The organism is Enterococcus sp. (assembly GCF_022711995.1).
Taxonomy (GTDB): Bacteria; Bacillota; Bacilli; order Lactobacillales; family Enterococcaceae; genus Enterococcus_D.
The window spans coordinates 1-44789 of sequence record NZ_JALAHI010000015.1 but is presented as its reverse complement, the minus strand read 5'-3'; the positions used below and the strand labels follow the sequence as shown (position 1 = coordinate 44789).

Annotated in this window: 46 protein-coding genes and 1 pseudogene; 39 read left to right on the top strand and 8 right to left on the bottom strand. The window is 41.5% G+C overall.

From position 1 onward, the window contains the following. Positions 1-109 precede the first annotated feature (109 nt). The 7 genes from ulaG (at position 110) to araD (ending at position 5784) form a co-directional block, all read left to right on the top strand. On the top strand, positions 110-1174 hold the full coding sequence (gene ulaG / locus Q0A12_RS01485; protein ID WP_291290951.1) for an L-ascorbate 6-phosphate lactonase: 1065 nt from the start codon (positions 110-112) through the stop codon (positions 1172-1174). 63 nt (positions 1175-1237) lie between these two features. Beyond that, a complete protein-coding gene (locus Q0A12_RS01480; protein WP_291290950.1) occupies positions 1238-1714 on the top strand; it encodes a PTS sugar transporter subunit IIA in 477 nt (158 codons plus the stop codon). After that, positions 1715-3187, top strand: coding sequence for a PTS ascorbate transporter subunit IIC (locus Q0A12_RS01475; RefSeq protein ID WP_291290949.1), 1473 nt, complete (start codon positions 1715-1717; stop codon positions 3185-3187). A 37-nt stretch (positions 3188-3224) separates the two neighbouring features. Then, the gene (locus tag Q0A12_RS01470; protein ID WP_291290948.1) at positions 3225-3518 is read left to right on the top strand and encodes a PTS sugar transporter subunit IIB; all 294 of its coding nucleotides are present in this window, start codon (positions 3225-3227) and stop codon (positions 3516-3518) included. Between the two features lie 62 nt (positions 3519-3580). Beyond that, the gene (locus Q0A12_RS01465) at positions 3581-4222 is read left to right on the top strand and encodes a 3-keto-L-gulonate-6-phosphate decarboxylase UlaD (protein ID WP_291290947.1); all 642 of its coding nucleotides are present in this window, start codon (positions 3581-3583) and stop codon (positions 4220-4222) included. A 1-nt stretch (position 4223) separates the two neighbouring features. Next, complete coding sequence (locus Q0A12_RS01460) at positions 4224-5117, top strand: L-ribulose-5-phosphate 3-epimerase (protein WP_291290946.1); 894 nt, start codon at positions 4224-4226, stop codon at positions 5115-5117. After that, positions 5077-5784 (top strand): L-ribulose-5-phosphate 4-epimerase AraD, encoded by a 708-nt coding sequence (gene araD / locus Q0A12_RS01455; protein ID WP_291290945.1) that lies wholly within the window; start codon positions 5077-5079, stop codon positions 5782-5784. Before Q0A12_RS01460 ends, araD begins: the two co-directional genes overlap by 41 nt. Positions 5785-6025: 241 nt before the next feature. On the opposite strand, the gene Q0A12_RS01450 is transcribed toward araD, so the two are convergent. The 5 genes from Q0A12_RS01450 to arr all read right to left on the bottom strand — a co-directional run bounded on the left by Q0A12_RS01450 (position 6026) and on the right by arr (position 11311). Further along, on the bottom strand, positions 6026-7462 hold the full coding sequence (locus Q0A12_RS01450) for a 6-phospho-beta-glucosidase (protein ID WP_291290944.1): 1437 nt from the start codon (positions 7460-7462) through the stop codon (positions 6026-6028). Positions 7463-7481: 19 nt separating this feature from the next. Next, positions 7482-8792, bottom strand: coding sequence for a PTS transporter subunit EIIC (locus Q0A12_RS01445; RefSeq protein WP_291290943.1), 1311 nt, complete (start codon positions 8790-8792; stop codon positions 7482-7484). 243 nt (positions 8793-9035) lie between these two features. Then, complete coding sequence (locus tag Q0A12_RS01440; RefSeq protein ID WP_291290942.1) at positions 9036-9791, bottom strand: MurR/RpiR family transcriptional regulator; 756 nt, start codon at positions 9789-9791, stop codon at positions 9036-9038. Positions 9792-9839: 48 nt separating this feature from the next. Further along, positions 9840-10766 (bottom strand): ROK family protein, encoded by a 927-nt coding sequence (locus Q0A12_RS01435; protein ID WP_291290941.1) that lies wholly within the window; start codon positions 10764-10766, stop codon positions 9840-9842. A gap of 125 nt (positions 10767-10891) precedes the next feature. Then, the gene (gene arr, locus Q0A12_RS01430; RefSeq protein WP_291290940.1) at positions 10892-11311 is read right to left on the bottom strand and encodes an NAD(+)--rifampin ADP-ribosyltransferase; all 420 of its coding nucleotides are present in this window, start codon (positions 11309-11311) and stop codon (positions 10892-10894) included. A 192-nt stretch (positions 11312-11503) separates the two neighbouring features. Here arr and Q0A12_RS01425 point away from each other — a divergent pair, with 192 nt between their 5' ends. The 8 genes from Q0A12_RS01425 (at position 11504) to Q0A12_RS01390 (ending at position 18235) form a co-directional block, all read left to right on the top strand. Continuing rightward, complete coding sequence (locus tag Q0A12_RS01425) at positions 11504-13459, top strand: PRD domain-containing protein (RefSeq protein WP_291290939.1); 1956 nt, start codon at positions 11504-11506, stop codon at positions 13457-13459. Further along, entirely contained in the window at positions 13449-13904 is a 456-nt protein-coding gene (locus Q0A12_RS01420) for a PTS sugar transporter subunit IIA (RefSeq protein WP_291290938.1), read from the top strand. The genes Q0A12_RS01425 and Q0A12_RS01420 overlap by 11 nt, the downstream gene beginning before the upstream one ends. Before the next feature lie 12 nt (positions 13905-13916). After that, the gene (locus Q0A12_RS01415) at positions 13917-15251 is read left to right on the top strand and encodes a PTS transporter subunit IIC (RefSeq protein WP_291290937.1); all 1335 of its coding nucleotides are present in this window, start codon (positions 13917-13919) and stop codon (positions 15249-15251) included. Positions 15252-15262: 11 nt separating this feature from the next. Continuing rightward, positions 15263-15547, top strand: coding sequence for a PTS sugar transporter subunit IIB (locus Q0A12_RS01410; protein WP_291290936.1), 285 nt, complete (start codon positions 15263-15265; stop codon positions 15545-15547). Between the two features lie 14 nt (positions 15548-15561). After that, positions 15562-16416 carry a class II fructose-bisphosphate aldolase gene (locus Q0A12_RS01405; RefSeq protein WP_291290935.1) on the top strand — a complete coding sequence of 285 codons (855 nt, stop codon included), beginning with the start codon at positions 15562-15564 and terminating at the stop codon, positions 16414-16416. Further along, positions 16406-17104: a triose-phosphate isomerase gene (locus Q0A12_RS01400; RefSeq protein WP_291290934.1), complete on the top strand. Its 699-nt coding sequence runs from the start codon at positions 16406-16408 to the stop codon at positions 17102-17104. The genes Q0A12_RS01405 and Q0A12_RS01400 overlap by 11 nt, the downstream gene beginning before the upstream one ends. Continuing rightward, positions 17101-17616 carry a YjbQ family protein gene (locus Q0A12_RS01395; RefSeq protein ID WP_003127911.1) on the top strand — a complete coding sequence of 172 codons (516 nt, stop codon included), beginning with the start codon at positions 17101-17103 and terminating at the stop codon, positions 17614-17616. The genes Q0A12_RS01400 and Q0A12_RS01395 overlap by 4 nt, the downstream gene beginning before the upstream one ends. Before the next feature lie 76 nt (positions 17617-17692). Continuing rightward, entirely contained in the window at positions 17693-18235 is a 543-nt protein-coding gene (locus Q0A12_RS01390) for a GNAT family N-acetyltransferase (protein ID WP_291290933.1), read from the top strand. 254 nt (positions 18236-18489) lie between these two features. Here Q0A12_RS01390 and Q0A12_RS01385 read toward each other — a convergent pair whose 3' ends face one another. Next, the gene (locus Q0A12_RS01385) at positions 18490-19623 is read right to left on the bottom strand and encodes a hypothetical protein (protein ID WP_291290932.1); all 1134 of its coding nucleotides are present in this window, start codon (positions 19621-19623) and stop codon (positions 18490-18492) included. Positions 19624-19897: 274 nt separating this feature from the next. Here Q0A12_RS01385 and alsS point away from each other — a divergent pair, with 274 nt between their 5' ends. Continuing rightward, positions 19898-21550, top strand: a complete 1653-nt coding sequence (alsS, locus tag Q0A12_RS01380; protein ID WP_291290931.1) for an acetolactate synthase AlsS — start codon at positions 19898-19900, stop codon at positions 21548-21550. A 34-nt stretch (positions 21551-21584) separates the two neighbouring features. Continuing rightward, positions 21585-22301: an acetolactate decarboxylase gene (budA, locus tag Q0A12_RS01375; RefSeq protein WP_291290930.1), complete on the top strand. Its 717-nt coding sequence runs from the start codon at positions 21585-21587 to the stop codon at positions 22299-22301. A gap of 166 nt (positions 22302-22467) precedes the next feature. Here budA and Q0A12_RS01370 read toward each other — a convergent pair whose 3' ends face one another. Together Q0A12_RS01370 and Q0A12_RS01365 are read right to left on the bottom strand one after the other, a co-directional pair. Continuing rightward, a complete protein-coding gene (locus tag Q0A12_RS01370) occupies positions 22468-23535 on the bottom strand; it encodes a trifunctional transcriptional activator/DNA repair protein Ada/methylated-DNA--[protein]-cysteine S-methyltransferase (protein ID WP_291290929.1) in 1068 nt (355 codons plus the stop codon). Next, the gene (locus Q0A12_RS01365; protein WP_291290928.1) at positions 23528-24289 is read right to left on the bottom strand and encodes an isocitrate lyase/phosphoenolpyruvate mutase family protein; all 762 of its coding nucleotides are present in this window, start codon (positions 24287-24289) and stop codon (positions 23528-23530) included. The genes Q0A12_RS01370 and Q0A12_RS01365 overlap by 8 nt, the downstream gene beginning before the upstream one ends. Positions 24290-24858: 569 nt before the next feature. Between Q0A12_RS01365 and Q0A12_RS01360 the strand changes: the two genes are divergently transcribed. The 22 genes and pseudogenes from Q0A12_RS01360 to Q0A12_RS01255 form a co-directional block, all read left to right on the top strand. After that, on the top strand, positions 24859-26694 hold the full coding sequence (locus tag Q0A12_RS01360; RefSeq protein ID WP_291290927.1) for a glucose PTS transporter subunit IIA: 1836 nt from the start codon (positions 24859-24861) through the stop codon (positions 26692-26694). Positions 26695-26712: 18 nt separating this feature from the next. Beyond that, positions 26713-27432, top strand: coding sequence for a glucosamine-6-phosphate deaminase (locus Q0A12_RS01355; RefSeq protein ID WP_291290926.1), 720 nt, complete (start codon positions 26713-26715; stop codon positions 27430-27432). 25 nt (positions 27433-27457) lie between these two features. Next, positions 27458-28327, top strand: coding sequence for a PRD domain-containing protein (locus Q0A12_RS01350; RefSeq protein WP_291290925.1), 870 nt, complete (start codon positions 27458-27460; stop codon positions 28325-28327). Positions 28328-28596: 269 nt separating this feature from the next. Next, positions 28597-29025, top strand: a complete 429-nt coding sequence (locus tag Q0A12_RS01345) for a MarR family transcriptional regulator (protein ID WP_291290924.1) — start codon at positions 28597-28599, stop codon at positions 29023-29025. A gap of 10 nt (positions 29026-29035) precedes the next feature. Then, a complete protein-coding gene (locus Q0A12_RS01340; RefSeq protein ID WP_291290923.1) occupies positions 29036-30004 on the top strand; it encodes a ring-cleaving dioxygenase in 969 nt (322 codons plus the stop codon). 13 nt (positions 30005-30017) lie between these two features. Then, positions 30018-30908: a ring-cleaving dioxygenase gene (locus Q0A12_RS01335; protein ID WP_291290922.1), complete on the top strand. Its 891-nt coding sequence runs from the start codon at positions 30018-30020 to the stop codon at positions 30906-30908. 51 nt (positions 30909-30959) lie between these two features. Then, the gene (locus Q0A12_RS01330; RefSeq protein ID WP_291290921.1) at positions 30960-31580 is read left to right on the top strand and encodes a flavin reductase family protein; all 621 of its coding nucleotides are present in this window, start codon (positions 30960-30962) and stop codon (positions 31578-31580) included. Continuing rightward, on the top strand, positions 31577-32182 hold the full coding sequence (locus Q0A12_RS01325) for an alpha/beta hydrolase (RefSeq protein ID WP_291290920.1): 606 nt from the start codon (positions 31577-31579) through the stop codon (positions 32180-32182). Before Q0A12_RS01330 ends, Q0A12_RS01325 begins: the two co-directional genes overlap by 4 nt. Before the next feature lie 28 nt (positions 32183-32210). After that, positions 32211-32420, top strand: a complete 210-nt coding sequence (locus Q0A12_RS01320; protein ID WP_291290919.1) for a hypothetical protein — start codon at positions 32211-32213, stop codon at positions 32418-32420. 33 nt (positions 32421-32453) lie between these two features. Beyond that, the gene (locus tag Q0A12_RS01315) at positions 32454-34757 is read left to right on the top strand and encodes a helix-turn-helix domain-containing protein (protein ID WP_291290918.1); all 2304 of its coding nucleotides are present in this window, start codon (positions 32454-32456) and stop codon (positions 34755-34757) included. Positions 34758-34922: 165 nt separating this feature from the next. Further along, a complete protein-coding gene (locus Q0A12_RS01310) occupies positions 34923-35837 on the top strand; it encodes a sugar phosphate isomerase/epimerase family protein (protein ID WP_291290917.1) in 915 nt (304 codons plus the stop codon). A gap of 12 nt (positions 35838-35849) precedes the next feature. Continuing rightward, on the top strand, positions 35850-36290 hold the full coding sequence (locus Q0A12_RS01305) for a DUF6379 domain-containing protein (RefSeq protein WP_291290916.1): 441 nt from the start codon (positions 35850-35852) through the stop codon (positions 36288-36290). After that, positions 36283-37266 carry a TIM barrel protein gene (locus tag Q0A12_RS01300; RefSeq protein ID WP_291290915.1) on the top strand — a complete coding sequence of 328 codons (984 nt, stop codon included), beginning with the start codon at positions 36283-36285 and terminating at the stop codon, positions 37264-37266. Before Q0A12_RS01305 ends, Q0A12_RS01300 begins: the two co-directional genes overlap by 8 nt. 19 nt (positions 37267-37285) lie before the next feature. After that, positions 37286-37633: an ester cyclase gene (locus Q0A12_RS01295; RefSeq protein WP_291290914.1), complete on the top strand. Its 348-nt coding sequence runs from the start codon at positions 37286-37288 to the stop codon at positions 37631-37633. Beyond that, positions 37630-38694 (top strand): Gfo/Idh/MocA family oxidoreductase, encoded by a 1065-nt coding sequence (locus Q0A12_RS01290; protein WP_291290913.1) that lies wholly within the window; start codon positions 37630-37632, stop codon positions 38692-38694. The genes Q0A12_RS01295 and Q0A12_RS01290 overlap by 4 nt, the downstream gene beginning before the upstream one ends. A 30-nt stretch (positions 38695-38724) precedes the next feature. Continuing rightward, positions 38725-39828 carry a Gfo/Idh/MocA family oxidoreductase gene (locus tag Q0A12_RS01285; protein WP_291290912.1) on the top strand — a complete coding sequence of 368 codons (1104 nt, stop codon included), beginning with the start codon at positions 38725-38727 and terminating at the stop codon, positions 39826-39828. Positions 39829-40028: 200 nt separating this feature from the next. Then, entirely contained in the window at positions 40029-40421 is a 393-nt protein-coding gene (locus Q0A12_RS01280) for a DUF6379 domain-containing protein (protein ID WP_291290911.1), read from the top strand. Between the two features lie 10 nt (positions 40422-40431). Beyond that, positions 40432-41409 carry a TIM barrel protein gene (locus Q0A12_RS01275; protein WP_218927460.1) on the top strand — a complete coding sequence of 326 codons (978 nt, stop codon included), beginning with the start codon at positions 40432-40434 and terminating at the stop codon, positions 41407-41409. Between the two features lie 8 nt (positions 41410-41417). After that, positions 41418-42284 carry a Cof-type HAD-IIB family hydrolase gene (locus Q0A12_RS01270; RefSeq protein WP_291290910.1) on the top strand — a complete coding sequence of 289 codons (867 nt, stop codon included), beginning with the start codon at positions 41418-41420 and terminating at the stop codon, positions 42282-42284. 17 nt (positions 42285-42301) lie between these two features. Continuing rightward, complete coding sequence (locus Q0A12_RS01265; RefSeq protein ID WP_291290909.1) at positions 42302-43633, top strand: PTS transporter subunit EIIC; 1332 nt, start codon at positions 42302-42304, stop codon at positions 43631-43633. A gap of 24 nt (positions 43634-43657) precedes the next feature. Then, on the top strand, positions 43658-43969 hold the full coding sequence (locus tag Q0A12_RS01260; protein ID WP_291290908.1) for a PTS sugar transporter subunit IIB: 312 nt from the start codon (positions 43658-43660) through the stop codon (positions 43967-43969). A 180-nt stretch (positions 43970-44149) separates the two neighbouring features. Next, positions 44150-44689, top strand: a pseudogene (locus Q0A12_RS01255) (MFS transporter); the annotation flags it as partial. Positions 44690-44789 lie beyond the last annotated feature (100 nt).

The following is a 44789-nucleotide window of genomic DNA, read 5'->3' as shown; positions in this document are numbered from 1 at the left end:
GGTAATGTTTATCAAATCATTGTCGTAAAAATACTGCAGCATCCAATTGTATCCCCTTTCAATTCTTTCAGTAAAATCAAATCATAATTAGTACAAGGGAGGAACAAAAATGGCCAATGTAAACGAAATATCGAAAGAAAAATGGGTGTTATCAACCTTTCCAGAGTGGGGGACCTACTTAAATGAAGAAATTGAACAAGAGCAAGTAGCTGAGAACACCGTTTCAATCTGGTGGTTAGGTTGCACTGGAATTTGGCTAAAGAGCCATGAAGGAACGAATATTTTATGTGATTTATGGTGTGGTACAGGAAAAAGAACGCATGGAAATGGACAAATGAAAAAAGGACATCAAATGATGCGCATGAGTGGCGTTCAAAAAATGCAACCGAATTTGAGGACACAGCCTTTTGTCATTGACCCCTTTGCAATCAAGCAGGTGGATGCGTTAATCGTAACGCACATCCATTCAGATCATTTGGACATCAATACTGCAGCAGCCGTTCATCAAAATTGTCCAGAAGCACAGTTTATTGGGCCTCAAGAAGTGGTAAATACATGGCTTCGTTGGGGAATCCCACAAGAGAAAACTGTTGTTGTTAAACCAGGGGATGCAATCAAAGTAGGAAGTGTGACAGTGCGTGCATTAGAAGCTTTTGATCGAACTGCATTGGTTACTTGTGAAGATCCTGAAGTGAAGTTGAAAGGAAAAATGCCTCAGGACATGGATTTGATTGCTGTGAATTATTTGTTTGAAACGTCTGGTGGGACAATCTATCATGCGGGAGATTCTCATTACTCAAATCTCTTTGCAAAGCATGGCAACCAGTACACGATTGATGTCTGCTTAGGGGCTTACGGAGAGAATCCTCGCGGAATCACAGATAAAGTGACTTCAGTGGATATGTTAAGGATGGCCGAATCGTTGAATGCTAAAGTTGTTATCCCCGTTCACTATGATATCTGGTCAAACTTTATGGCCGATCCAAAAGAAATTACCGAGATTTGGAAATTTAAGAAAGATCGGTTGCAGTATAAGTTCAAACCCTATATTTGGCAAGTAGGTGGCAAGTTCACTTATCCAACGAATAAAGATGATCTAGAATTTAACTTCTACCGTGGGTTTGAAGACGCCTTTGTGGTTGATAATGACACGCCGTTCCCATCGTTTTTGTAAAACAGATTCATTTTTTATTGGCAGATTGCTTTTACTGAAAGAATTGAAAGGGGATACAATTGGATGCTGCAGTATTTTTACGACAATGATTTGATAAACATTACCAATCAAGAACCAAAAGATTGGGAGGAAGCCATTCGAATAAGTGGAAAAGTTTTAAAAGAGAAAGAGCTGATCTCAGACCAATATATCGAGGATGTCATTCGAGACGTTCGTGCCTTTGGCCCTTATATTGTCATCGTCCCTAATGTGGCGATGCCGCATTCTTCTGCGGAAAGTCAAGGGGTTTTAGGAACGGGTATTGGTTTGACGATTTTTCCAACCGATATTTCTTTTGAAGAAGGTAATTCAGAAAAAGATGCAAAATTGTTTTTCATGCTAGCTGCAAAAAATCCGGAAGCACATATGGAAAATATTGCAAACTTGTCAGAACTGTTGATGAGAGAAGGAGTGATTGAAGATTTGATGACCGTTCATACGATGGCAGATTTTGAGTCCGTAATGAGAAAGTATGATGAATCAAAGGAGAGAAGGGATTAGATGGAGAAGGTACTAGATTTTTTACTTAGCGCATGGGATTATTTTGCACAAAATATCTTGATGCAACCAGCATTTCTAATTGGATTTATTGTATTGATCGGTTATCTATTGTTGAAACGTCCATTTTATGAATGTGTAGCGGGTTTTTTAAAGGCAACGGTTGGTTATTTGATCTTAACGGTTGGATCAGGCGGACTTGTTAACAATTTTCGACCAATTTTAGTAGGTTTAAAAGAACGGTTTGAATTAGATGCGATGGTAACCGATCCTTATTTTGGTCAAAATGCGATCACTGCTGGAATCGAAGAAACTTTTGGCCGAACATTTGGGGATACGATGCTTTTATTGTTGATTGCCTTTATCTTTAATATTTTGCTCGTTCGTTTCAAAAAATATACGAAGCTGCGAGCAGTGTTCACAACCGGAAATGTGCAGGTACAGCAGGCTGCAACTGCATTTTGGTTACTGCTCTTTTGTTTTCCAGAATTTGGCCGAATTGAAGTTCTACTAGTGATGGGGTTGATTTTAGGCTGTTATTGGGCAGTAGGTTCTAATTTAACGGTAGGAATTTGTCAGGATTTAACAGAGGGAGCTGGGTTTGCAATTGCGCATCAGCAAATGTTTGGGGTTTACTTTTTCTCTCGATTATCCGAACGATTCAAGAAAAACAAATCGAATCGCAAATTAGAGGATATAGAGATGCCTGGTTTCTTGTCAATATTCAATGAAAATATGGTGTCCACATCAATTTTGATGCTCTTTTTCTTTGGCATTATCTTACTAACATTAGGTCAAGATTATTTGATCTCTGCAGGATTTATGGTTGAAGGACAAAGCTTCTTGTTCTATATTCTTCAAACATCCTTGATGTTTGCTGTCTATTTAGCAATTTTACAATTAGGTGTACGTACCTTTGTTTCTGAACTGACAGATTCTTTCCAAGGAATCTCGAACACGATCTTACCAGGGGCTGTGCCGGGAATTGATATTGCTGCAACTTTTGCATTTGGTTCGCCAAATGCAGTGACAGTCGGTTTCTTATTTGGTGCATTAGGACAATTTTTGATGATCGGAATACTGATTCTTTTAAAATCACCAACGATTGTCATAGCTGGATTTATTCCATTGTTCTTTGATAATGCTGCCATTGCTGTATTCGCTAATAATCGCGGCGGGATCAAAGCTGCTTGTATTTTCCCATTTCTATCTGGGATCATTCAAGTTGGAGGCTCTGCATTAATTGCTACTTGGGTAGGTCTATCACAATATGGTGGTTACTTAGGAATGTTCGACTGGGCGACAGTATGGCCATTCTTTACGGTATTGATGAAATTCCTGGGTATTGTTGGAATAGTATTAGTGGTTGTGCTTTTATTGATCATTCCTCAGTTGCAATACAGAAAAAATCCAGAAGGATATTTCTTAATTGTAGATGATTATGATGCTTACGTGAAAAAACAGCAAGAAGTATAAAACTTAAATTTACTAGTGACTTTAGGAGGAAAAACAAATGAGAGTATTGGTATCATGTGCAAATGGATCTGGAACAAGTTTAATGATGATGCGTAGCGTGGAGAAAGCATTGAAGGCAGAAGGAATCAATATCACGATGATTCATCACTGTGCAATTTCAGAAGGAAAAAGTACGGCAAAAAACTATGACGTGGTGTTTACCCCTATGAATTTCATTCATATGTTTGATCAAGCAAAAGATAAGGGAGTAACCGTTATTGGGGTTAAAAATGTTATGTCGCCAAAAGAAATTACAGAACGAGCTCGCGAAGCAGGCTTGCTCGATTCGTAAAAGTCAGGAAATCGAGTAATTTTGCAAGTCATTGAACAAATTGAAAGAAAAAGGTGAGAAAAATGAGTCTTCCCAAATTACAAATTGCCTGTGATCATTCTGAACTGTCCAGTGCTTTAGCTGATGTTAAACATGTGGGGGATGTAGTGGATATTATTGAAGCAGGAACGATTTTACTGTTGCAAGAAGGTGAAAAAGTTTTACGGTATTTTAGAGCATTGTATCCAGATAAAAAGATTGTCGCAGATACGAAATGTGCAGATGCTGGTGGGACGGTAGCTAAGAACTGCGCTGATGCGGGAGCAGATTATATGACAGTTATCTGTGCAGCAACGATTCCAACAATGAAAGCCGCCGCAAAAGAAATAAAGGAAATTCAAGTAGAGCTGTATGGCGACTGGACCTTTGATCAAGCACAACAATGGCTAGATGCTGGGATTTCTCAAGTTATCTATCATCAAAGCCGCGATGCACTCTTGGCTGGAGAAACCTGGGGAACAAAAGATTTAGAAAAAGTGAAAAAATTGGTAGAGATGGGTTTTCGCGTCTCCGTGACAGGCGGTTTAAGTGTTGATACGCTAAAACTATTTGCAGGAATTGATGTGGATACGTTTATTACAGGTAGGGGTATCACCGCTGAAAATGATCCGAAGCAAGCAGCAAAAGCTTTTCAAGCAGAAATAAGACGCATTTGGGGTAATTAAGATGAGTATGATTGGATTATACGAAAAAGCTACACCAAAAGATTTAAATTGGCGAGAACGCTTATTATTCGCCAAAAAATTAGGTTTTGACTTTGTAGAATTATCCATTGATGAAACAGATGCCCGCTTGAAGCGTTTGGATTGGACTCTAGCTGAACGTAAAGAAGTGGTTGAAGCGATTTATGAAACTGGAGTGAAGATATTGTCTTTGTGTTTAAGCGCTCATCGCAGATATCCTCTTGGATCTACTGACCAGCAAAAACGGAAAACGGCTATGTCGATCATGAAAAAAGCGATCAATTTAGCTTCCGATTTAGGTATTCGCTGTATTCAACTAGCAGGCTATGATGTCTATTATGAAGAAAAAAGCTTACGAAGCAGAGCCTTATTCATTGAAAACTTGCAAGAAGCGGTTGCTCTTGCTTCAGAAAAAGGCGTAGTTTTATCCATTGAGATTATGGATGATCCTTTTATTAATTCCATTACTAAATACCTTAAAATCAAAGAACAGATTCCTTCACCATATCTTCAGGTGTACCCAGATATTGGTAATCTTTCTGCCTGGCCGGAAAATGATGTTGGCTATGAATTAGAAAAAGGAATAAGAGAAATTACTCAAATTCATCTGAAAGATACGCTATCAGTAACCAATAATTTTAGCGGTAAGTTTAAAGAAGTTCCATTTGGCGATGGATGTGTCGATTTTGAAGGATGTCTGCGTACCCTTAAAAGATTAAATTACAATGGTTCTTTTGTAGTGGAGATGTGGAGTGAATCATGTGATGATCCAATTGCTGAGATTGAACAAGCAAAAACATTTTTACTACCTAAACTAAAGGAGGCAGGATACCTCGATGGAAGCAACGATTCAAGCGATGAAGCAACGAGTTTATGAAGCAAATTTGTCATTGCCAAAAAGCGGATTGGTTAAGTTAACTTGGGGGAACGTCAGTGAAATCAGCCGAGAACACGGAATAATAGTCATTAAACCAAGTGGAGTAGCTTACAATGAAATGACCGCTGATGATATGGTTGTGACTGATTTAAAAGGAAACCCTATCGATCAGTCCCAATTACGGGCCTCATCTGATCTAGCAACGCATGTTGTCTTATATGAGAAATTTCCAGAAATGAATGCTGTGGTTCATACTCATTCAACAAATGCGGTTAAATGGGCACAAGCAAGACGAGACATTCCAGCATACGGAACGACTCATGCCGACACCTTTTATGGCCCGGTACCTTGTACAAGACAGTTAAGACAGTCAGAGATTGAATCACACTACGAACGAGAAACTGGCAATGTCATCAGTGAAACTTTTGAAAAGCGACAGATTGATCCAACTGCGTGTCCAGCAGTCATCGTATATGGACACGGTCCCTTTACTTGGGGGAAAACGGTAGAACAAGCAGTACAAAACAGTATCATTCTTGAGGAAGTGGCGGCGATGGCAATGGGGACTGAGCTATTGGCGCAGTCAATCAAGCCAATTGATTCCTATCTATTAGATAAACATTTTTATCGAAAACATGGAGCACAGGCTTATTATGGACAAGGATAGAGAAGAGGATCAAAAGAGTTTGCTTATCTTTAGTTGTTGGATAGAAATTTCATTTAAATAGACAAATGGAGACAACTACGAATCATCAGCTGCTTATTTGAAACGACGTATTTAAACCGTTTTCTCTTGCTATGATAAACGAAAAAACGGAAAGGAAATCAAATAAGAACCCATAAAAAAGCGACCACCTGAAAGAAATATCTTTTAGGTGGTCGCTTTTTTTAGAGGATATCAGCCGTGGCTAAAGTTCTTCACCGTTGGTGGCGATGACTCGCTGATACCAAGCAAAGGAATCTTTTTTCAAGCGTTGCAGACTTCCGTTGCCGGCATTGTCTTTATCGACGTAGATCATGCCGTAGCGTTTTTCCATTTCACCGCTGCCAAAACTGACGATATCAATGATTCCCCAAGGGGTATAACCTAAAACAGGTACACCATCTTCTATGATGGCTTTCTCCATTTGCTCGATATGCTGCCGTAAATAAGCGATGCGGTAGGGATCATGGATCGTGTTTTCTGCTGTTAATTGATCATAGGCACCAAAGCCGTTCTCTACAATAAAGAGCGGCAAGTCATAGCGCTGATAGATCGTATTTAAGACATAGCGAAGTCCTACGGGATCAATTGGCCATCCCCAATCCGTCGCGGTGATATAGGGATTACGGACGATTTTTGCGTGAGGGATATCGTCGGTCGGTTGGCCTTCGACGGTTTCTAATGTCGTGATTGTTCCTGACATATAATAGCTGAAACCAATATAATCAACAGTCCCTGCCTTTAGTAAAGCCTTCTCTTCCTCACTGATTTGGATTTTGATCCCTTTTTTCTGCCAGTAAGTTTGGGCATAGGTCGGAATCTTTCCTCTGACGTGGATGTCACTATAGAAGTAACGACGTTCATTGGCTTTGACCGAAGCCATCAAATCTTCTGGCGCACAGGAATAAGGATAGATAGGGACATAAGCCATCATACAGCCGATTTGAAAGTCTGGATTGATCTTCTTTCCTTCGATAACTGCCGCCGCACTAGCGATCAGTTCGTTGACCCCTGCTTGAAAGACTAATTCTTCTTTATTTTCCTCTTCAATGATCATGGCAGAGTTTGTCCAGACATGTAGTGGTTCCTGTCCGTCTGCTTGATTGTTGATTTCATTAAAAGTCATCCAGTAGGTGACTTTGTCTTTGTAGCGTTCAAAGACACATTTCGCAAATTTGACGAAGAGGGGAATCACAGCTTTATTGGCAAAGCCGCCGTAGGTTTCATAAATCGCATAAGGTATCTCAAAGTGAGACAATGTAATGACTGGCTCGATGCCGTTTTTTAATAGTTCGTCAAAAAGATCATCGTAGTAGCGCAGACCCGCTTCATTGGGCTCATCTTCTTCACCGGTTGGAAAAATACGGCTCCAGGAAATGGATGTGCGGAGACACTTTAAACCTAATTCTTTGAATAACTGAATATCTTCTTTGTAGCGGTGATAAAAATCGATCGCTTCATGATTTGGATAATAGAAACCCTCTTTGATTCCTTTCGTGATTTCACGAGGAATCCCATTTCCTCCGGCAGTCATCACATCAGCGATACTCATGCCGCGTCCGGCAACGTTCCAAGCCCCTTCTGCTTGATGGGCAGCAATCGCGCCACCCCATAGAAAATCTTTCGGCAGTTTGCTGCACATATTTCTTTCCTCCTAAAAGTTACGCTTCGATTTTTTGTGAACGGTTTGAAGCGATCACAAATGGTAAGTAGATCAATACGGAAATCGCCAGACAGACCACACCAACGATTGCGGCCACCGCATTTCCGCCTGTCCCTAGGAACAAGTTGATGATCCCCGGTGTGGTCCAAGGCACGCCGATTGCTGGTGTCGGCATGATCGGCCAAACCACGGTCACAAAATAACCCACTAAAATATTCGCCATTGGCGTCAAAATAAAGGGAATGATCATAATTGGGTTCAAGACGATCGGCAACCCAAAAATCATTGGTTCATTGATTTGGAAAATGCCGGGAACTAAGGACATCTTAGCGATTTCCCGTTGTTCCGGTCGTTTTGAAGCAATGAAAATCGCAATGATCAGACCTAACGTCATTCCCGTTCCGCCCATGTTGGCAAACATATCGTTCAATACACCCCATGTTTCTTTGTAAGGGACATCCCATAAGGAACCGCCTTGGTTGATGAAATCTAAGTTAGCCAAATCTTGTTCGGTAAAAATTGCAGAACGAACGGCATTCAGTGTATTTGGTCCGTGAATCCCGATGGAGAAGAGCAATGTTTGTAAGAAGGCTAAAATCAAGACCCCAACGACATTACCGCCTAAATCACGCAATGGGCTTTGGATCCCTTTGTAGATCAATTCATTGATGCCTTCTGGCGCAATCATTAATACCAAGAAATTGATCAATGCAGTAACTGCTACGACGATCACGATAGGAATCATACCAGAAAACGAGCGGGAGACTGCCGGTGGTACCATATCGGGCATCTTGATCTGCAATCGTTTGACTTTGAATAGTTTTGGCAAGAATTCTCCTACCAGACAAGCAACGATCATGGCCACGAATAAACCTTGGGCACCTAAATATTGAGTGGAAATAGCATTGACCCCATCAACAGCAAAAGAAGTTGGGTATAAGATCATAAACGCAGCGATACTGGTCAACCCAACTAATGTCGCATCAGCATCAAAGTGTTTTGCCAAAATCTGTGCGACTAAGTAAGCAATGAAGAGACTCATGATATTGATGGTTCCGTTGGCAACAGACGCCAATACTTGCTGGGCACTTTCTAGATTAGGAAAAATTTTTGAGAGTTGAAATAATTGCACGATAAAACTATCGTTTGAAAATAAGATGTTGTTGACCAAAATAACTAACGAAGAAGAAATCGTCAACGGGAAAATCAACATAAATGCGTCACGAATGGCTGCGACATGCCGCTGGTTATTCAATTTAGTAGCAATTGGAACCAAGGACCGGTCTAGTAGATCATTAAATTTTTGCATAACAGGAACACCTTTCTCTATTTGATGGCCTTATTATAGCGAATGGTTGTCGAAAAAAGTAAGCGCATTCGATTTTAGAACCATATTCTGTCAGGAAGAAATTTATTCCATGAAGGGAACAAGCGGTTACAAAAAAAACACAGAATACAACAGACGAGGGTAGGCTTGCCAAAAGGCTGCTTAAAAAATCGCCTTTTGGTGGTGCATTCTTCGGGGTCAGTTGTTTTCTGTGCTGGTTAATTCCTAGGACGTTGGCTCATCTTGTAAATAGCCGATCAGTGTTTCCACGATGGCGATGGCTGGGAGCTGGCTAGTTAAATCGAGAAAGATCTCTTTGCGCTCTTCTTTGACGGCATATTCGATGGAATAGTCGCACAAATGGGCGAGTGAGCTGTCTTTATTTTGAGTAATGCAATACTTTTGAGCAATGGCTTTATTGGCTAGTCCAGTAATGACTTCGATCAATTCTTTTGTTTCACCGGAAACACTCAAAAAGACCAGAACGTTTTTTTGATCGGCTCGCAAGAAACTACGGATCGGATACGTCAGTTCATCGATACTGATGCAGAAATAACCAATATTAGCGAGCTTGCGGGCGGCGTATTGCGCAATGGCACCGGATGCTCCCATCCCCATAAACAAAATACAATCTGCTTCTCGCAGCGTTTGCGCCATCTTCTTAATTTGGTATTCCACATCGGGATGAAAAATCGTCATATTCAATCCATGAATCCGTTCTTCAAGGGACAACTGTTTTTGATGTTCTTCATAATGGACTTTTTCCAAATGGGTCTTGATATAAAAGCGAAATTCAGGGAATGAATCGAATCCGACTTTTTGAACAAAACGAAAGACCGATGTGGAAGAAACGTGGGCATCATCTGCAATATCCCGTACCCGCATATAGGGGACTTTTTCTAAATTATTGACGATAAAACGATAAATCTCTTGTTCAACTGAAGACAATTTGTTTAAGTTCAAATGCTGAAAAACGGCCATAAATCTTCCTCGCTATCTCATCAGAGTATATGACGAGTATACCATGATTTAGCAAGTCAGTTGCCGATGAATCTGATAAACTGCGCCAATCAATCCAGCATCATTTTGCAATTTGGCAGGCAACACGGGAGCAATTGTTTTTCCCCGTAAATAGTTGATGGCAGCGTGTTGTGTTTCGACAGTTGTTAATGTCTGCTGCAGTCGTTCAAAGAAATATGGGTTGGCACTGATACCACCGCCAATCAAAATGGCTTCTGGATCGAAACAACTGATTAAATTGATCAGCCCGACGGACAAATCGGTTAGGAACTGTTGGGTCACTGCTTCTGCTAATGCTTCTCCCATCTGTGCCCGCTGAAAAATTTCTCGCGCATCTGTCGTCGCTTGAAATTCCGTTAGCTGACTGCCTTTTTGATTGTAGATTCGGACTAAGCCATCAACAACTGCGGCTTTACGATTGATGGAAACTTCCTCACTATTCCCTGTCTTAGGTAACGCGTCGATCACCATCCAGCCAAATTCCCCCGCCATACCATGGGCACCGCGATACACTTGATCGTTGATCACGATTCCTCCGCCAACGCCAGTTCCTAAGACAAGACAAAGATAGTTGGAGAAGGATTGGGCATTGCCGATCCATTTTTCTGCGATGGCGGCGGCATTGGCATCATTCTCGACAGAAACTGGCAAACCACAGCGTTCTTCTAATGTGGTTTTGAAATTTTCGCCATACAATGGTTTTATGGCGCCAGCGGTCAGCATCAAGCCGTCTTTTTGCACGATGCCCGGCGCACTGATGCCAATTCCTGTGATCGAGTAGCGGCTCTGCGCTTCTCTGATAATGGTCGTTAAATCTTGATAGAAAGACTGGGGATCGTAGTTTGTCGGGAGTATATTTTTTTCCAGAATGGCGCCTGTTTCATCAAGAACCCCATATTTGATTGTTGTGCCGCCAATATCAAATCCTACATACATCATTATTCCTACTTTCTTTTTTAATCAATCCATTCCTTTTCTGTATTGTAGCACTGCACTTATTGGAATATTTTTCTTTTTGACGGCAAGGAAAAGGGGGTGGCTTTACCGGGCTAAGGAACCTGTCAATCGATGATTTCGGCTTTTCCATCTTCGGCAAGCTGCTGCAGGTGGGATAACATCTGTTGAATCACTTCTTCGGGATGCCGTTCCCAAACCCCTAATTCTGCTACGACCTTTAAAGGAAAAGCCGAGCGGTAGGAACGGGTTGGATTGCCAGGGAAGCGCTTATCGGTCAAGTTTGGGTCATTTTCAAAGGTGCCGATTGGTTCAACTAAATAAATTCTTTCCTGTCCGTTTCCTTTGGCTAATTCGGCTCCCCATTTGGCAGCATCCAATGTTGCCGTGAAGTAAATGTAGTTGGAGATCCGTCCGGCTTCAAAGTTGGATTCTTTTTTTGGTTCCAGTAATTCGCCTATTTTCAGTGATGCTTTGGTGCCATGAAAAAAAGGTCCTCGGTCTAACGCCTCCATTGTGTTTTCCATGTCGTTCATCCTTTCTATTGGGCTTCGTTTTCTTTAGGATACAAGAATCTATTCCGTTTGCAAACTCCGCTGTTTGTGAGAAAAGTCGAAAATGTAAGAATTACCAGATTAATGTGGTAGTTAGATATTATTTACTCTTAGAGGAATATTCCCTAATATATAGTCAAGGAAGCGCTTCCTGGAGGTGATCAAATGGAATTAAGCAGAAGAGAAAAAGTGCTGTTGCAGTTGTTATTGGCACAAAAGGAATTTAAGCCGGCAGTTTTTTTCCAAGAAAAGCTCTATGTCTCTTTAAAGACCGTTTATACTGATCTGGCGAATTTGGAAGAAAAAATCAACACCTATGGATTGACCGTTTCACGCTTACCTAGAAAAGGGGTCAAGCTGGAAGGAAGCCCAGAGGCAAGGGAAAAGGCCTATCAGCTCATTGTTACGGAGAAGACAACTGTCGACGAATATTCGCCTGAATATCGGAAATTATTTCTTTTTGCCAATTATTTCTTTGCCAAAAAACCGATGCACTATCAAGAATTTGCAGATTACTTCTATGTGAGTTATCAATCGATCAAAAAAGATGTAGATGAGATTTTTACTTTTTGCCGTACAAAAAATGTTGACGTAGTGATGACTACAAAGGGGCTGAAGTTAGAAGCGGAAGAATCGGTTCAACAGGCAACCTTTAAATCTTTTCTGGAGAAGTACACTGATTCAGCAAGACTGGATCATGCGGCGATCCAATCCTTGTTTGAGCCAAAAATCGTTGCATTGACTGCAACATTGATCTCGGAGCTTTCATTGACCCTCGGGCGTCAGTTAAATAGTTATTTTGTTGAATCATTGACAGTTTCATTAGAAATTTTTCTTTCCCGTATTTGTTTAGGCATTCATTTGGAACAACAGGAAAATCTTGTTTTTGAAAAAATAAAGCAAATGAAGCTTTATATGGTGGGGGTTTCTTTTTCTGAGCGAATTGAAAAAGAGCTCGCCGTTTCTCTAGTAGATACCGACATCCAATATCTTTGTTCGTTGCTTTTGGCCCACGGGATTGAGCCGTATATGCAGATCACCGAAAAAAGAGAAGCCAATGTCATTCAGGTTACGGAAGAAATGATTGTCAAGATGTCTCGCTTATTGGATACAGATTTGACGCAAGATCATTTGTTGCTGCAGGCCTTACTTTCTCATATCGTCCCAATGATTCATCGTTTGCAAAATGGGATGCTGGTCAAAAATCCATTGTTGAAACTGATCAAGAAACAATACTCCACCATGTTCACATTGACCAAATATGCGATTGGTGCGTTAGAAAAAAGTTTTGCTTTATCCTTAACGGAAGATGAAGTCTCCTTTCTGACGATTCATTTTCAATTGGCATTTGAAAAAATCAAAGTCACCAAGCACGTACTGATTGTCTGTAATTATGGTTTGGCAACGTCGGAGCTGATTTTTAACCGCATCAAACAGACGATTTCCGCAACAACGGTTTTGGAGATCATCAGTAAGGAAAAGCTAGCAAGTACCTCCTTGGAATCGGTAGACCTTATTATCTCAACGGTTCCTTTAGAGGCAGTGTCGCCTCCGGTGCTCTATGTTTCGCCGCTACCGTCTACCGAAGAAATAGCGATGATTTCAGCCAATCTTTCAAATATCAATGAAAATGAAAAGAAGTTCCACTCTGCCAAATATCAGTCGTCAAAACTGTTACAAAAGTATTTAGATCCCGCATTTTTGTATATCAACCAACCCTTTGGCACAAAAAAAGAAGTTTTGGATTTTCTTGCCGAGAGTTATTTGAACCATCATTTAGTTACGACTGATTTTAAGCAATCACTTTATGCACGAGAGGAATTAGGCAGTACGGGATTAAAAACCGGGGTTGCGATCCCTCATGCGGATCCGCAAACGGTCAAAACAACTAAGCTAACATTTGTGACACTACCTAAAGCCATTAAATGGGGAGACACCGAAGTTCAATTAGTCGTTCTCTTGGCAATCGCTGAAGAAAATATGTCAGAAGCAAAAGAATTGATTGCGTCTATATACGATTTATTCAACTCTCCTGAAGAAATACGATGGGTGGTTAGCAGTAAAAGTCGAGAAGAGCTTTATCGTAAACTTGTAAAAGGAGGGAATCCGGATGTTTTTTGACCAACAGATTGCATTACTAAATAAACAGGTAAATTCTAAAGAAATGGCGTTTCAGATGCTGACGGATGAGTTTTTGAAGAATCAATGTGTGACGGAAGAATACTTTGAGAATGTGGTGAAAAGAGAAACGATTTTCCCCACTGGATTGATGATCAATGGGATCGGCGTAGCCATTCCCCATACGGACAGCCAGTATGTAAAAAAATCGCAAATCGGGTTTCTTTCCTTAGCGACTCCGTTGCCATTTATTGAAATGGGAACGAGTGATAAGGAGATTCCAGTTTCGCTGATTTTCATGTTGGCTTTGAAAGAGCCCCATGAACAATTGCAGATGCTGCAAAATTTGATTGAAATGTTTCAAAAGAAGGGTGTTTTAGAGAAATTAAAAGCTATCCAACAAGTGGAAGACTACTTTCATATTCTTCGACAGTATGGATTGCAATAAGGAGGGTATATCATGTTGAATGCGTTACAGTGGTTCGTTGATTTAGGATCAATCGTGGTACTGCCGATTCTGATCTTTATTTTTGGTCTTATTCTAGGAACAAAACCAAGCAAGTCCTTTACTTCGGCATTGACCGTCGGTGTTGGTTTTGTCGGTCTGAATCTTGTCATTGATTTGTTAAGTAACAGCTTAGGCCCTGCGGCCCAACAAATGGTTGAACGCTTTGGTTTGAACCTGACGACCATCGATGTCGGTTGGCCAGCGGCCGCTGCCATCTCTTACGGAACGATTTTAGGAAGTTTAGCGATTCCGATCGGTGTCATTTTGAATGTACTATTGATTATCGTGGGATTGACAAAAACATTGAATGTCGATATCTGGAATATCTGGCATGCGGCGTTCATTTCTTCATTGGTTTATGCTTTGACTGGCAACTTTGCGATGGGGATCGCTGCCACAGTCATCTATCTGATGATGATTCTTTTGATGGGGGATATTTTAGGCCCAATCATCAATAAGTTTTATGGTTTCCCAAATATCACTTTCCCTCATGGTACCGCGGCACCGGGATTTGTTTTTGCCCTACCAATGAACTGGTTATTTGACCGGATCCCTGGTTTGCGGGACTGGAAAGCTGACCCAGAATCGATCCAAAAACGTTTTGGCGTGTTTGGTGATTCAACAGTAATGGGCTTTATGATTGGTTTGATTATTGGGATTTTAGCTGGTTATGATGTGGCAGGCACGGGTCAATTAGCGGTGAAAACCGGAGCCGTGATGGTACTTATGCCAAAAATGGTGGCACTTTTAATGGAAGGGCTTACGCCAATCTCTGAATCTGCCAATGAATTTGTTAAGAAACGTTTCCCAGGACGCGAGCTTTATATCGGGATGGATGCAGCACTTTCTGTCGGTCATCCAGCTGTCTTGTCTTCGTCATTGTTACTTGTACCGATCACCATATTGTTAGCAGTTGTTTTACCAGGAAATACAACACTGCCTTTTGGTGACTTAGCAACGATTCCGTTTCTTGTTTGTTTAATGGCGGCTGTTTTTGGCGGAAACATTATCCGCACGGTAATTGCCGGCACCATCTATATGACCAGTATTTTGTATATCACTTCATGGGTGGCTCCCCTTGTAACTACTGCTGCCAAATCAGCGAACTTTGATTTACAAGGAAATTCAACGATCACTGCACTGGCAGAAGGTGGTCTATGGACAACTTGGCTTTATGTAGGCTTAACAAAAGTCTTGAGTTGGGGCGGACTAGCGATCATCGGAGCTATCGTCCTGATTGGTTTGATCTATGTCAATAAAGTGTTACCGAAAAAACAAAATGCCTAGGAGGAAGAATCATGAAAAAACTATTGATTATGTGTGGAACCGGAGTGGCTACTTCAACGATTGTGACAAATAAAGTCAAAGAATGGTTAAAAGAAAAAGGACTGACCAATGAAGTGAAGCTGTATCAGTCCAAAGTAGCTGATGAAATGAATAAAATCGATGATTACGACATTGTGATTAGTACAACGGTAGTTCCTGATTCCATCAAGGACAAAGTCATCATGGGTTTGCCACTATTGACGGGCATCGGCACGGAAGAAATGTATGGGGAAGTTGAAAAGAAAATCAGAGGATAAAGGAGACTTGTATCATGCTTGTTACAACAAAAGAAATGTTTGACCATGCGGAAAAATACAATTATGCCATTCCTGCTGCCAACTTTTTTGATCTGGATAGCGCCCGCACCTACGTTGAGACGGCTGCACAGTTGAAACGGCCGTTGATACTGGCTTTTGCTCAATCTCATATGGATATGCTGAGCTTGGAAGAAGCAGCCCTGATCGGCAAGTATTTAGCCGAAAAAAGTGCCTTCCCAGTGGCGTTGCATTTGGATCATGGGCAAGATGAGGCAGTCATCAAAGAAGCGATTCGCTTAGGATTCACTTCCGTTATGATCGATGCCTCAGAAGACCCTCTTGAAGAAAATATCCGACGTTCCAAAGCAATCGCTGATTATGCCCATCAATATGGCGTAGTGGTCGAAGCAGAAATCGGCCATGTCGGCTCTGGGGGCAGTCTGGAAGCAACAGGACTTTCTGATTCGATTTATACCGATTTCCATGAAGCAGTAAGATTTGCGGAACAAACAGCTGTCGATTCACTAGCTGTTTCAATTGGCACAGCTCACGGGCATTACCGAGGTACACCTAAGATCAACTTTGACGTATTGAAGGAGATCCACCAAGCGATTGCGATTCCGCTTGTCTTACATGGCGGTTCTTCTTCTGGTGATGGCAATCTTGAAAAATGCGCGCTAGGCGGGATTCGCAAAATCAACATCTTTACCGATTTTGTCACTGCTGCAATGACTAAGATTCAAGAGCAGCAGCCAGCGGACTATTTTGAACTAAAGAAAGCAGCGAATCAAGGAATGTCAGAAACGCTCGCCCATTACTATCACGTTTTTCATACAGGGATTCAGGAGGGAGCAGAACATGGCGCATAAACTAAGGACACCATTCTTTGTGGTTAATCCCAAAGCCTATTTATATGGAGAAGAATCACTCGCACTTGCCAAGGCTGCCGATCAGTTAGCGGATGAATATGATATCGACATTCTATTCACGGTACAGCATGCAGATGCCGCAACGATCAAACAAGCGACCAAGCATTTGTTTATTACGGTCCAACACATCGATGGGATGACAGTCGGACGGGGCATGGGCTACATTTTGCCTGAGTCTGTAGCGAATGTCGGTGTTTCGGCAACCTTTCTCAATCATGCCGAGCATCCCCTGACCTTGGAAGAACTTGCGAAGGCCATCAATCGAGCAAATGAACTCGGCTTAGTGACGATTGCTTGTGCCAACTCGCTGCAAGAAGCCAAAGCAGTAGCTGCTTTGCAGCCAGATATTATGGTTTGTGAGCCAACCGAATTGATCGGTACCGGTCAAACAAGTGATGTTTCTTATATGGAAGCAACCAATCAAGCGATTCGTGCCATCAACAAAGAAATCAAGATTTTACAAGCAGCAGGTATTTCAACAGCAGCTGATGTGGCTAAAGCCTTGCGATCAGGTGCTGACGGAACAGGGGGAACCAGCGGCATCGTCTGCGCGCCAGATCCGCAGCAAGTTTTAGCGGAAATGATTGCTAAAGTAGCGGAAATAAGAGAGGAGGGGATCGAAAGATGAAATTCGCGAAAGAACAATTAACGTTGACATCCAATGGCAATCGGGTGTCTTATCACAACATTACCCAAGAAGTGAAGGATTTTGTAGAAAGAAGCCAAATCAAAAATGGCATCTGTTTGGTTCAGTCTCCTCATACAACCTGTTCGGTGATTTTTGAAGAATTTATGCATGACACCGATTTTAATGGAGACGAATTTTTACAAGTGGACTTGAATCGGATTCTTGATAAGCTAGTACCAAGAGAACTTTCCGAAAATACGAATTATCGCTACCCGGGACCAAAACATTTGGAATTTCTCATGAGCTTGGATGATCCCAACTATCCAACAGATCCAGCAACGATTTTAAATGGCGATGCCCATATCCGTTCTTCCTTTTTCGGGGCAAGCGAAAGCTTTATCTTACACGAGGGGAAACTGGAAATCGGCTCTGTAGGGTACATTTATTTCGTGGACTTTGACCAAAACCGTGTAAGAAATCGGACCTGCCATCTGATGTTGATGGGAGAATAGAACAATCAATAGTGGCAAATGGCTAGTGCAGCTGTATTCTGTAAAGCTAAGGAAAACAGCGAACGCTTGAGCAAAAATGCGTTATAATCAAAGAGACAATGAAATTTACGGAGGGATCAAATTGATTATTCGCCCCATGCTAGCTAGTGATTGTTCAGCAATCGATCAAGGGTTTCTTGCACAACAATGGCCTAGCCGTCAAGCTACATTAGAGAGGTATCTTCAAGAACAGAGCCAGGGGCTGCGACAAGTCTTTGTTGCGGAAGACGGGGGACAGATTGCAGGTTATACGACATTGATCCCCCACGCAAAAGCCGGTCCCTTTAAGAACGATGGCTATCCGGAGATCACCGATCTAAATGTCTTTCAACATTTTCAGCGACAAGGAATCGGGGGAAAACTGCTTCAAGCTGCAGAAGCACAAGCCAAAACCTTTTCGTCTGTGATCACCATTGGTGTGGGGCTTCATTCTGGTTATGGTCCTGCACAGCGACTGTATCTAAAAAATGGGTACTTACCTGACGGCTCTGGGGTCTGGTTTGAAAATCAAATCTTGGCAATGGGCGCTTCTTGTTACAACAATGACGATCTTGTGCTCTATCTTTCTAAATCCTTTTGACAAGCAACTAGCGCACAGCATGCCCGTTTCATCCAGCAGCCCTAATCTGCGACTATGCTTTAGAAAATACAAAAAACGTCAAAGCTAGAAGAATACTAGCTTTGACGTTTTTTTTACAATTAAACAAGCTTTGATGCATCTCGGCCGTACTAGAAAGAATAGTATGACCAGCAAACTGATTCTATAAAACCAGCGTTCTTCCCGTTGCTTCGCGACAGAGCGCTGGTTATTCTCTAACTCATAGTTCAGAAAAATCAGAAGCATTTCTTGCAAGGTGTCAATCCTTTGCTTAGCGCTTCGGACAATGTTACGGAGAAATATGTCCCATTGCCGCATTTGTGGGTATGATATTTTGCCCCGGTTTTGGTGATCATGACATATTCTTCTGCTTGATTGCTTGTGTCTTGATTGGATTGGCTGGCTTGATTGGCTTGCTGTTCAGCAGCGGCTTGTCGTTCTTGTTCCGCTTTCGCCAGCTGCCGCTCTTGTTCTGCTATTGTTTGGCGGACAGCTTCAGCTCGCTGCGTTAATCCCTCATTTGCAGAAGGAAGCTGAGCGATTGCTGAAGTGGCAGCGGATAAGTTTGCTTCTGTTGGCTCTGCTTCTGCTTTTTCGACTGCTTTGACTGCCTGTGCTTGTAGCTTCTCGTGTGCTTCTTTTTCTGCGACTTTTGTTTGCAGCGTGGTTAGTCGGTCATCAAAGTTTGCTTTGTTGGCACTTGCTGCTACAAGTTTGGTTGCTGTCTCAAGATCTGTTCTGCTCAGACTTTGTTCCGCTTTTTCTAATGCACTGGCAATTTGAATATGATCCTGAAGGAGTGATAAGCGCTGGTCGTAGTCCTCGTATGTTTTACTAAGAGAGTGAACCAGCGTTGCCGCTTCATCATAATTTTTTTGCGTAGGGTCAGCCTCTGCTAACGCCAGCGCAGTTTCAACCTGTTTCGTCAGTTCTTTCTCTGCTTTTTCCGCTTCCAGATAAGCCACAAATTCTTTCGACGGCTTGATCAAAACCTCTTGTTCTTTTTTTTGATCCTTTAAGACGGCTTTTACCACAACATTTTGCTCGTTGTCATCTTGCAAGTGAACCGTATAGCGAAATGAACCATTGCTGTTTTTGACGGTTTCCCCATTGATAGTCAAGACTGCATCGGTGGTTGCTTCGCCTTCAATCGTCGCTTTTCCTGATCCATCTGTTTCTACTTCCGGTGAAATAACGGCTAAAGACAAACTGCTTGGAGATAAAATAGCGCCAGCAATAAATAGAATAACACTACCACCTAAAATATACCCTAATCGTTTCTTCGGTCGTCTCTTGACGACAGCGATAATCAACGAAATACCGCTTACAATTACCGCTATAAAACTAATTAAACTAATCCATATACCCATAAACACCCTAATTCCTTTCTCATTTTTTTGATTTTATTATAACATGGTTTATTCAAAAAAATATGAGAAGAATAAAACGAAAAGTGCAGATGATAACATTTTTTTGTACAAATAAATTTTTTTAGAAAAAATGGGATGCTGCCAGCGAGAAAACGGTTCCTTTTTCTTGGTAGTTTTTAATACAGATTTCAATAGTGTATTATTCTTGATAAATAAAAGAAAAATGCTATTATTAGGTTAGTCATTAATACAGATTTTGAAAAGAGGTAGTACAGTGAGTAAAAAAGGTTCTGAAATTATTGTTGAAAGTTTAGAAAATCATCATGTCCCTTACATTTTTGGGATTCCCGGTGCGAAAATCGATGGTGTTTTCGATACATTAGAAGATCACGGTCCCCAATTGATTTTGGCACGGCATGAACAAAATGCTGCGTTTATGGCACAAGCTATTGGACGCTTGACTGGAGAACCAGGAGTAGTCATTGCTACAAGCGGCCCAGGCGCCAGCAATTTAGCAACGGGGCTAGTGACTGCCACAGCGGAAGGCGATCCGGTCGTAGCATTGGCTGGGCAAGTGAAACGCTCTGATTTGTCTAAACTGACCCATCAAAGTATGAACAATGCTGCTCTCTTTACGCCGATAACCAAATACAGCACAGAGATCCAAGATCCAGAAACACTGTCTGAAAATATCGCCAACGCATTTCGAATCGCTAAAACTGCCAAAAAAGGTGCTAGTTTTCTTTCGATCCCGCAAGACGTAACGGATGGTCAAGTTGAAGGAAGTGCTATCAAACCCCTCTCTGCGCCAAAACTAGGTCAAGCGGATTCAGAGGATATTGAGGATCTCGTCGAACGAATCAAGGAAGCAAAACTACCGGTTTTATTAGTGGGCATGCGAGCTTCTGCTGAAAGAGAGACGGAGGCCATTCGTCATCTAGTAGCAAAAACCGGCTTGCCAGTCGTGGAAACTTTTCAAGGAGCAGGGATCATTTCTCGTGCTTTAGAAGATCATTTCTTTGGCCGTGTGGGCTTGTTCCGGAATCAGCCAGGAGACATGCTGTTAAAACGAAGTGATTTAGTGATCGCAGTAGGGTATGACCCAATTGAATATGAAGCCCGCAACTGGAATGCTGAAAAAGATGCGCGGATTATTGTGATCGATGAAGTACCGATGGAAATCGATCCCTACATGCAGCCTGAAGTGGAGCTGTTAGGCAGCATTGCCAAAATCATGGAGCAATTGACGGAAGCCATTGACCACTATACGCTATCTGGGGATGCTCAGAATTATTTAGCTACGTTGCAAGAAAAATTGACGGAAAAGCAAGTAGAGACCCGTGGGGCAGAACGGACCTTGCATCCGTTGGAAATCATCGATACATTGCAGCAAAAAGTCACAGATGAGATGACCGTTACCGTGGATGTCGGCAGCCACTATATTTGGATGGCGCGTCATTTCCGCAGTTATGAACCTCGTCATCTATTGTTTAGTAATGGCATGCAGACACTAGGTGTGGCATTGCCCTGGGGAATCGCTGCGGCATTGGTGCGGCCGAATACTCAAATCATTTCTGTATCTGGTGATGGGGGCTTCTTATTCTCTTCACAAGAATTAGAAACAGCCGTTCGTTTGAAACAAAACATCATCCATCTTATCTGGAATGATGGAACTTATAACATGGTGAAATTTCAAGAAGAAATGAAGTATGATCGTGCATCGGGTGTCAATTTTGGTCCAGTAGACTTTGTCAAATATGCGGAAGCCTTTGGAGCAAAGGGACTACGTGCCACAACAAAACAAGAATTGACGGCCGCCATCGAAGAAGGATTTGCAACTGATGGTCCAGTCGTCATTGATATTCCGGTGGATTATTCCGATAATGCCGAATTAGGCAAGACGATTTTACCGGACCAATTTTACTAAGAGTATTTATTTTACTAATTAAAGGAGCTTCATGATGAACGTGAAAAGCAAAAGTTATGTATATCAACACGGAACTTTAGGTGGATTGATGGAAGATTTGATGGATGGCACCGAAGAAATCGGCAAGATGCTGACCTATGGTGATACAGGAATCGGGACATTAGCTGGTTCCAATGGGGAGATCATTTTCTTGGAAGGCGTGATCTACCATGTCGATGAAACAGGACAGGTGAAGCAGTTGACTGGAAGTGAAACGACTCCTTATGCGGCAGTGGTTGATTTTGCCGCAACGGATCAGATTACTTTTGGCGCAGAAGCCACGGATGAAGAAGTCAAAGACAAACTATTAACAAGCATCAGCCCAAATCTGTTTGCGGCCATCAAGCTTCATGGGATGTTTGATACGATGCACGTGCGAGTAGCACCTAAACAAGAAAAACCTTACCCAAAATTCGTTGAGATCATTCAAAATCAACCTGAATTTACGGCGACAGAAATAGCAGGAACCATCGTCGGCTTCTTTACCCCAAAACTTTTCCACGGCGCTGCAGCTGCAGGTTTCCATCTGCACTTTATTAGTGACGATCATCAGTTTGCTGGCCATGTACTGGATTTTAGTTTAGTCAGCGGTGAAGCAGAAATAATGGAAGCAGCCGAGTTTCGGCAACATTTTCCCATAGAAAATGCTGAGTTCTTGCAACGGGAAATCGACGTGGAAAAAATTGCTCGGGATATCGAAGAAGCAGAATAAGGACAGCCATCTGTGATCCCTCGGTCCTCAACGGCCTAGTCTCAGTGAATCACACATATAAAAGCATCTGCAACGGAAAGCATGAACTAACAAGCCCGTACAGCGTGAAGACCCTCAGGCCTGAAACAGCTTGTTAGACATTGCTTAATCGGTTGCAGATGCTTTTTTAACTTGCGACAAGGGCAGAAGCCATTTTTTTCTCGTGTTCCAATAACCATTTTTTTCGTTCAATACCGCCGCCGTATCCACCTAATTGTCCGGCACTAGTGATGACGCGGTGGCAAGGAACCAAAATAGAAAGTTGATTTTTGCCATTTGCATTGGCGACAGCTCGCGAGGCATTTGGATTCCCGACTTTCGCTGCTAGTTGTTTATAAGAAAGTGTTTCCCCAACTTCAATTGCGAGCAATTGCGCCCAGGTTCGTTTTTGAAAGTCCGATCCGACCATTGCCAGGGGAATATCAAAGGTCATACGTTTGCCGTCAAAGTATTCAGCTAATTGATCTTGTAACTGGCTCATCACGTCTGTTCGCTGAGGAATGATCGCTGCATTCAATCGTTTTCGCAACGTTAAAATCTCGTTTTCTAGGCCCCGACGATCGACAAATTCCAACAAATAAAGTCTTTCCTGATCACTAATTGCCAACATAGACCCTAACGGTGTTTCCAACCAAGCCGACGAAAGGACCATGACCGTCTTATTATTTGAAGGCAATGTCCCCATGATTTTAGAAAACGCATCTCTAAATCCGTTTCCGGAATAAAAGCCGCTGTCCAACTGAGCTTGGATCAATGGTTCTCCTTCACGGATCTGTTTAAAGGCGATCCCTAATCTGCGAGCACGGGAATATTCAATAAAGGTCATGCCAAATTGTTTTTTGAATTGCCGACGAGCAGTATTCGGATGAATCGCTAAATGCTCAAAATCTTTATCGGTCCATTTCTTTTCTGGATTTTGTTCAATCGCCTCCACGAGCATTTTGACATCTGCTGATAAATTGCTGGGTGCGCTCAGTGGGTGACATCTTTTACAAGGACGATAGGAGGCTAGCAAAGCCTCTTGTGCATTGGCAAAAAATTCACAGTTTTTCTTTAATGGCTTTTTGGCTGGACAAGTGGGACGGCAAAAAACCCCAGTCGTTTTGACTCCCACATAAAAAATACCTTCGTAATGAGAGTTCTTTGCCACTAGCATTTCATAATACTCATCAATCTGTTTTGTATCACTAATCATGTTGGTTCCTCCCAACTTGGGCTAGTCTTTGACGAAAATCAGTTGCTGCTTGGAAATAAGAAGTAGGGCCATATGAAATTCGGCTGACCCCTAACCCGATCAACGTGTCGATGTCAGGGGATTGCTCGGTATACATCACATTGACCGGTAGTGGCGAGTGACGAACAAAATAATCGATCAAATCGGCATGGTTCAATCCAGGGATGAAAATGCCATTTGCTCCAGCTTCACTATAAGCCTGTGCCCGTTTTAACGCAAGGTTACAGGTTTCGATGGTTGGCTCACTGTATTTAAAAAAAACATCGGTCCGAGCATTGATAAATAGAGACTGGTGATTTTTTTGACAAAACTGGCGGATCGATGCGATTTTTTTTGCTTGCTCTTCTAAATCGATCAGCTCATAAGTAGCCGTATCGATGCGTTGATCTTCTATATTGATTCCCGCAACACCGATGTCCAAAAGAGTTTGGATCGTCGTTAACACATCTTCGCCATAGCCAGTTTCGATATCGACAGTGACAGGTACCTGGACTTCGCGGCAAATATTTTTTATTAGGAGAAAAAGCAGTTCTCGGGGGATTTTTTCGCCATCAGGATAACCGAAGGAATCGGCGATGGCATAACTGGAAGTGGCGATCGCAAGTTGTTCGCTTTCTTCAAGTAAACGAGCGGTAGCAACATTCCAGCAATTGACTAAAATCAGTGGTTTCTTTGGGTTGTGCATTGCAGCGAATGGTTCGGTGTAAATGGTCATCAGAATCTTCCTCTCTTTATTGTCTAAGGTGAGTGTAATGGAAACAGAAAAGGGCGATACCAATAAAATTAACACCAATCTTTCGATTCCCAGACACTTTTGAGGAATCAAGGAAAAAATCGGACCGGATCGCTAACAAATTAGCTGTTCAAAGAATCACTTGGCATCAAAAAAGCGCCAATTTTTTCATGTCATCCTCTAGTTTGGTTTTCCCAGAGAAAAATGGAACAAAAAATAGACTTGTCACAGCTGAAAAAGGGAATGTTTGAAATTAAGCAAGAATATTTTGTTATTAAATAGTTCTGAAAATACTTTTTAAGGTTATTATTTTCTTGGTAAACCAAGTGTTAAATAGCTTATTGTGATTGATGTGTTATTTTAAGAACGTAGTTTTTTATAGAATTGTTCTTTGATCAGCTTGACAAGCGATGAACCAGATGGTAGGCTAAACCTGTAAATACATAGTAGGATTCGTGACAGGTCAAGCTGGCAATGCCTAAAGAAAGTGCATTTTTCTTGCGCTCTCTTTAGGCATTTTTTTATCGAATTCTTCACAAGGGAGGAACGAAATGAATAATCGTGAATTGGCAAAAGAAATTCTGAAGCTAGTAGGAGGAGAAAAAAATATTACGCATCTTACCAATTGTGTGACGAGACTACGTTTCCAGTTGAAAGATGAAAAAAAAGTAAATGTAACACAACTGAATCAATTAGATGGGGTCTTAGGAACACAATTCCAAGGTGGACAATTTCAAGTGATTCTAGGAGGAAAAGTTGTTAATGTAGCAAGTGAGTTGAACGAAATTGCTTCTTTCGGCAATGAGGATAGCACCAACCCAGAGGATAATTCGGGTCCTGTAACGAAGATGTTGAATACGCTGTCAGCAATTTTGACACCAGCGTTGCCGCCTGTCATCGCCGGTGGTCTATTAAAAGGGTTCATCTTCATGTTCTTGAATTTTGGTTGGGCACAAGATGGTACGGATTCCATTATTTTCCTAAATGGCCTATCCGATGCCATGTTTTACTTCTTCCCATTCTTATTAGCAGTTAGTTCAGCGAAGAAATTTAAGACCAATGAATATTTAGCGTTGACGCTTGCGGGATTGATGATGTACCCATTTGCAATCGCTGACGGACAGCAATTTATGAAATTATTCGGCATTCTCCCGATTGCTGTAGTGGACTACAGTTCTTCCGTCTTACCGATCATTTTTTCTGTTTGGCTGTTAAAGTATGTTAAGCGCTTTTTTGATCAACGAATCCCTGAAATGGTCAATATGGTCTTTTCGCCACTGTTCGCACTACTTATTACGGCACCGATCGCAATGAGCGTTTTAGCGCCATTAGGCTATTACATCGGGGAATATGTGGCACTAGGAATCAAATGGATGATTGATTTTTCACCATGGTTAGCCGGATTGATCGTTGGTGGCTCCCGGCCAATTTTAGTGCTTGGTGGGATGCACCATGCCATGAATCCAATCGTGCAACAGGAACTCTCCAGCTTTGGGGCTTCCCAGCTGACTGCCATGATGTTGATGAGTACATTGGCACAGGCTACTGCACCAGTGATTGTTTACTTTAAAGCAAAAGAGATGAAGGAAAAACAAATCGCACTTTCTGCCGTGATCCCTGGCTATATCGGTATTACAGAGCCTTCGATTTATGGGGTATTGGTTAAGTATAAAGGAGCAATGATCGCGACCTGTATCGGTGGTGGTCTAGGAGCTGCGGTAAGTACCGTATTTGGTGGCCAAAGTTATGGCTTCGTCATGCCCGGCCTATTATCATTGCCAGCATTTTTTGGCGACGGATTCTTTGGTATTCTATTAGGGATGCTTGTGGCCATCGTTTCAACAGCGATTTTGACATTTGTCTTATTAGACCGTTTTTCACCAAAAGAGCCTGTAGAAGAAAAAACGGAAACCGGCGAGCAAGAAGTAGTTGGTGACTATGTGGTTGCCTCACCAGTCGTTGGAAACCAACTGTCACTGGACACGATTCAAGACGATACGTTCTCTAAAGAGATTTTAGGTAAAACTGCCGCGATCGCATCCAGTGATGGCAAGATCTATGCCCCTTTTGATGGAGAAGTAAAAGCGGTTTTCCCAACAAAACACGCGATTGGGATCGAATCAGATAACGGCGTCGAATTGCTGATTCACGTTGGTTTAGATACCGTCACGTTAGAAGGCACCGGTTTTGACTTGAAAGCCAAACAAGGGATGACCATCAAAAAAGGAGATGAATTGTTGGCTTTTGATCAGTCATATATTCAATCTAAGAACTTGAATGACACGGTCATCGTAGTTGTTACGAATTCAGAGAAATACAAAACCATTGACAAAAAAACTCAGGAAGCAATGGATCTTCAGAAAGGTCTATTTACTATCACTAATTAATAGAAAGGAAGAAAAAAGATGAGACTAATTATTACAGAAGACTACAATGAAATGAGCGAGGTTGCTACACAACACCTTTTAGGCGCTATGCATTCACAGTATCGAACAAATATCTCGATCACTGCCGGTTCAACACCAAAAGGAGTTTATGAAATTTTGGTTCCGCTAGTCAAAAACAAAAAATATTTTGACCATGTTCACTTTTATAACTTTGATGAGATCGCATTTAAAGGGGAAGAAGACCGTTATGGCGTAACGATGACGAACTTGCATAACATGTTTTTCGGACCTGCGGAAATTGCTCGTGAGCAAATCCATGTGCTGGATTGGACCAACTATGAAACACAAGACGAACGAATCAAAGCAGATGGCGGATTGGATATGGTGCTACTAGGTGTGGGTGCCGATGGACATTTCTGCGGGAATTTGCCGAATACAACGAAATTTGGCGATTTGACCAGCCGTGTGAATGATGATGCTACTCCTGAGATGGCAGATGTCTTGTTAAGTGAAGTTGGCGGCGTTAAAGAAAAACAACCAGATTTTTATGTTACAATGGGACCGAAAAGCATCATGCAAGTGAAAAAATTAGTGATGATCGCAAATGGCAAGAAAAAAGCTGGCATCGTCAAACAATTAGTCGAAGGTATCGTGACTGAGGATGTTCCTGCAACACTGCTGACAACTCATCCAGATATGACATTGATTGTCGATAAAGAGGCTGCATCATTACTGTAAACAGGTGATAATAGGAGGATTCTTGATGCATATAAAACAAAGACTGAATAATAATGTTGTTTTGGTTGAAGATGACTCCAAACAGCCAATGATCGTCATGGGAAAAGGGATAGGCTACAAAGCCTATCCCGGTCATGTGGTGGACCCATCATTAGTCGAACGAACATTTGTCTTAAAAAATGAAATGAAAAGTGAAATCGATCGCGTGAAAGCGCTTTTTAAAGAGATCCCGATCGAGTACATACTAGTAAGTGAGACCATTATTGATCAAGCTGAGAAAAAAATGAAAGCGGAGTTTGGATTAAGTATGCTGGTTTCGCTGGCGGATCATATTTGTTCAGCTGTTCATCGCAAACAAAAAGAGATCGTGATGGCAAGCCCGTTGCATTGGGATATCAAACAACTCTATCCAACTGAAGCGAAATTGGGCGAGGAAGCTCTTGCGATCATTCACGCCACATTGGGAATCGAACTTGATGAAACAGAATCAACCGCGATCGCCATGCATTTTCTCAGCAGTGGCAACAACTATGAATCCATTCAGCAAGCCATGAACTTTACCAAGATCATTCGTGATATCCTTGCGATCATCCAATACCATTTCCAATTTGAGATCAATCAAAATTCACTGACTTTCTCTCGTTTAGTCTCCCATCTACAGTATTTCTTGATGCGTCAGGTTAAAGGAATCAAAGTGATGAACATGAGTGACGAGATGATTCGTTTAGTGATCCAACAATATCAGTCTTCGTTTCAATGCGCGGAGAAAATCATGAATTACTTAGATAAAACCCACCAGGTAAAGCCAACTTTGGAAGAAGAAGTTTACCTAACAATGCACATAGAACGGATCCATCAAGTCAAAGAAGACCATGAAGTAGAAACAAGCGAATAAAATCAAAGATAATTTTTATCTAAATGGTCCAGTGGCGATACTTGAGCGCCGATAACAATGCAATCATTCAAGCAAATCATTCCTGTTTCACGGAATTCCTGCTTAGGAATCAATTTATTCCCCCCTCTTACGATAACTCTTTTTACTTACAAAGGGTTATCGTAAGAGGTTTTTTAGTACCCAGAAACTGCAAAGCAGATTGTTTTACAACTTACAAAAAGTAAGTTATTATTATCTCGAATTCGAAATAAATCGAAGGCGGTGAGGAAATGGATCATCAAGAAGAAGCATTGAAAGCTTATATTGGGTTATTACGCAGCAGCAGTCACTTAGAGCAGGTGGCGAAACAAGATGTCCGCTGTTATGGCTTGAATCTGACGGAGTTTTCCGTTCTGGAACTGCTTTATCATAAAGGCACACATACCACCCAAGCCATCAAAGAAAAAATACTGATTGCCAGCAGCAGCACGACGTATGTCATCGATCAACTCGTAAAAAAAAGTTGCGTTCATCGCGAAACCAGTCAAAAGGATCAGCGAATCACCTACGTCAGTCTGACAGATAAAGGGGCAGAATTGATGGATCAGATCTTTCCTACCCATGCAAAAAAAATTGCGGCAAGTTTTGCCTCGCTTACTATCGAAGAGTTACAAACATTAAAATCATTGTTACGAAAAATAACTTACAACGAGAAATGAGGAAGAAAAAATGAGAAAACAAGACCAATTATTAGGTGTCCACCATGTGACAGCCATGACCAGTGATGTCGAAAGAAACTATCACTTCTTTACAGAGATTTTAGGGATGCGTTTAGTGAAGAAAACCGTCAATCAAGATGATATTTATACCTACCACACGTATTTTGCAGATGACCTAGGTTCCCCAGGAACCACGATGACATTCTTTGACTTCCCAAATACCGATCGAGGCAGCAAAGGAACAAATGCAATTACCCGTACAGGATTTCGCGTGCCCTCCGATGCTGCATTAGACTATTATAAAAAGCGTTTTGAAACATTTGATGTGAAACATCAAGCGATCACAACAGAATTTGGTAAAAAAGTGTTGCGCTTCTGGGATTTTGATCAGCAGTCTTACCAATTGATTTCTGATGAACACAATCAAGGCGTCAAAGCAGGTATTCCATGGAAACAAGGGCCAGTTCCGGAAGAATTCGCCATTTATGGTTTAGGTCCAGTCGAAATCTCCGTTTCCTATTTTGCCGATTTCAAAGGATTATTGGAAAATGTCTTTGGATTTAAAGCCATCGCTCAAGAAGGCAGTCGCACGCTATTAGAAGTTGGCGAGGGGGGCAATGGAGCAGAAATCGTCTTAGTCGAAGATACCACAAGCCCACAAGCACAACAAGGAGACGGGGAAGTGCATCATGTCGCCTTTCGTTTAGCGGATCGCCAGTCATTAGCTGTCTGGCAAGAAGTTTTTGAAAATTTGGGTCTTGCGAATTCCGGCTATGTGGACCGCTACTACTTTGAATCACTGTATGTACGTGTCGGACATATTCTTTTTGAATTAGCGACAGATGAACCTGGCTTCATGGGTGACGAGCCTTACGAAACTTTGGGGGAAAAATTATCGCTGGCGCCGTTTTTGGAAGACCGCCGGGCAATGATCGAAAAAGCAATCAAGCCATTTGATACCACTCGCAGCCATAGTTAAGGAGGTAAAAACGATGCAACCCATTCAACAAATCCACCATATATCCGCAATCGTCGGTGACCCGCAAGTAAATGTAGACTTCTACCGCGAAGTATTAGGCTTGCGTTTAGTCAAACAAACCGTCAACTTTGATGATCCATATACGTATCATCTCTATTACAGCAATCCGTCCATTGAAAATGGCACCATCATTACCTTTTTCCCATGGATCAATGCGCATCCTGGCCGTGTCGGTAGCGGACAGGTGGGCACGATTGCCTTTCGCATTCCTAAAGGCAGCAGCGACTATTGGAAACAACATTTGGCCCAACATCAAGTCTCTGTCTATGAAAGTCAGCTTTTTGGGCAACCAACATTGGAGCTTCAAGATCCTCATGAACTGTCTTTAGCGTTAGTGGAAGGGGAAGCAGCGGAAACCAATGCGATTCTTGGGTTCCATGGAGCGGTCTTACTCTCTGCTAAGCCAGAGGAAACATTTAAGACGTTGACCCAGGATCTGGGGCTGCAAGTGGTAGCGGAGACAGAGTCAAACCGCCGATTAGTGACTGCTGGACCAGTGAAACACGAGATTCTCCTACCAACAGAGCCAATGAAACCTGGTCGTTGGGGTGTAGGTACCGTCCATCATATTGCCTGGTCGGTCCCCAATGAGGAAAGCCAAATCAACTGGCAAGATGATCTTTATACAAAAGGGTATGGTGTTACAGAAATCAAAGATCGTAACTATTTCAAAGCCGTCTATTTTAAAGAGCCTGGTACGATTCTTTTTGAGATTGCCACGGAAACGCCGGGATTTCTCATCGATGAACCATTGGAAACCCTTGGGAAAGCCCTCAAATTGCCCCCTCAATTTGAAGAGCGCCGCGGAGAAATCACGGCTCATTTACCAAAATTGACTGTTTAGTTTACAAGCAGGAAGTTCTTAAGTAAAAACAGAAAAGGATAGAGGTGCTTTATGATTCATTTGGATCCCCAAAGTCTGACGCAAAGAGAAAATTATAAGTTATTGATTGGCTCGATCATCCCGCGACCAGTTGCCGTCGTAACGACACGGTCGGCTGAGGGAACACTAAATATTGCCCCTTTTAGTTTCTTTTCGATCGTCAGTTCAGAACCCGCCATCGTTTCGATCGCTGTTCAGCGAAAAAAGGGCGGGATGAAAGATACAGCTCATAACTTATTAACAACCAAGGAAGCGGTGATCCATATCTTGGATCGTAGCAATGTGGCGGCAGCCAATCAGGCAGCGGCACTGTTACCGGCAGAACAAAGCGAATTAACCGTCGCAAATTTTACGCCCGTCCCTTCTCAAACGATAGGCGTACCCGGATTGCAAGAGGCGAAAATTCGTTTTGAAACCACCCTTTATCAACACATACCGATTATCGAAGAAGAGACCAAAGTAGATCTGCTCTTACTTAAAATCACGGGATATCAGATTAATGAAGAGGTCTATGAAGAAGGAAAAATCAATCCCAAAAAATTGGCGGCAGTTAGCCGATTGGCGGGAAATTCGTATGCTGAGATCGGCGAGATCTTCGATTTGGCACGACCAAAGGAGAAGGAGGACAAATGAACTTTATCTTTCACCAAGGAAAACCGGAGGCTCCGGTACTCATCTTATTACACGGCACCGGTGGCGATGAACGCTCTTTGCTGGAGTTAGGTCACGACCTAGATCCCCAGGCATCATTGCTGGGTATTCGCGGCAATGTCTTAGAGAATGGTATGCCCCGCTATTTCAAACGATTAGCAGAAGGCATCTATGACGAAGAAGATTTAATGATTCGGGGGCAAGAACTGGCAGCATTCATTCAAGAAGTCGCTAATGAAAAAGGTTTCTCAATCGAACAAGTTGTCTTGGTTGGTTACTCTAATGGAGCCAATATTGCGCTCCACCTATTGCTGGAATTCAGTGCTCTTTTTCAAAGAGCGATTTTGTACCATCCAATGTATCCAATATCGAAATTACCCAATCACCTACTGGCACAAACAAACGTATTTATGAGTTTTGGTCTGAAGGACCCTATCGTCTCTGTGGAAGACAGCAAATATGTGCAAAGGATTCTTGAGTCTCGGGGTGCACAAATAGAATATGTTTGGACCCCAAGTCATCAATTAACCTATCAAGAAGTTGTGAAATCACAGGCGTGGTTGAAACAGATAGTGGGGAAATGAGGAAAAACAAAAGTAAGAAGATTATTGGTTGTCTATTGCATACAGAGCAATTGTGGTACCAATTACCCGCTTACTTTTGTTTAACCTCTTTTTTTGTGAAAAAAATGAAGGTTTTTATCTTATGGGTGCGTTGCTTCTGCTGGCAGAAGCATCTTCTCTAGTGTCTGCCAAAAGAGCCTATGCAATGGAAAAAGAAGGCTGTTTTTTCATGTTGGAATATGTTAGTATCAGTGAATAAAGCGATTTCACAATGTTCAATAGGAGGAGTGACATGAGCAAAATTATCCAATACTTGGACAACCAAAGCGATATAAAACTATTATCACATGCGAACCTAAAAAAAGAGGACATTCGTACAACAGATTTGCTCTTTCTGATGAGAGGAAAAGCCAGTTTAACGATTGATGGAAAAGGCTACGCCATGAAGGCCGATGATTTTGTAGTCGTTAACAAACATGAAAATTATGAACTTCTGGCAGAAAAAGAAAGTCTGCTTTTTTCTTTTTCCATCTCTTCCTTTTTGTTATCACAAGCATTAGAAGTTGAACGGATCAGCTTTTATTGTAATTCCATCGAGAATCCCAATAAGAATTATGCCTCATTGCGACAATTAGTGAGCGAGATCATTGATTTGCTGATTTATGAGAATGACAAAACCAATTTTCTACAAATGAGTAAAGTTTATCAGCTTTTAAATGAATTAAGCAGTTTATTTTTGGAACAAACGATGGAAACCTTTGAAGAAGATCAACGAATACAAAAGATTACCAGAACGATCAAGGAAAGATATTATGAGAATCTGACATTAACCGAGATGTCTGAGTTGGTACATATGGATATTGCTTATTTTTCTAAGTTTTTCAAAAAAAATATGGCTAGAAATTTTAAAGATTATTTGAGTGATGTTCGTATGCAGCATGCTATGCAAGACTTGATAGAAACAGAAAAACCAATCACGCAAATTGCGATCGATAATGGTTTTTTTAGTGTGAACGGCTTTAATAAGAAGTTTAAAGAATTATATCAGAGCACGCCCTCTAGTTATCGAAAGAAATACCAGACTCGTAAAGCAGTCTCCCCTTATACATTCGATGATGAGATAAAGCAGTCTTTCCAGCAATATAAAGAAGAAAAACTAGAGGTGAGTTCTGGGCATAAATCCTATTATCGATTTGAGATAAATAGAGCAGAGAAAATGCCTATCCGCGAAACATGGGGCAAGATTTTGAATATCGGGGCAGCCGAAATCGTCTTGAACAATAGTCTGCGGCAGCAGCTTTCTATGTTACAGCAGAATTTGACATTTAAGTACGGCAGGATCTGGGGGATCTTTTCAGCTAAACTCTTGGGAGAAACCTTTGATCAGTATGATATGATCGATGAGATTATTGATTCTCTGATCCATCTTGGATTAACTCCATGGTTAGCTCTAAATAAAATCTGTCATTCATTTAAAGAAAGTGAGTACCCAAAAGAAAAATGGCAAGCCATGATCCAGCAGTTTTGTTTACATTTGTTAAACCGCTATGGGACGCAGACGGTTTCCAAGTGGAAAATAGAAATTGTTGCCAATGCGCCAGAAGATCACGATTCCGTTTCTCGCTATTGCTCTTTTTATCAAATGACCTACGCGATTTGTAAACAACTATTACCAAATATTTCAATCGGGGGTGGTACATTTGTGATGACCAACCGTTTGGAAGTTCGTTCTTTTATCAACGAAGAACTTTCTGATTGCACCTTTGATTTCTATTCTTTTGCATTATTCCCTTACTCCAATCGGCTTGTGAGAGAGAAACGAAACTATCAACGGGTAACAGATCCCGATTTTTTAAAGAATCAAGTCCAAGCATTAAAGCAGATCGATACCAATAAGCCTATCTATATATCTGAATGGAGCAATACAGTTTCCAGAAGCAATCTACTAAATGATAGCCTTTATAAAGGCGCATTTATTATAAAAAGTCTGATCGATCTATTTGATCAAGTTGATGGGCTAGGTTATTGGCTCTCGACTGATTTAGTGCAAAAAGGGCATTATCAAGGGTTATTGACCGGTGGGAATGGTCTTTTGAGTAAAAATGGACTTTTCAAACCAGCCATGCATGCAATGAAATTATTCGATCAGTTGCATGGGGCTTACTTTCAGTGTAAAGATGAAAAACACTTGGTGTGTTCTTCCGAAGAAAATGAGTATTTCATATTGGGGCATCATTACACACACCCTAATAGCCTATATTATTTGAAAGATGAGTCTAACTTGAAAGTGACCGAAATCAGTCAATTTTTTGAAGAGGTTGAGCATGAGGAAGAGATTGTCTTATCGAACATATCCAATGGGACTTATGAATTAAGAATATTCTCTTGTTTAAAGGATCATGGTGATCTGTTCAATCAGTGGTCTAAGTTAAACTTTCTACAAGAATTAAGAGACTCTGACATCAAATATTTAGAAGCAAAAAGCACTCATCTTCAAACACTAGAAGTCGTTGAAGTAAGACAAAACCGGCTAGTGATCAATAAAAAGCTCGTCACCAATGAATTTTATGTGATAAATATCAAAAAAAGACGGTAAAAGCCACCTGAGAGGAAAAGACAAAAACGATACGATCGTTTTTGTCTTTTTTTGTTTATAGAAAAAAACAAAACAAAAATCGCAATGAGGCATCACAAAAATCTGAGAGCTGGAAAAAAGAAAGCGTTTTATACTTCGAGTATAGAAAGAAGTTGAGGTGAGATCATGAAACTAGGGATAGTCAGTGCGATTTTTGATCAGAGTAATTTTGAAGAAATGATTGATATCGTAGCAGAAAATGGATTGGATTGTGTGGAGGTTGCTTGTTGGCCGGTGGAAAAAGCAACCCGTAGATATGCGGGGGTCTCCCATATAGATGTCACAAACCTAAATGAGCAAACAGCCCAAAAAATTACCGATTACGCGGCAAGTAAAAATGTTGAGATCTCAGCACTTGCCTATTATCCAAATCCACTAGACGAGGATTTGCAAAAACGTCAAGCAGCGATCGATCATTTGTATCGATTGATCGATGCAGCAGACTTGATGGGGATCCATTTGGTAACTACTTTTATTGGCAGAATGCAAACAAAATCCTTATCAGAGAATTTGACTGAGATGGTGCGTGTCTGGAAACCAATCCTTAAATACGCAGAAGAGAAAAACGTGAGAATCGCCATTGAAAATTGTCCGATGCTTTTTACTGAAGATGAATGGCCAGGTGGACAAAATCTGATGACGACACCTGCTATTTGGCGGGAAGTCTTCAAACGATTGGACAGTCCGATGCTTGGACTAAACTATGATCCTTCGCATTTTGTCTGGCAGCAAATCGACTATATCGCCCCTTTATATGAATTTAAAGATAAACTTTTCCATGTTCATTACAAAGACATCAAGCTATATGCCGAAAAATTGAAAGATGTCGGTGTGATGGCTACACCCCTTAACTACATGAGTCCTAAGCTGCCCGGGCTAGGAGATGTAAACTGGGCAAGCTATGTATCTGCATTAACCGATATCGGCTTTGACGGCTATTCATGTATTGAAATCGAAGATAAAGCATTCGAAAAAAATTATGAGGACGTCAAGAAATCAGTCACACTGAGTACGAAGTATTTAAGGAATTTCGTTTTATAGAGGAGGAAAAAGATGTTTGCGATGCGCATGAAGTTGAACCAACAGATCATCAAAAAAGAGTCTATCCAGCCGATTTACATCAATGGAAAAAATAAAGGGATGCGCTTTGATGTTCAATTAGCCTACTACAGAGGACATTATCTTTCGGACATTGAGTTGCTGGAAGTCCATATTGATGGCAAGAAAGTTTCTGATGAAGCAGTTACGTTCCAATTAAACGGCAAAGAACTTCCTTTATATAAATTGAAGTACGCAGTCACAGAATTTTGGCGTCAAGTTGACTTGGCAACGATTCAGGTTCTTTGTCCGGAAGGAATCAGCGGTTCCCATGACATCGAGCTGAAACTGATGCTCCGAATCCCTTATATGCAGATTGGACCGGGACATGACTTTATGCCGTTAGATTCGGGTGACAAAGTAACGATCAAACTAGAAGGAGAAGAAGATGAGTGAAATAAATTTAGGTGTGACGCTCTTTTGCTATGGAACGGAATATGCTCGTTACGAGTATGATTTCGCTGAATGTGTCAAGCAAGCAGCGCTAGCCGGCGCAACGGGATATGAAATCGTTGGAACGCAAATGCTGCCGGATTATCCCAATGTCAGTGATGAATTTCTGGGATTAATCCAATCATTAAAAGCAGAGTATGGCATTGGGCCGGTTGGCTACGGAGCGAATAATGACAAAGGAATGATGCATGACCGTAATCTGACGGATGATGAGATGTTAGCAGATACCATCATAGATTTAAAAACAGCTCATCAGCTAGGCTGCAAGGTGATGCGAGCTCAGTATATGTTATCCCCACAAGCCTTTGAACGCTTGGCGCCTTATGCTGAATTATACGATATTCGGGTGGGAATCGAAATTCACAATCCGGAATCACCATTGTCACCGTTAATGAAAGAATATTTAGCAGTAATCAAAAAGACCAAGTCGCAACATCTTGGGTTTATCCCGGATTTTGGTTGTTTTGCCATTGCCCCCAATCAAGCACAGTGGATAAAAGCGTTGGAAGCAGGGGTCAGCGAAGAACATCTGCAGCAAGCAGCTAAGATGCGCTATGACGGGGTTCCGTTGAAAGAAGCACAGGCTAATTTAGTGGCTCAAGGGGCGCATCCAGCCATTCAGACAGTCTTACAAGGAATGTATGGTTTTGTCCAATTTAAACCTAAAGCCGAGTTGCCTCGCCTGTTAAACGAGCTGGAAGAAATTTTGCCGTACAGCTTTGAGTTACACGGGAAATTCCATTATCTAGGTGAGGATCTGGTTGAACCAAGTATCCCCTATAAAGAGATTTTAGCGGTCGTTCAAGATTCTGATTTTTCAGGCTATTTGATTTGTGAATACGAAGATGAGCTTTATTGTGGCGGTACAGAATTTACCAAACGACAACTACAAATGGTCAAACAACTGATAAAAAGTTGAGTTGAGACGGGGACTTGCCATGAAAATAACAAAAGAACGAATCCACGCGTTTTATGAAGGTTTTTTTAACCAGCGGCAATTTGAGTGGGCCTACGCGTTGATTGCTGAGGACTACATTCAGCACAATCCTGGCGTTGGACAAGGGAGAGTAGGATTTATCCAAGCATTTGAACAAAAATTCCACTCGGAGGAATTTTTTCATCTCGAAGTTGATCAAATCGTTTTAGACAAAGATTTTGCAGCTGTTTTTCTCAGAAGTGTTGACGAAAAGCAGCAAGTGAAATGCCACGTAGTAGATTTATTCCGAATTTCTCAGAATCAATTTGTGGAGCATTGGGATTATTTTGACAGGAGGGAAACAAGATGAACAAAAAGCTGCAGATAGGAATCATTGGCTTTGGTTTTATGGGACAAACCCACGCGGAAACGATCTCAAAACTAGAATACGCCGAATTAGTTGCAGTCTGTGATACGAACGAGAACCAATTTGAAGGTGTTCCAAAGGAAATTAAGACATTTAAACGGGCAGAAGATCTCTTGGCAGAATCAGCTGTCAACACAGTGATTATTGCCGTACCAAATCAACTGCACTTAGAAATGGTCTTGAAAGCAGCCAAAGCGAAGAAAGATATCATCTGCGAAAAACCACTTGCTTTGAATACAGCAGAAGTGAAGAAAATGATTGAAGTAACGACAGCCGAGAATGTCCGGTTCACTGTACACCAACAAAGAAGGTGGGACCATGACTATCGAGTAGCAAAAACAATCTATGACCAAGAATTGCTAGGGAAACCGTATACGATCAAAAGCGCCCTCTATGGCTTTAATGGCAATATGCATGATTGGCATGTCTATCCTGAGATGGGGGGCGGCATGCTCTATGATTGGGGGGTTCATTTGATTGATCAGCTTCTTTGGATGATTCCTCATAAGTTAAAAACTATTTATGCAGATGTTCGTAATGTGATCAACGATCAAGTGGATGACTATTTTAATCTGCAGCTTTATTTCGAAAATGGTGTCAATGCTCAAATCGAATTAGGCACTTATTTTTTGAATAGTTCTGAAAACTGGTTTGAACGCCACTGGTTTATTGGTGGAAATGAAGGAAGTGCAAAAATTGATGGGTTCAATCCTCAAGGGGAAATCACCCGAACTTCTGCATTGTTGAGTAATGTCCCTGGAAAAATCACTATGACTCATGCAGGGCCTACTCGTAGTTTTGGACCAGCACCGGAAGGCAGAATCTTAACAGAGGCGTTGCCTGAAGTGACGACCAATCATCAAATGTTTTTTGATAATTATTATGCCTATACGCAAGGGAAAGAAGAATTGATTGTTAAACCTGCAGAAATTTTACGCTTAATGGGCGTTGTCGAGACGATTCGTGTTTCGGCTAAGTACCATCAAAGTATGAATTTTGAATAAAATTGAAAAAATCAAAGGATGGAGACAAGTATGAAGAAAATTAGAATTGGGATCATTGGTTGCGGAGGCATCGCCAATAACAAACATTTTCCAGCATTGAGTACGCAAAAAGACAAATGTGAAATGGTGGCGTTCTGCGATGTTCAAGTCGATCGCGCAAAAGAAGCAGCCGAAAAATACGGTGTTGAAGGTGCCAAGTACTATCAAGATTACAATGAATTATTAGCGGATGAATCCATTGATCTTGTTCATGTGTGTACGCCTAATGTTAGCCACAGCCCAATCACAGTTGCAGCTTTTGAAGCTGGAAAACATGTTTTGTGCGAAAAACCAATGGCGCATACCCCAGAAGCAGCCCAATTAATGATGGATGCATGGAAAAAATCAGGCAAGAAATTCACGATCGGCTACCAAAATCGTTTCCGTAAAGAAGTGACTGCATTACACGAAGCTTGTGCAAATGGAGATTTGGGGGAAATTTATTTTGCAAAAGCCCATGCCATTCGACGGAAAGCTGTTCCAACATGGGGTGTTTTCCCTGATAAATCGCAACAAGGCGGAGGCCCACTGATCGACATCGGTACCCATGCATTGGATATCACATTGTGGATGATGAACAATTATGACGTTGAATCCGTCACAGGTTCTGTCTTCCATAAATTAGGCAATCTCCCTGGTGCCGAGGCAGGCAATCTCTTTGGTCCATGGGATACATCAAGCTTTGAAGTAGAAGATTCTGCATTTGGTTTTATCAAGATGAAGGATGGGGCAACCATCTTCTTAGAATCCTCATGGGCATTGAATGTTTTAGAATCAAAAGAAGCAGCAACGACATTGTGCGGTACCAAAGCTGGTGCGGAAATCGATGCGGGAATGAGTTTCCCAGTCAATCAATTGACCTACAATCGGGCAAAAAATGGTTTGCTTACGGAAGAAAGTATTAGTGCGGCTGGCAATATCGCCTTTTTTGAAGGAGATGAGTCTGCTCCAGAATGCTTGGAAGCCAAACAATGGTTAGAAGCGATCCGTAACGATACAGAACCTTTAGTGAAACCAGAAGAAGCATTCAAAGTCACGCAAGTATTAGCAGCAATCTATCAAGCAGCAGAAACAGGCAATGAAGTGAAATTATAAGCACGATCACGGGATAGTGCCATAAGTCATCATCCAACAAGTGAAACCGAATCATATGCTAGTGCGATAGATTCCTCTGACTTTTTGCGACGAGGAGTCCCTGCACCGCAGGAGCAATACTAGTTACTGTTCGGATAGTGTCACTTGTCGGAGACTTAGGGCACAGCCTCGTGATTCAAACAAAGGAGGAACAAGAAAAGATGTTTGAAAAATATTTGATTCACCCTAAAGGCTTTCGCAACGTTCGCGAACATCAAGAAGTCACTGGTTTTGAAGTACAATTAAGGATTCCTTATTACCGAGGCCTACCCATGAGTTGTGTCGAGGTGATTGATTTATCGATCGATGGTGAAAAAATCAATAACGAGGATATGATCATTACGGTGAAAGGCGAGACATTCACATTCGCTGAGTTGCCCACGGTGATCAATCATCGCTGGGAAATGACAGAAACGATTACAGTTTTTGTGAAAAGACCCGGTGGATTATCTGACGGAGAACATAAAATCCAAGCCTTTGTCAGTTTACGGATTTCTTATTTGCCATTTAACAATGTTGGTGATGATGAAAAGACATTAGTATTGGAAGCGTGAGGAGGACATTATGAATAAGATTAAACGCGGTGTATCATTATATAGCTACCAAGATGAATTTTACACAGGAAAGATGACCTTAGAAGATTGTATTAGAGAAGCTTCTTTGTCTGGCGCCAAAGGGATTGAATTCTTGCCGGAACAAATGCTGCCGACTTTTCCGAATATCTCAGATGATTTTGTGAAACAATGGCATGAATGGATGGACAAATATCAAGTAGAACCCATCGCCTACGACGCTTTCTTAGACAACAAATTATTTGCAAATCGTATGCTGACAACTTCAGAGAATGTAGAAATGATGAAACGTGATTTGAAAATTGCCAGTCGCCTAGGATGTAAAATATTGCGGACACTTGTTTCGACCCCATTGGAAGTCGTAAAACAAAGCTTGGACTATGCAGAAGAAGTGGGCGTAAAAATCGCACTTGAAGTCCATGCCCCATTTACTTTTGGTACGCCATGGTTTGAAGAACGCTTAGATTATATTAAAGAAAGTGGAACCAAATGGTTTGGTATTATGCCGGACTTTGGAATTTTTACCAAACGAATTGGCTCGATTTTCCAAGATAGCTATATTCGCAAAGGTGGAACACCAGAGATTATCCGCTATATCAGCGAAAATTATGCTAATGGTGTGGACAAAGATGCAACTTTTGAAGAAGTTACTAAGATGGCAAATGCCACAGAAGCAGACAAGGCATTTGCAGAGTTTTGCCGCCACTTTGTTTACACAGATCCGAAGATTCTTGTTGACAATATGCCCTATATCGTCCATATTCACGGAAAATTTTATGATATCACGACAGACTTGCAAGAAACCAGTATTCCTTACATGGATGTCATCAATGTCTTAAAAGATGCCGGCTATCAAGGTTACATTTGTAGTGAATACGAAGGAAACCGCCACATTCAAGATTATATGGAAGTGGATAGTATCGAACAGGTCAAACGTCATCAATTATTATTAGAAAGCGTCATTGGATAGGTGGTTGTATGATAAAACTGATTGCTTCAGATATGGATGGCACGTTGATTCGTTCCGATCATAAAATCTCTGAAAAAAATCGTGCGGCTATTAAAGCAGCGCAACAAAAAGGGATCGAGTTTATCATTACTACGGGGAGAAGCTATGAAGACGCGTTCCCACAAGTGCAAACTGCAGGGATCGAGTGTAATTATCTGGTCATGAATGGCAGCGAACTGAGAAATCATCGCGGCGAAATCATCCAGAGCTTGTATCTTACAGAAGCGCTTGTCCGAAGAATCGTTTCTGAACTAGAACAAGAAAACATGTTTGTCGAACTTTACACCACTGGCGGGACCTTCTCGCCGAGTGATGTGGAGGCGAAGAAATGGGCAGTAGCAACCAAAATCAATAATTTTCATCCAGAGATTTCTTTAGAAAGTGCCTATGAGACAGCACAAGAGCACTTCTTGTACCAAGAAATCCATTCAATCGATTCTTTGGATGATATTTTTGAAAACGATTACTTTGTCGGGAAAATCATTAGTTTTTCACCAGATCGAGAGAAAATCGCGAAAGTAAAAGAGCGCTTGACAGTCAATTATCCCGTCAATGCGACTGGCTCGTTTGCAATTAATTTGGAGGTTACCAATCCTTTAGCGGATAAAGGTCAAGCCATCAAAAAATACGCGAAAGAGAAAGGGATCTCGCTAAGTGAAATCATGACGATTGGCGACAGTTACAATGATTTAGGGATGTTGGATCCATCTTTTGGTTATACTGTTGCAATGGCAAATGCTATCAAAGAAGTAAAAGAATGCGCGAAATATCGTACAGATTCAAATGATGAAGATGGCGTTGGAAAGGCAATTGAACGTTTTGTTCAGATAAAATAAAAAGAGGAGACTTCACTATGAGCATGATTGATAATCTTGAAAAAATCCAATTGGCTGCCGAAAAAATTTCTGATAACCGCTATTTAAAAGCAGTAAGTAAAGGGATGGTCATGACTATTCCTGCCAGTATTACAGGAGCAATGTGTACATTGATCGCTAACTTGCCATTTGATGGCTATCAAAACTTCATTCAATCGAATGGCGTAAAATCACTATTACTTTTACCAGGTATTTTTACCAGTAATATCATGGGATTGATCGTGGTTTATTTCGTGGCATTTAACTTAGCAAAATCATTTAAGATCGACGGCATGTTTCCAGGTTTCCTGGCGATCGTCTCCTTCTTATTGCTGACGCCTCTTTCCACCATCGAACAGCAAGTGCATGATACCGTACGTCCCGTTGATTTCATCAGTTTCGACTTTATCGGATCTAAAGGGATGTTTGTCGGGATCATTGTCGGACTTGTCGTAGCGAAACTCTATAGTTGGTTTATTAAAAATAATGTGACGATCCATATGCCAGATAGCGTACCGAGCTTTGTTGAAAAATCCTTTAGTTCCATTATTCCATTCTTTTCGATTACCGTTATTATGGCATTAGTATCGTGGGGCTTTTCATTTACAAGTTATGGCAGTGTGCATAATTTGGTTTACAGTGTCCTTCAAGTACCAATTCAGCAAATCGGCGGTTCTGTCGGTGGTGTCATGGTGGCTTATGCATTGATTGGACTCTTCTGGTGGTTTGGTATTCACGGGAAAGCCATTATCTTTGGCGTTTATGCACCGATCATTCAAACAATGACAATTGAAAATATGAATGCAGCTGCGGCTGGAACGACCCCACCTAATTTGATCGACTTTGGTTTTACTTCGGTCTTTCTAGAAATTGGTGGCGGAGGCTGTATTCTTGGTCTCGCGATTTGCTTCATCTTTTTTGCTAAAAGTGATCAATATAAAAATATCGGACGAATCACGAGTATTCCAACGTTCTTTGGTATCAATGAACCAATCACTTTTGGGACACCAATTTGTTTAAATCCTACTTTCTTGATACCAACAGTAGTGACTCCGTTAGTTACTGGATTTATTGGCTACCTTTCTATCACTTTGGGCTTGGTTCCTCGAATGATGGGAGCACAGCTTCCGACGGGTACTCCGACATTTGTTAATGCGCTTATTTCCGGCGGTTGGCGGATGATGATCGCACAGTTTGTCTGTGTCCTTGTTGCGACGGCTATTTATTTCCCATTCTTTAAAATGGCGGATAATTTGGAGTATAAACGGGAACAAGAATCGTTGAAAGAACAAGCCGCTGAGCTGTCAGGTAACGTTGTCGTTGCTGAATAGATCAACAATTGGAGGAGATAGATCATGAAAAAAATAAATATTTTACTGGTATGTAATGCAGGAATGAGTACCAGCTTATTGATTGAAAAAATAGAAAAAGCAGGCGTTAGCCAGTCGATTGAAGCAGCTGTTGAGGCTCGTCCGGTCGAAGATATCAAAGAGTATGTTTCAGATAAAGATGTGATTCTATTAGGACCGCAAGTACGCTTCAAAGAGAAACAGATTCGGGCATTGGTAGAAGAAAAGATCCCTGTTTCTGTCATCGATATGGCTGCATACGGAACGATGAATGGTGAAAAAGTATTGCAACAAGCCCTCTCGCTAACGGATCAATAGAAACGGGAACCCTGTGACAGAAGCTGAAGAAACGAGCACCAAAGAGCCGCCTTAAAAATTCAACAGGGGAAATGGAAAGAACAAGCGGCTCCCTTCGTTTTGCTGGCTTCTGTCCTATTTTTTGTTGTTAGGAACAAAAATCATCAAGAGGTGATTGATTGCAGGCGTTATATTTAAGAAATGGAGAATAACATGAAACAAGAAAAGATTACGCTTAAAACGGTTGGTGCAATTGTTGCGACAGGAATTTTAGCTTTCTGTGGTGTCCTTGTAGAAACAGCAATGAATGTCACCTTTCCAACTTTAAATAGTGAATTTCAAGTGAATACCGCGACAGTTCAATGGTTAACGACGATTTACTTACTTGTCTTAGCGATTATCGTTCCACTATCGGGCTTTTTAAAGAATTCGTTTAAAAACAAGCAACTGTTCCTAGCTGCAATCAGCTTGTTCACGATTGGGGTATTACTAAATGCTGTTGCTGGGAGCTTTTCTCTTTTATTGATCGGCCGGGTCATTCAAGGGATTGGAACAGGGATCGGGTTGCCGTTGATGTTCAATATAATTTTGGAGCAGGTACCAGTAAGTAAGATTGGGATGATGATGGGGGTAGGAACAATGATCCCAGCGATTGCACCAGCCATAGGGCCTACTTTTGGTGGGTTAGTAGTGACAAGTATCGGTTGGAGATATATTTTTATCCTTTTACTGCCGGTATTAGTGCAATCGCTGGGATCATTGTTCCTACCCCCATCATCATCCCAATCTTACTTACTGGTACCTGCTCCAAAATTATATTGAACATCAACGGCAACCCGAT

What these genes read in the sequence shown, in the direction of transcription:
- Q0A12_RS01385 (WP_291290932.1), bottom strand. Translation starts at nt 19,623, where the DNA reads ATGGGTATATGGATTAGTTTAATTAGTTTTATAGCGGTAATTGTAAGC.
- Q0A12_RS01285 (WP_291290912.1), top strand. Translation starts at nt 38,725, where the DNA reads ATGAAGAAAATTAGAATTGGGATCATTGGTTGCGGAGGCATCGCCAAT.
- Q0A12_RS01365 (WP_291290928.1), bottom strand. Translation starts at nt 24,289, where the DNA reads ATGACCATTTACACCGAACCATTCGCTGCAATGCACAACCCAAAGAAA.
- Q0A12_RS01260 (WP_291290908.1), top strand. Translation starts at nt 43,658, where the DNA reads ATGAAAAAAATAAATATTTTACTGGTATGTAATGCAGGAATGAGTACC.
- Q0A12_RS01355 (WP_291290926.1), top strand. Translation starts at nt 26,713, where the DNA reads ATGAGACTAATTATTACAGAAGACTACAATGAAATGAGCGAGGTTGCT.
- Q0A12_RS01410 (WP_291290936.1), top strand. Translation starts at nt 15,263, where the DNA reads ATGAAAAAACTATTGATTATGTGTGGAACCGGAGTGGCTACTTCAACG.
- budA (WP_291290930.1), top strand. Translation starts at nt 21,585, where the DNA reads ATGAACGTGAAAAGCAAAAGTTATGTATATCAACACGGAACTTTAGGT.
- araD (WP_291290945.1), top strand. Translation starts at nt 5,077, where the DNA reads ATGGAAGCAACGATTCAAGCGATGAAGCAACGAGTTTATGAAGCAAAT.
- Q0A12_RS01315 (WP_291290918.1), top strand. Translation starts at nt 32,454, where the DNA reads ATGAGCAAAATTATCCAATACTTGGACAACCAAAGCGATATAAAACTA.
- Q0A12_RS01445 (WP_291290943.1), bottom strand. Translation starts at nt 8,792, where the DNA reads ATGCAAAAATTTAATGATCTACTAGACCGGTCCTTGGTTCCAATTGCT.
- Q0A12_RS01345 (WP_291290924.1), top strand. Translation starts at nt 28,597, where the DNA reads ATGGATCATCAAGAAGAAGCATTGAAAGCTTATATTGGGTTATTACGC.
- Q0A12_RS01425 (WP_291290939.1), top strand. Translation starts at nt 11,504, where the DNA reads ATGGAATTAAGCAGAAGAGAAAAAGTGCTGTTGCAGTTGTTATTGGCA.
- Q0A12_RS01450 (WP_291290944.1), bottom strand. Translation starts at nt 7,462, where the DNA reads ATGTGCAGCAAACTGCCGAAAGATTTTCTATGGGGTGGCGCGATTGCT.
- Q0A12_RS01360 (WP_291290927.1), top strand. Translation starts at nt 24,859, where the DNA reads ATGAATAATCGTGAATTGGCAAAAGAAATTCTGAAGCTAGTAGGAGGA.
- Q0A12_RS01330 (WP_291290921.1), top strand. Translation starts at nt 30,960, where the DNA reads ATGATTCATTTGGATCCCCAAAGTCTGACGCAAAGAGAAAATTATAAG.
- Q0A12_RS01415 (WP_291290937.1), top strand. Translation starts at nt 13,917, where the DNA reads ATGTTGAATGCGTTACAGTGGTTCGTTGATTTAGGATCAATCGTGGTA.
- Q0A12_RS01280 (WP_291290911.1), top strand. Translation starts at nt 40,029, where the DNA reads ATGTTTGAAAAATATTTGATTCACCCTAAAGGCTTTCGCAACGTTCGC.
- Q0A12_RS01305 (WP_291290916.1), top strand. Translation starts at nt 35,850, where the DNA reads ATGTTTGCGATGCGCATGAAGTTGAACCAACAGATCATCAAAAAAGAG.
- Q0A12_RS01270 (WP_291290910.1), top strand. Translation starts at nt 41,418, where the DNA reads ATGATAAAACTGATTGCTTCAGATATGGATGGCACGTTGATTCGTTCC.
- Q0A12_RS01325 (WP_291290920.1), top strand. Translation starts at nt 31,577, where the DNA reads ATGAACTTTATCTTTCACCAAGGAAAACCGGAGGCTCCGGTACTCATC.
- Q0A12_RS01420 (WP_291290938.1), top strand. Translation starts at nt 13,449, where the DNA reads ATGTTTTTTGACCAACAGATTGCATTACTAAATAAACAGGTAAATTCT.
- Q0A12_RS01480 (WP_291290950.1), top strand. Translation starts at nt 1,238, where the DNA reads ATGCTGCAGTATTTTTACGACAATGATTTGATAAACATTACCAATCAA.
- Q0A12_RS01370 (WP_291290929.1), bottom strand. Translation starts at nt 23,535, where the DNA reads ATGATTAGTGATACAAAACAGATTGATGAGTATTATGAAATGCTAGTG.
- Q0A12_RS01290 (WP_291290913.1), top strand. Translation starts at nt 37,630, where the DNA reads ATGAACAAAAAGCTGCAGATAGGAATCATTGGCTTTGGTTTTATGGGA.
- Q0A12_RS01390 (WP_291290933.1), top strand. Translation starts at nt 17,693, where the DNA reads ATGCGTTATAATCAAAGAGACAATGAAATTTACGGAGGGATCAAATTG.
- Q0A12_RS01465 (WP_291290947.1), top strand. Translation starts at nt 3,581, where the DNA reads ATGAGTCTTCCCAAATTACAAATTGCCTGTGATCATTCTGAACTGTCC.
- Q0A12_RS01275 (WP_218927460.1), top strand. Translation starts at nt 40,432, where the DNA reads ATGAATAAGATTAAACGCGGTGTATCATTATATAGCTACCAAGATGAA.
- Q0A12_RS01310 (WP_291290917.1), top strand. Translation starts at nt 34,923, where the DNA reads ATGAAACTAGGGATAGTCAGTGCGATTTTTGATCAGAGTAATTTTGAA.
- Q0A12_RS01395 (WP_003127911.1), top strand. Translation starts at nt 17,101, where the DNA reads ATGAAATTCGCGAAAGAACAATTAACGTTGACATCCAATGGCAATCGG.
- Q0A12_RS01265 (WP_291290909.1), top strand. Translation starts at nt 42,302, where the DNA reads ATGAGCATGATTGATAATCTTGAAAAAATCCAATTGGCTGCCGAAAAA.
- Q0A12_RS01435 (WP_291290941.1), bottom strand. Translation starts at nt 10,766, where the DNA reads ATGTATGTAGGATTTGATATTGGCGGCACAACAATCAAATATGGGGTT.
- Q0A12_RS01350 (WP_291290925.1), top strand. Translation starts at nt 27,458, where the DNA reads ATGCATATAAAACAAAGACTGAATAATAATGTTGTTTTGGTTGAAGAT.
- Q0A12_RS01400 (WP_291290934.1), top strand. Translation starts at nt 16,406, where the DNA reads ATGGCGCATAAACTAAGGACACCATTCTTTGTGGTTAATCCCAAAGCC.
- Q0A12_RS01470 (WP_291290948.1), top strand. Translation starts at nt 3,225, where the DNA reads ATGAGAGTATTGGTATCATGTGCAAATGGATCTGGAACAAGTTTAATG.
- Q0A12_RS01475 (WP_291290949.1), top strand. Translation starts at nt 1,715, where the DNA reads ATGGAGAAGGTACTAGATTTTTTACTTAGCGCATGGGATTATTTTGCA.
- Q0A12_RS01300 (WP_291290915.1), top strand. Translation starts at nt 36,283, where the DNA reads ATGAGTGAAATAAATTTAGGTGTGACGCTCTTTTGCTATGGAACGGAA.
- ulaG (WP_291290951.1), top strand. Translation starts at nt 110, where the DNA reads ATGGCCAATGTAAACGAAATATCGAAAGAAAAATGGGTGTTATCAACC.
- Q0A12_RS01340 (WP_291290923.1), top strand. Translation starts at nt 29,036, where the DNA reads ATGAGAAAACAAGACCAATTATTAGGTGTCCACCATGTGACAGCCATG.
- Q0A12_RS01405 (WP_291290935.1), top strand. Translation starts at nt 15,562, where the DNA reads ATGCTTGTTACAACAAAAGAAATGTTTGACCATGCGGAAAAATACAAT.
- Q0A12_RS01440 (WP_291290942.1), bottom strand. Translation starts at nt 9,791, where the DNA reads ATGGCCGTTTTTCAGCATTTGAACTTAAACAAATTGTCTTCAGTTGAA.
- arr (WP_291290940.1), bottom strand. Translation starts at nt 11,311, where the DNA reads ATGGAAAACACAATGGAGGCGTTAGACCGAGGACCTTTTTTTCATGGC.
- Q0A12_RS01335 (WP_291290922.1), top strand. Translation starts at nt 30,018, where the DNA reads ATGCAACCCATTCAACAAATCCACCATATATCCGCAATCGTCGGTGAC.
- Q0A12_RS01460 (WP_291290946.1), top strand. Translation starts at nt 4,224, where the DNA reads ATGAGTATGATTGGATTATACGAAAAAGCTACACCAAAAGATTTAAAT.
- Q0A12_RS01295 (WP_291290914.1), top strand. Translation starts at nt 37,286, where the DNA reads ATGAAAATAACAAAAGAACGAATCCACGCGTTTTATGAAGGTTTTTTT.